General features: G+C 70.5%; 51 protein-coding genes (1 of these 51 running past the window's edge). 33 read left to right on the top strand and 18 right to left on the bottom strand.

Annotated features, from left to right (window positions below):
* The 10 genes from ABZW30_RS22240 to ABZW30_RS22195 all read left to right on the top strand — a co-directional run.
* A protein-coding gene (locus tag ABZW30_RS22240) for an amino acid adenylation domain-containing protein (RefSeq protein ID WP_355672881.1) crosses the window boundary here: on the top strand, positions 1 to 5260 show its 3' portion. Its footprint begins 305 nt before the window's first position; only the last 5260 of its 5565 coding nucleotides appear in the window; the start codon falls outside the window, past its left edge; the stop codon is at positions 5258 to 5260.
* Between the two features lie 15 nt (positions 5261 to 5275).
* On the top strand, positions 5276 to 5485 hold the full coding sequence (locus ABZW30_RS22235) for an MbtH family protein (protein WP_355672880.1): 210 nt from the start codon (positions 5276 to 5278) through the stop codon (positions 5483 to 5485).
* 110 nt (positions 5486 to 5595) lie between these two features.
* The gene (locus tag ABZW30_RS22230; protein ID WP_355672879.1) at positions 5596 to 6771 is read left to right on the top strand and encodes a cytochrome P450; all 1176 of its coding nucleotides are present in this window, start codon (positions 5596 to 5598) and stop codon (positions 6769 to 6771) included.
* 23 nt (positions 6772 to 6794) lie between these two features.
* Positions 6795 to 7949 (top strand): cytochrome P450, encoded by a 1155-nt coding sequence (locus tag ABZW30_RS22225; protein ID WP_355672878.1) that lies wholly within the window; start codon positions 6795 to 6797, stop codon positions 7947 to 7949.
* A complete protein-coding gene (locus tag ABZW30_RS22220; protein ID WP_355672877.1) occupies positions 7939 to 9135 on the top strand; it encodes a cytochrome P450 in 1197 nt (398 codons plus the stop codon). The genes ABZW30_RS22225 and ABZW30_RS22220 overlap by 11 nt, the downstream gene beginning before the upstream one ends.
* A 4-nt stretch (positions 9136 to 9139) precedes the next feature.
* Entirely contained in the window at positions 9140 to 10678 is a 1539-nt protein-coding gene (locus ABZW30_RS22215) for a tryptophan halogenase family protein (RefSeq protein WP_355672876.1), read from the top strand.
* Complete coding sequence (locus ABZW30_RS22210) at positions 10671 to 11900, top strand: cytochrome P450 (RefSeq protein ID WP_355672875.1); 1230 nt, start codon at positions 10671 to 10673, stop codon at positions 11898 to 11900. Before ABZW30_RS22215 ends, ABZW30_RS22210 begins: the two co-directional genes overlap by 8 nt.
* Positions 11901 to 11944: 44 nt before the next feature.
* Positions 11945 to 13210, top strand: a complete 1266-nt coding sequence (locus tag ABZW30_RS22205) for a tryptophan 7-halogenase (protein ID WP_355672874.1) — start codon at positions 11945 to 11947, stop codon at positions 13208 to 13210.
* 23 nt (positions 13211 to 13233) lie between these two features.
* Entirely contained in the window at positions 13234 to 14820 is a 1587-nt protein-coding gene (locus ABZW30_RS22200) for an MBL fold metallo-hydrolase (protein ID WP_355672873.1), read from the top strand.
* A gap of 111 nt (positions 14821 to 14931) precedes the next feature.
* Complete coding sequence (locus ABZW30_RS22195; protein ID WP_355672872.1) at positions 14932 to 16158, top strand: cation:proton antiporter; 1227 nt, start codon at positions 14932 to 14934, stop codon at positions 16156 to 16158.
* A 127-nt stretch (positions 16159 to 16285) separates the two neighbouring features.
* Here ABZW30_RS22195 and vanX read toward each other — a convergent pair whose 3' ends face one another.
* Genes vanX through ABZW30_RS22180 form a run of 3 tightly spaced genes read right to left on the bottom strand, consistent with a single transcriptional unit; the run spans position 16286 to position 18913 of the window.
* The gene (vanX, locus tag ABZW30_RS22190) at positions 16286 to 16894 is read right to left on the bottom strand and encodes a D-Ala-D-Ala dipeptidase VanX (RefSeq protein WP_355672871.1); all 609 of its coding nucleotides are present in this window, start codon (positions 16892 to 16894) and stop codon (positions 16286 to 16288) included.
* A complete protein-coding gene (gene vanA-Sc / locus ABZW30_RS22185) occupies positions 16894 to 17931 on the bottom strand; it encodes a D-alanine--(R)-lactate ligase VanA-Sc (protein WP_355672870.1) in 1038 nt (345 codons plus the stop codon). Before vanA-Sc ends, vanX begins: the two co-directional genes overlap by 1 nt.
* Complete coding sequence (locus tag ABZW30_RS22180; protein ID WP_355672869.1) at positions 17924 to 18913, bottom strand: D-isomer specific 2-hydroxyacid dehydrogenase family protein; 990 nt, start codon at positions 18911 to 18913, stop codon at positions 17924 to 17926. The genes vanA-Sc and ABZW30_RS22180 overlap by 8 nt, the downstream gene beginning before the upstream one ends.
* A gap of 127 nt (positions 18914 to 19040) precedes the next feature.
* Here ABZW30_RS22180 and murF point away from each other — a divergent pair, with 127 nt between their 5' ends.
* The gene (gene murF / locus ABZW30_RS22175; RefSeq protein ID WP_355672868.1) at positions 19041 to 20384 is read left to right on the top strand and encodes a UDP-N-acetylmuramoyl-tripeptide--D-alanyl-D-alanine ligase; all 1344 of its coding nucleotides are present in this window, start codon (positions 19041 to 19043) and stop codon (positions 20382 to 20384) included.
* 13 nt (positions 20385 to 20397) lie between these two features.
* Here murF and ABZW30_RS22170 read toward each other — a convergent pair whose 3' ends face one another.
* From ABZW30_RS22170 to ABZW30_RS22160, 3 genes are all read right to left on the bottom strand, one after another.
* Entirely contained in the window at positions 20398 to 21555 is a 1158-nt protein-coding gene (locus ABZW30_RS22170; RefSeq protein WP_355672867.1) for a peptidoglycan bridge formation glycyltransferase FemA/FemB family protein, read from the bottom strand.
* A 97-nt stretch (positions 21556 to 21652) separates the two neighbouring features.
* Positions 21653 to 22675: an endonuclease/exonuclease/phosphatase family protein gene (locus tag ABZW30_RS22165; protein WP_355672866.1), complete on the bottom strand. Its 1023-nt coding sequence runs from the start codon at positions 22673 to 22675 to the stop codon at positions 21653 to 21655.
* 541 nt (positions 22676 to 23216) lie between these two features.
* On the bottom strand, positions 23217 to 23528 hold the full coding sequence (locus ABZW30_RS22160) for a hypothetical protein (RefSeq protein WP_355672865.1): 312 nt from the start codon (positions 23526 to 23528) through the stop codon (positions 23217 to 23219).
* 816 nt (positions 23529 to 24344) lie between these two features.
* On the opposite strand from ABZW30_RS22160, the gene ABZW30_RS22155 reads away from it, so the two are divergent.
* The gene (locus tag ABZW30_RS22155) at positions 24345 to 25331 is read left to right on the top strand and encodes a ParB N-terminal domain-containing protein (protein ID WP_355672864.1); all 987 of its coding nucleotides are present in this window, start codon (positions 24345 to 24347) and stop codon (positions 25329 to 25331) included.
* Positions 25332 to 25437: 106 nt separating this feature from the next.
* Here ABZW30_RS22155 and ABZW30_RS22150 read toward each other — a convergent pair whose 3' ends face one another.
* Together ABZW30_RS22150 and hppD are read right to left on the bottom strand one after the other, a co-directional pair.
* Complete coding sequence (locus tag ABZW30_RS22150) at positions 25438 to 26538, bottom strand: alpha-hydroxy acid oxidase (RefSeq protein ID WP_355672863.1); 1101 nt, start codon at positions 26536 to 26538, stop codon at positions 25438 to 25440.
* Complete coding sequence (gene hppD, locus ABZW30_RS22145) at positions 26522 to 27619, bottom strand: 4-hydroxyphenylpyruvate dioxygenase (protein ID WP_355672862.1); 1098 nt, start codon at positions 27617 to 27619, stop codon at positions 26522 to 26524. The genes ABZW30_RS22150 and hppD overlap by 17 nt, the downstream gene beginning before the upstream one ends.
* A gap of 417 nt (positions 27620 to 28036) precedes the next feature.
* Here hppD and ABZW30_RS22140 point away from each other — a divergent pair, with 417 nt between their 5' ends.
* From ABZW30_RS22140 to ABZW30_RS22110, 7 genes are all read left to right on the top strand, one after another.
* The gene (locus ABZW30_RS22140; RefSeq protein WP_355672861.1) at positions 28037 to 28306 is read left to right on the top strand and encodes a hypothetical protein; all 270 of its coding nucleotides are present in this window, start codon (positions 28037 to 28039) and stop codon (positions 28304 to 28306) included.
* A gap of 250 nt (positions 28307 to 28556) precedes the next feature.
* Positions 28557 to 29795 carry a PLP-dependent aminotransferase family protein gene (locus tag ABZW30_RS22135; RefSeq protein WP_355672918.1) on the top strand — a complete coding sequence of 413 codons (1239 nt, stop codon included), beginning with the start codon at positions 28557 to 28559 and terminating at the stop codon, positions 29793 to 29795.
* 219 nt (positions 29796 to 30014) lie between these two features.
* Positions 30015 to 31064 carry a 3,5-dihydroxyphenylacetyl-CoA synthase DpgA gene (dpgA, locus tag ABZW30_RS22130; protein ID WP_355672917.1) on the top strand — a complete coding sequence of 350 codons (1050 nt, stop codon included), beginning with the start codon at positions 30015 to 30017 and terminating at the stop codon, positions 31062 to 31064.
* Entirely contained in the window at positions 31061 to 31753 is a 693-nt protein-coding gene (gene dpgB, locus ABZW30_RS22125) for an enoyl-CoA-hydratase DpgB (protein WP_355672860.1), read from the top strand. Before dpgA ends, dpgB begins: the two co-directional genes overlap by 4 nt.
* A complete protein-coding gene (gene dpgC, locus ABZW30_RS22120; protein WP_355672859.1) occupies positions 31750 to 33066 on the top strand; it encodes a (3,5-dihydroxyphenyl)acetyl-CoA 1,2-dioxygenase DpgC in 1317 nt (438 codons plus the stop codon). The genes dpgB and dpgC overlap by 4 nt, the downstream gene beginning before the upstream one ends.
* Positions 33063 to 33866 carry an enoyl-CoA-hydratase DpgD gene (gene dpgD / locus ABZW30_RS22115; RefSeq protein WP_355672858.1) on the top strand — a complete coding sequence of 268 codons (804 nt, stop codon included), beginning with the start codon at positions 33063 to 33065 and terminating at the stop codon, positions 33864 to 33866. The genes dpgC and dpgD overlap by 4 nt, the downstream gene beginning before the upstream one ends.
* Before the next feature lie 139 nt (positions 33867 to 34005).
* Positions 34006 to 34521: a class I SAM-dependent methyltransferase gene (locus ABZW30_RS22110; RefSeq protein ID WP_355672857.1), complete on the top strand. Its 516-nt coding sequence runs from the start codon at positions 34006 to 34008 to the stop codon at positions 34519 to 34521.
* A 177-nt stretch (positions 34522 to 34698) separates the two neighbouring features.
* Here the strand turns inward: ABZW30_RS22110 and ABZW30_RS22105 are convergent, their stop codons facing one another.
* Positions 34699 to 34926 carry a hypothetical protein gene (locus ABZW30_RS22105; protein WP_355672856.1) on the bottom strand — a complete coding sequence of 76 codons (228 nt, stop codon included), beginning with the start codon at positions 34924 to 34926 and terminating at the stop codon, positions 34699 to 34701.
* Positions 34927 to 35380: 454 nt separating this feature from the next.
* Between ABZW30_RS22105 and ABZW30_RS22100 the strand changes: the two genes are divergently transcribed.
* Genes ABZW30_RS22100 through ABZW30_RS22090 form a run of 3 tightly spaced genes read left to right on the top strand, consistent with a single transcriptional unit; the run spans position 35381 to position 37379 of the window.
* Complete coding sequence (locus ABZW30_RS22100; RefSeq protein ID WP_355672855.1) at positions 35381 to 36574, top strand: molybdopterin-dependent oxidoreductase; 1194 nt, start codon at positions 35381 to 35383, stop codon at positions 36572 to 36574.
* A gap of 2 nt (positions 36575 to 36576) precedes the next feature.
* Positions 36577 to 37077: a hypothetical protein gene (locus ABZW30_RS22095; RefSeq protein ID WP_355672854.1), complete on the top strand. Its 501-nt coding sequence runs from the start codon at positions 36577 to 36579 to the stop codon at positions 37075 to 37077.
* The gene (locus ABZW30_RS22090) at positions 37074 to 37379 is read left to right on the top strand and encodes a hypothetical protein (protein WP_355672853.1); all 306 of its coding nucleotides are present in this window, start codon (positions 37074 to 37076) and stop codon (positions 37377 to 37379) included. Before ABZW30_RS22095 ends, ABZW30_RS22090 begins: the two co-directional genes overlap by 4 nt.
* Before the next feature lie 562 nt (positions 37380 to 37941).
* Here the strand turns inward: ABZW30_RS22090 and ABZW30_RS22085 are convergent.
* On the bottom strand, positions 37942 to 38895 hold the full coding sequence (locus ABZW30_RS22085; RefSeq protein WP_355672852.1) for a pirin family protein: 954 nt from the start codon (positions 38893 to 38895) through the stop codon (positions 37942 to 37944).
* Between the two features lie 120 nt (positions 38896 to 39015).
* Between ABZW30_RS22085 and ABZW30_RS22080 the strand changes: the two genes are divergently transcribed.
* The 5 genes from ABZW30_RS22080 (at position 39016) to ABZW30_RS22060 (ending at position 44340) form a co-directional block, all read left to right on the top strand.
* A complete protein-coding gene (locus ABZW30_RS22080) occupies positions 39016 to 39489 on the top strand; it encodes a carboxymuconolactone decarboxylase family protein (protein WP_355672916.1) in 474 nt (157 codons plus the stop codon).
* Positions 39490 to 39655: 166 nt separating this feature from the next.
* Positions 39656 to 40882 (top strand): serine hydrolase domain-containing protein, encoded by a 1227-nt coding sequence (locus ABZW30_RS22075; RefSeq protein ID WP_355672851.1) that lies wholly within the window; start codon positions 39656 to 39658, stop codon positions 40880 to 40882.
* Between the two features lie 492 nt (positions 40883 to 41374).
* Positions 41375 to 42151, top strand: a complete 777-nt coding sequence (locus ABZW30_RS22070; protein ID WP_355672850.1) for a leucine-rich repeat domain-containing protein — start codon at positions 41375 to 41377, stop codon at positions 42149 to 42151.
* A 287-nt stretch (positions 42152 to 42438) separates the two neighbouring features.
* Positions 42439 to 43668: a threonine--tRNA ligase gene (gene thrS, locus ABZW30_RS22065; protein WP_355672915.1), complete on the top strand. Its 1230-nt coding sequence runs from the start codon at positions 42439 to 42441 to the stop codon at positions 43666 to 43668.
* A gap of 129 nt (positions 43669 to 43797) precedes the next feature.
* On the top strand, positions 43798 to 44340 hold the full coding sequence (locus ABZW30_RS22060) for a hypothetical protein (RefSeq protein WP_355672849.1): 543 nt from the start codon (positions 43798 to 43800) through the stop codon (positions 44338 to 44340).
* A gap of 60 nt (positions 44341 to 44400) precedes the next feature.
* Here the strand turns inward: ABZW30_RS22060 and ABZW30_RS22055 are convergent, their stop codons facing one another.
* Entirely contained in the window at positions 44401 to 44643 is a 243-nt protein-coding gene (locus tag ABZW30_RS22055; RefSeq protein ID WP_355672848.1) for a hypothetical protein, read from the bottom strand.
* 48 nt (positions 44644 to 44691) lie between these two features.
* Complete coding sequence (locus tag ABZW30_RS22050) at positions 44692 to 45102, bottom strand: VOC family protein (RefSeq protein WP_355672847.1); 411 nt, start codon at positions 45100 to 45102, stop codon at positions 44692 to 44694.
* 80 nt (positions 45103 to 45182) lie between these two features.
* On the opposite strand from ABZW30_RS22050, the gene ABZW30_RS22045 reads away from it, so the two are divergent.
* Positions 45183 to 45659 carry a MarR family winged helix-turn-helix transcriptional regulator gene (locus ABZW30_RS22045; RefSeq protein WP_355672846.1) on the top strand — a complete coding sequence of 159 codons (477 nt, stop codon included), beginning with the start codon at positions 45183 to 45185 and terminating at the stop codon, positions 45657 to 45659.
* Between the two features lie 2 nt (positions 45660 to 45661).
* Here ABZW30_RS22045 and ABZW30_RS22040 read toward each other — a convergent pair whose 3' ends face one another.
* Complete coding sequence (locus ABZW30_RS22040; RefSeq protein WP_355672845.1) at positions 45662 to 46276, bottom strand: C40 family peptidase; 615 nt, start codon at positions 46274 to 46276, stop codon at positions 45662 to 45664.
* A 289-nt stretch (positions 46277 to 46565) separates the two neighbouring features.
* Between ABZW30_RS22040 and ABZW30_RS22035 the strand changes: the two genes are divergently transcribed.
* Positions 46566 to 46970, top strand: coding sequence for a RidA family protein (locus ABZW30_RS22035; protein WP_355672844.1), 405 nt, complete (start codon positions 46566 to 46568; stop codon positions 46968 to 46970).
* A 30-nt stretch (positions 46971 to 47000) separates the two neighbouring features.
* Here the strand turns inward: ABZW30_RS22035 and ABZW30_RS22030 are convergent, their stop codons facing one another.
* Positions 47001 to 47489 carry an SRPBCC family protein gene (locus ABZW30_RS22030; protein WP_355672843.1) on the bottom strand — a complete coding sequence of 163 codons (489 nt, stop codon included), beginning with the start codon at positions 47487 to 47489 and terminating at the stop codon, positions 47001 to 47003.
* Positions 47486 to 47899, bottom strand: coding sequence for a metalloregulator ArsR/SmtB family transcription factor (locus tag ABZW30_RS22025; RefSeq protein WP_355672842.1), 414 nt, complete (start codon positions 47897 to 47899; stop codon positions 47486 to 47488). The genes ABZW30_RS22030 and ABZW30_RS22025 overlap by 4 nt, the downstream gene beginning before the upstream one ends.
* A 382-nt stretch (positions 47900 to 48281) precedes the next feature.
* Between ABZW30_RS22025 and ABZW30_RS22020 the strand changes: the two genes are divergently transcribed.
* From ABZW30_RS22020 to ABZW30_RS22010, 3 genes are all read left to right on the top strand, one after another.
* Positions 48282 to 49004, top strand: a complete 723-nt coding sequence (locus ABZW30_RS22020) for a ScbR family autoregulator-binding transcription factor (protein WP_355672841.1) — start codon at positions 48282 to 48284, stop codon at positions 49002 to 49004.
* Between the two features lie 740 nt (positions 49005 to 49744).
* A complete protein-coding gene (gene ligA, locus ABZW30_RS22015; RefSeq protein ID WP_355672840.1) occupies positions 49745 to 51799 on the top strand; it encodes an NAD-dependent DNA ligase LigA in 2055 nt (684 codons plus the stop codon).
* A gap of 270 nt (positions 51800 to 52069) precedes the next feature.
* The gene (locus ABZW30_RS22010) at positions 52070 to 52861 is read left to right on the top strand and encodes a putative protein N(5)-glutamine methyltransferase (protein ID WP_355672839.1); all 792 of its coding nucleotides are present in this window, start codon (positions 52070 to 52072) and stop codon (positions 52859 to 52861) included.
* An 81-nt stretch (positions 52862 to 52942) separates the two neighbouring features.
* Here ABZW30_RS22010 and ABZW30_RS22005 read toward each other — a convergent pair whose 3' ends face one another.
* Entirely contained in the window at positions 52943 to 53371 is a 429-nt protein-coding gene (locus ABZW30_RS22005; RefSeq protein ID WP_355672838.1) for a PPOX class F420-dependent oxidoreductase, read from the bottom strand.
* Positions 53372 to 53519: 148 nt separating this feature from the next.
* Here ABZW30_RS22005 and ABZW30_RS22000 point away from each other — a divergent pair, with 148 nt between their 5' ends.
* Entirely contained in the window at positions 53520 to 53645 is a 126-nt protein-coding gene (locus ABZW30_RS22000) for a hypothetical protein (RefSeq protein WP_355672837.1), read from the top strand.
* 128 nt (positions 53646 to 53773) lie between these two features.
* Here the strand turns inward: ABZW30_RS22000 and ABZW30_RS21995 are convergent, their stop codons facing one another.
* Together ABZW30_RS21995 and ABZW30_RS21990 are read right to left on the bottom strand one after the other, a co-directional pair.
* Positions 53774 to 55171, bottom strand: coding sequence for a pyridoxal-dependent decarboxylase (locus tag ABZW30_RS21995; RefSeq protein WP_355672836.1), 1398 nt, complete (start codon positions 55169 to 55171; stop codon positions 53774 to 53776).
* A gap of 335 nt (positions 55172 to 55506) precedes the next feature.
* Positions 55507 to 56814: an RNA polymerase sigma factor gene (locus ABZW30_RS21990; protein ID WP_355672914.1), complete on the bottom strand. Its 1308-nt coding sequence runs from the start codon at positions 56812 to 56814 to the stop codon at positions 55507 to 55509.
* Positions 56815 to 56822 lie beyond the last annotated feature (8 nt).

Raw genomic sequence — 56822 nt, 5'->3', positions numbered from 1 at the left:
CGGACTCCCGGACGACCTGGCCGACGGTGAGGTGGGGCGACTGGCGGAGGAAGAGCTCGCCGAACGCTTCCGTCTCGAGACGGCCCCGCTGATGAAACTGCACCTGATCCGGCTCGGCCCGGAGAGCCACCGGCTCGTACACACCCTTCATCATGTCCTGGCCGACGGCTGGTCGATGCCGATCATTCACCGCGAGCTCTCCGCGATCTACGCGGCCGGCGGGGACCCGTCCGGACTGCCGGTCGCGGCCTCCTACCGCGACTACCTCTCCTGGCTGGGACGCCAGGACAAGGAGGCGGCCCGGGCCGCCTGGCGCAAGGAGCTCGCCGGCCTGGACGCCCCCACCACGGTCGCCCCGGCCGATCCGAGCCGAGTACCGGACATCGACACGGTGATGACCGAGCTTCCCCCGGAGCTGACGAACGATCTGGCACAGCTGGCCCGTGGTCACGACCTCACGCTGAGCACCGTGGTACAGGGCGTGTGGGCCGTCGTGCTGTCGCAACTGGCAGGCCGCACCGACGTGGTGTTCGGTGCGACCGTCTCGGGTCGGCCGGCCGAGCTGGCCGGCGTGGAGTCGATGGTCGGCATGCTGCTCGGCACCCTGCCGGTGCGCGTCCGCCTCGACGGCGGGCGGCGGGTCGTCGACCTTCTCGCCGATCTGCAGCGGAACCAGTCGGCGCTCATGGCCCACCAGCATCTCGGCCTGCAGGAGGCGCAGGCCGCCGCCGGACCCGGAGCGATCTTCGACACGCTCGTCATCTACGAGAACTTCCCCCGCACCGGACTCGACCAGCCGCAGGACGGCGGCCTGAACATGCGCCCCGTGCGGAAGGGACGCGACTCCTCGCACTACCCCTTCACCCTGGTCACCGGGCCGGGCGAGCGGATGCCGGTCATTCTCAACTACGACCGGGGCCTGTTCGACCGGGAGGTCGCCGAATCCGTCCTGGGCGCGTTCGTCCGGGTGGCGGAACGGCTGGTCGCCGAGCCCGATGTCCTGGTCGGCCGGCTGACCCTGCTGAGCGTCGCCGAGCGCGCCGTGGTGGTGGACGACTGGAACGCGACCGCGGGCCCGGTGCCCGGAGCGTCCGTGGTCGAGCTGTTCGGGCGGCGGGTGGACGCCGCACCCCATGCGGTGGCGATCACCGATGCCGGCGGCAGGGATCTGACCTACGCCGAGGTCGACCAGGCGTCGAACCGGCTGGCCGGATACCTCACCGGTTGCGGCGTCCGGCGTGGCGCCCTGGTCGGGGTGGCCATGGAACGGTCCGCCGACCTGGTGATCGCGTTCCTGGCGATCTGGAAGGCGGGCGCCGCGTTCGTCCCGATCGACGCGGGGAGCCCGGCTGAGCGGATCGCGCTCATCCTTGCCGACTCCGGGGTCCCGACCACCGTGTGCACGATCGCCACCAGGGCGGTCGCGCCGGAGAACGCGATCGTCCTCGACGCGCCGGAGACCCGCGCGGCCGTCGACGGCCGGGCCGCCACCGCTCCGGAGATCCGGGTCGGCGCGGACGATCTGGCGTATGTGATGTACACCTCCGGATCCACGGGCGTCCCGAAGGGCGTGGCCGTCACCCATGGGGGAGTGGCCGGCCTGGCGGGCGACGCGGGCTGGCGGATCGGTCCCGGGGACGGCGTGCTGATGCACGCGACACATGTCTTCGACGCCTCGCTCTACGAGATGTGGGTGCCGCTCGCCACGGGCGGCCGGATCCTGCTCGCCGAGCCGGGAGTGGTGGACGCCGGCGGCGTGCGCCTGGCCGTCGAACGGGGCGCGACCGCCGTCCACCTCACCGCCGGAACCTTCCGCGCCCTGGCGGAGGCGTCACCGGAATGCTTCACAGGTCTGATCGAGGTCGGCACAGGCGGGGACGTCGTTCCCGCCTTCGCGGTGGAGAACCTGCGGCGGGCCCAGCCCGGCCTGCGGGTGAGGAACACCTACGGGCCGACCGAGACCACCCTGTGCGCGACATGGAAGCCGATCGAGCCCGGTGACGGGACCGGGCGTGAGCTGCCGATCGGCCGCCCCATGGCGAACCGCGAGGTCTACGTCCTCGACGCCTTCCTGCAGCCGGTCGCGCCGGGGATCACCGGCGAGCTGTACATCGCCGGCACCGGCCTGGCCCGCGGGTACCTCGGCAGGCCGGACCTGACGGCCGAACGGTTCGTCGCATGCCCGTTCCTCGCCGGTGAGCGCATGTACCGCACGGGAGACCTGGCGCGCTGGAACCGCGACGGAGAGGTGGTGTTCCTCGGGCGGGCCGACGACCAGGTGAAGATCCGGGGCTTCCGGGTGGAGCCGGCCGAGGTGGAAGCCGTGCTGGCGGCCCAGCCGGGCGTGACCGAGGCGGTCGTCGTGGCGCGCGAGGACCAGCCCGGCGAGCGGCGTCTGGTCGGCTACGTCGTCACCGACGGAGGCGAGGCCGACGTGGAGGAGATGCGGCGGCGGATGGGCCTCGTCCTGCCCTCCTACATGGTGCCCGTGGCGGTCGTCGTTCGTCCGGGCCTGCCCATCACCGTGAACGGCAAGGTGGACCGCCGGGCCCTGCCCGCCCCCGACTTCGCGGAACGCACGTCGGAGAAGGCCCCCGAGAGCGAGACCGAGAAAGTGCTCTGCGCGCTGTTCGCCGAGATCCTCGGTGTCGAGCGGGTGGGCGTCGACGACGCCTTCCACGACCTGGGCGGCAGCTCGGCGCTGGCCATGCGGCTCATCGCGCGGATCCGTGAGGAGATCGGCGCGGACCTGCCCATCCGGCAGCTGTTCTCCTCGCCCACCCCCGCGGGCATCGCCAGGGCGTTGGCGGCGAAGTCACGTCCCGCGCTGGAGGCCGCCACCCGGCCGGAGCAGGTGCCTCTCACCGCCCGGCAGCTCCGCGCCTGGCTGCTGGCCCGTCCCGGAGAGACGACCGCGGGCATGCACGCCTCGGTCGCGCTGCGCGTGCGCGGCCGGCTGGACGTGCCCGCGCTGGAGGCGGCGCTCGGTGACGTCGCGTCCCGGCACGAGATCCTCCGGACGACCTTCCCCGGCCAGGCCACGACCGTCCACCAGCACGTCCACGACTCCGCGGCGGTTCAGCTGACGCCGGTTGCGGCCGCCGAGGAGGACCTCCCCGGGCTTCTCGCCGAACGGGCCCGACGGCCCTTCGACCTCACCCGTGAGATGCCGTGGCGCTGCGACCTCTTCGCGGTCGCGGAGCGGGAGCACGTGCTGGCGCTGACGGTGCACCGGATCGCCGCCGACGACGACTCGCTGGACGTGTACTTCCGCGACCTGGCGGCCGCCTACGGCGCGCGGCGCGCGGGCCGGGTCCCGGAACGCGCGCCACTGACCCTGCAGTTCGCCGACTACGCCATCTGGGAGCAACGGCTGCTGGAGGGCGAGCGCGAGCAGGGAAGCCTGATCGACGACCAGACGTCCTTCTGGCGGGACCACCTCGCCGGCATCGACGGGGAAACGGTCCTCCCCTTCGACCGTCCGCGCCCGGCCATCCCGTCGCGGCAGGCCGGCACGGTCGCGCTGCGGCTGGACGGCGCCCCGCACGCCCGGCTGCTGGCGGCCCTGGACCCGACGGGCGCCGACGCTCACCAGCTGGTGCATGCCGCGCTCGCCATGCTGCTGACCCGACTGGGCGCGGGCGACGACCTCGTGATCGGCACGGTGCTGCCGCGGGACGAGGACCTGATCGACCTGGAGCCGATGGTCGGGCCGTTCGCCCGGCCGCTCCCGCTGCGCACCGCCGTCCCGGGCGACCCGACCTTCCTGGAGACCGTCGCCCGGGTGCAGGAGACCGTCCGGGACACCCGCCAGCACCTGGACGTCCCCTTCGAGCGAATCGTCGATCTGCTGGACCTGCCCGCCTCGCTCTCCCGCCACCCCGTGTTCCAGGTGTCCCTGGAGGTGGCCGAGGAGGACACCGGCGCGTGGGACGCGACCGAACTGCCGGCCCTGCGCACCAGCGTCGAACCCGGCCGGCCCGAGGCCATCGAGCTGGACCTGGCCTTCAGGCTCACCGAGCACCGCGACGAGGACGACCGCGGCGACGGCATCGACGGAGAACTCCGCTACGCCGTCGACCTGTTCGACCGGGCCACGGCCGAAACGCTGGCCCGACGGCTGGTCCGCGTCCTGGAACAGGTGGCGGAGGACCCCCACCGGCGTGTCAGTGACCTGGAGATCCTGCTGGACGACGCCGAGCGCGAGCGTCCGGCCGAGGCCCCGGCTGTGTGGACCGGGTCCGTGCCCCCGGCAGTCGCCGACCTGGTCCAGGACGGCCCGCTCGGCGCGCTGGTGCTCGACGACCGGCTGCTCCCCGTCGCGCCCGGAGCCGTCGGCGGTCTCTACCTCACCGGCCCCGCGGTCGACGCGCGCCCGGCCGACCAGAGCCTGGCCTGCCCGTTCGGGGCCGAGGGGCGGCGGATGCTGCGCACCGGCCTGCTCGCCCGCTGGTCCGCTGCCGGAACCCTGACCGTCCTGGGCGAGCGGCGGCGATCCAGCGTCGCGGCGAAGACCGCCACGGGCGACTTCGAGGTCCTGCTGCCGCTGCGCCCCGGCGGCGACCGTCCGCCGCTGTTCTGCGTCCACGCGAGCGGCGGCCTGAGCTGGAACTACGGGCCGCTGCTGCGGGAGCTCCCGTCGAACCAGCCGGTCTACGGAATCCAGGCGCGCGGCCTGGCCCGCACCGAAGCCCTGCCCGGCGGCGTCGAGGAGATGGCGGCCGACTACGTCGCGCAGATCCGCACCGTACAGCCGACCGGGCCCTACCACCTCCTCGGTTGGTCCCTCGGCGGGCGGATCGCGCAGGCGATGGCCGCGCTGTTCGAGGCCGAGGGCGAGCGGGTCGGCCTGCTCGCCCTGCTCGACGCCTACCCCACCTACATGGGGAAGAAGGCACGCGGCGACGGGCAGGCCCAGGAGGCCGTGGACAAGCTGAAGGAACAGCAGATGGAGCTCGCCGCCGGACTGGCCAGGGGGGACGGAGCCCGGGCCCGCCTCGAAGAGGTGATGCGGAACCTCGCCGAGGTCGGGCCCAGGCACGACGCCCCGAGCTTCGCCGGCGACATCCTGCTGTTCATCGCCGCGAAGGACCGCCCCCCGCACATGCCCGTCGATTGGGCGATCGCCAGCTGGCGGCCTCTGACCAGCGGAACCGTGGAGCCCCACGAGATCCCCGTCGACCACAACGAGATGTTGCAGCCCGCGTCGCTGGCCCGGATCGGGGCCGTCGTCGCCGAGAAGCTCCGGCCGCGGCCGTAGCAGGAAAGGAACACCGTGACCAACCCCTTTGACAACGAGGACGGCTCCTTCTTCGTGCTCGTCAACGACGAGGGCCAGCACTCCCTCTGGCCCGCCTTCGCCGAAGTGCCGGACGGCTGGACCCCGGTGCACGGCGCGGCCGCCCGCCAGGACTGCCTCGCCTACGTCGAGGAGAACTGGACCGACCTCCGGCCGAAGAGCCTGATCGCGGAGATCGGCGGCTGAGAGTGTCCAGCCGCTCAATTCGGGCGGTTGGACGGGCTCGACGCCCGTCCGACCGCCCGGAGACCGCCATTGCGCGAACGCCGGCCGGATGAGACGAAAGGACCCGCGGCATGTTCGAGAAGATCAACGTCCTCCGGGCGTCGCAGTTGCACCGGAGGAACCGGTTCGATCCGGTGCCCGAGCTCCACTCCCTGATGAGCGAGGGCGACCTGACCGTCCTGGGAACCGAGGACTCCGCCGAGGGGCGGACCGCGTGGCTCGCCACCGGGATCAAGGAGGTCCGGCAGGTCCTCGGCTCGGACAAGTTCAGCGCGCGCCTGCTCTACGGCGGGACTGCGGCCGGCTTCATCTGGCCCGGCTTCCTCACCCAGTACGACCCGCCGGAGCACACGCGGCTCCGGCGGATGGTGACTCCCGCGTTCTCCGTCCGCCGGATGCAGGGATTCCGGCCGCAGGTCGAGCAGATCGTCCAGGACAGCCTGGGCGCCATCGAGGCACTCGGCGGCCCGGTGGACTTCGTCCCGCACTTCGGATGGGCCGTGGCGACGCCGGCGACCTGCGACTTCCTCGGCATTCCCCGGGACGACCAGGCGGATCTGGCACGGGTCCTGCTCGCCAGCCGGGCTGACCGGTCGGGCAAGAGGCGCACCGCGGCGGGGAACAAGTTCATGACCTACATGAAGCAGCATGTCGCCAACTCGCGCCGGGATCCCGGCGACGACATGTTCGGCGTCGTGGTGCGCGAACACGGTGACGCCATCACGGACGCCGAGCTGACGGGGGTGGCCGCGTTCGTCATGGGCGCGGGCGCCGACCAGGTGGCCCGTCTGCTCGCGGCGGGCGCGTGGCTGATGGTCGAAGCGCCCGAGCAGTTCGCCGTGCTACGGGAGAAGCCCGACGCCGTACCGGGTTGGCTGGACGAAGTGATCCGGTACCTCACGACCGACGAGAAGACTCATCCGCGCGTCGCGACGCAGGACGTGCGGATCGGGGACCACCTCGTCAAGGCCGGCGACACCGTCACGTGTTCCCTGCTGGCCGCCAACCGCCGGAACTACCCCGGTGCGGACGACGAGTTCGACATCACCCGTGCTCGGCCGGAACACCTGGCGTTCGGGTACGGCATCCATCACTGCCTCGGCAGAGCTCTGGCCGAGCTGATGTTCCGGGTCGCGATTCCGGCGCTGGCGCACCGCTTCCCCACCCTGCGGCTGGCCGAACCGCACCGCGAGATCACCTTGGGGCCGCCGCCGTTCGATGTGGAAGCCCTGCTGCTCGACTGGTAGCACCGGAAACCTTGGGAGGACCGATGGCACTTCCCCTGCCGCACCAGCGGCACCGGCTCGATCCCGTGCCGGAGTTCCACGGCCTGATGGACGAGGGGCCGCTGCACGAATACGACACCCAGCCCGGGATGGGCGGCCGTAAGCAATGGCTGGTCACCGGGTATGACGAGGCCCGGGAGATTCTCGCCGATCCCGAGCGGTTCAGCTCCATGCGGCCGGTCGACGACGGGGCCGACCGGGCTGAGCTGCCGGGAATCCTCCAGGCATACGACCCGCCGGACCACACCCGGTTGCGCAGGACCGTGGCCCCGGCCTACTCGGTCCGGCGGATGGAACGGCTGCGGCCGCGTGTCGAGGAAATCGTCGAAGAATGCCTGGACGATCTGGAGAACGTGGGGTCGCCGGTCGACTTCGTCAGGCACGCGGCCTGGCCCATCCCGGCGCTCATCGCCTGTGAGTTCCTCGATGTCCCCCGCGACGACCAGGCCGAGCTGTCGCGGATGATCCGGGAGAGCAGGGGAAGCAGGCTCCCCCGGCAGCGGACCTCTTCGGGGATGGGCGTCGTCGACTACGCCAAGAAGCTCGTGGCCCGCAAGCGCCGCGATCCCGGCGAGGGGCTGATCGGTGTCATCGTGCGCGAGCACGGCGCGGAGGTCAGCGACGAGGAACTGGCGGGGCTCGCCGAGGGGAACCTGATCATGGCAGCTGAGCAGATGGCTTCCCAGCTGGCGGTCGCGGTGCTCCTGTTCGTGACCCATCCCGACCAGGCGGCGCTGCTTCGCGAACGTCCCGAACTCGTGGACGGCGCGATCGAGGAGCTGCTGCGGCATGCTTCGATCATCGAGGCCCCGACCCCTCGGGTCGCTCTCGCGGACGTGCGCGTCGCCGGACGCGACATCCGGGCCGGAGACGTCGTGACCTGCTCCACGATGGCGGTCAACCGTCCGCGGGGAGACCGCTTCGACATCACCCGTGAGAACCCGAAGCACCTGGCGTTCGGACACGGAATCCACCATTGTCCCGGGGCACCGCTGGCCAGGCTCCAGCTGCAGGTTGCCCTGCCGGCGGTGTTGCGCCGGTTCCCGTCGCTGCGGCTCGCCGTCCCGGAGGAGGACCTGCGGTTCAAGCCGGGCCGGCCCGAGCCCTTCGCCGTGGAGGAGCTTCCCGTTGAGTGGTGACGACCGGCCTCCGGTCCACACGCTTCGGCAGGGCTTCGACCCGGCCGACGAACTGCGCGCCGCCGGACCGCTGACGCGGATCACGATCGGGTCCGGAGCGGGGGCCGAAAGGACCTGGCTGGCCACAGGGCACGCGGTCGTCCGGCAGGTTCTCGGCGATCACACCCGGTTCAGCACGCGCCGCCGCTTCGACCGGAACGACGAGATCGGCGGAAAGGGCGTCTTCCGGCCGCGTGAGCTGGTCGGCAACCTGATGGACTACGACCCGCCGGAGCACACCAGGCTACGGCGCCTGCTGGCTCCGGGGTTCACCCATCGCCGGATACGGAGGATGGCCCCGTACATCGAACAGATCGTGACGGAACGCCTCGACGCGATGGAGCGGGAGGGGTCCCCCGCGGACCTGATCGAGGTGTTCGCCGACCAGGTGCCCGGCTCCGTGCTGTGCGAGCTGCTCGGGGTACCGCGAGACGACCGCGCCATGTTCCTCCAGCTCTGCCACCGGCATCTCGACGCTTCGCTCAGCGGTCGAAGGCGGGCGGCCGCGGGCGAGGCGTTCTCCCGCTACCTGGTGACCATGGTCGCCAGGGAGCGGAAGGACCCCGGCGAAGGACTCATCGGCATGGTCGTCGCCGAACACGGCGACGCGGTCACCGATGAGGAGCTGAGGGGCGTCTGCGTGCAGATGATGCTGGCCGGGGACGACAACATCTCCGGCATGATCGGCCTGGGCGTGCTGGCGCTGTTGCGGAATCCCGAGCAGATCGCCGCGCTGCGGGGCGACGTCCAGTCGGCGGACCGGGCGGTCGACGAGCTGATCCGGTACCTGACGGTCCCCTACGCTCCGACACCCCGGACCGCCGTCGAGGACATCACCGTCGGCGACCAGGTGATCAGGGCGGGGGAGACGGTCCTCTGCTCCCTCCCGGCGGCCAACCGAGACCCCGCTCTGCTGCCGGACGCGGATCGTCTCGACGTCACCCGGGAACCCGTCCCCCATGTCGCGTTCGGGCACGGTGTCCACCATTGTCTGGGAGCCGCTCTCGCCCGCCTCGAACTGCGCATCGCCTATACCGCGCTGTGGCAGCGCTTTCCAGGGCTGCGGCTGGCGGATCCCGCCGGGGCGACCGAGTTCCGGCTGAGCACCCCCGCGTACGGAATCAGCAGCCTGCTGGTCGCGTGGTGACCGAATGGACGGCTTGAGCGGCGATCAATTGCGCTGCACAATCGCAAAAGACTCGATCGAGGGATGGTGGGATATGTCGGAGGAAACGTTCGACGTGGTGGTGGCGGGAGGCGGGCCGGCGGGTTCGACCGTGGCCTCCCTGGTCGCCATGCAGGGCCACCGGGTACTCCTGCTGGAGAAAGAGGTGTTCCCGCGGTACCAGATCGGCGAGTCGTTGCTTCCGTCCACCGTTCACGGGGTGTGCCGGATGCTCGGCGTCACCGAGGAACTCGCGGCGGCGCAATTCCCGGTGAAGCGTGGCGGTACATTCCGGTGGGGTGCGAGGCCGGAACCGTGGACTTTCTCCTTCGCGGTGTCCCCGCGGATGACAGGACCGACCTCGTTCGCCTATCAGGTGGAGCGGGCGCGATTCGACGAGATCCTGCTGAACAACGCCAAGCGCAAGGGCGTGGTGGTCCGCGAGGGATGTTCGGTCACCGCAGTCGTCGAGGAGGGCGACCGGGTCACCGGCCTGCGGTACACCGACTCCGACGGCGGTGAGCACGAGGTCAGCGCACGTTTCGTGATCGACGCGTCGGGCAACAAGAGCCGGCTGCACTCCAGTGTCGGCGGCACCCGCGACTATTCGGAGTTCTTCCGCAGTCTGGCACTGTTCGGCTACTTCGAGAACGGCAAACGGCTCCCGCAGCCCAATTCGGGCAATATTCTGAGTGTCGCCTTCAACAGCGGCTGGTTCTGGTACATTCCGCTGAGCGATACACTCACCAGTGTGGGCGTCGTGGTTCGCAGGGAGATGGCCGAGAAGATCCAGGGAGACCGGGAAGAGGCGTACAAGACCCTGATCGCCGAATGCCCGCTGATCACGGAATACCTGTCGGACGCACGTCGGGTGACGACCGGGGATTACGGGGAACTGCGGGTGCGGAAGGACTACTCCTACCACCAGACGACCTTCTGGCGCCCGGGAATGATTCTCGTGGGCGACGCCGCGTGCTTCGTCGACCCGGTATTCTCCTCCGGCGTGCACCTGGCAACCTACAGCGCACTGCTCGCCGCCCGTTCCATCAACAGCATTCTCGGGGGCGACCTGGACGAGAAGGCCGCCCTGAACGAATTCGAGGCCCGATACCGACGGGAATACGGGGTGTTCTACGAGTTCCTCGTGGCGTTCTACCAGATGAACGAGAACGAGGAATCGTATTTCTGGCACGCCAAGAAGGTCACGAACAACGAGCACACGGAGTTCGAGTCGTTCGTGGAACTGGTCGGCGGGGTGGCGTCCGGCGAGTCGGCGCTCGTGGCGTCCAGGATCGCCGAGCACAGCGCCGAGTTCGCCGGGGCCGTCGACCGGATGGCCGCCGCTGATGACGGGGACATGGTGCCGTTGTTCAAGTCGCACGTGGTCAAGCAGGTGATGCAGGAGGGCGGCCAGGTCCAGATGAGGGCGGTTCTCGGCGAGGACGCCGCGCCCGAGGAGCCGGTCTTCCCGGGCGGGCTGGTGTCCTCGCCCGACGGGATGAAATGGCTGCCCTACCGTGGGTGAGGTCGACGAGGCCGCGCCGCTGGTGCGACCGACGGCGAACTACATGAGAAGGACGCTCTGCGATCCGCACGAGGACATGTTCGCCCTCAGGGCGCACGGCCCGCTGATCCGGATCGAGGGGAACGCGTCCGATCAGATGAGCACGGACTACGTCTGGCAGGCCATGGGCTACGACGTGGTGCGAAAGATACTCGGCGACCACGAGAACTTCACGACGCGGCTCCGACTGACCGAGGCGCAGCCGCTCAGCGGCGAAGGGGTTCCGGTCCCGCCGGAGCTGGTGGGACAGATCTCGATCTACGATCCCCCCGAACACACGCGTCTGCGGCGGATGCTGACGCCGGAGTTCACGGTCCGACGGATCCGCAGGCTGGAGCCGGCGATCGAGGGCATCGTCGAAGAGCACCTCGATGCGATGGAGGTCGCGGGAGCACCTGCGGATCTCCAGGTGCTGTTCGCCGACCCGGTCGGTGGCGAGACCCTGTGCGAGCTGCTCGGGGTCCCGCGCGACGACCGGAGCGAGTTCATCCGCCGCGTCAGGCAGAATGTCGACCTCAGCCGCGGGTACCGGGCCCGGGCGGCGGACAGCGCGGCGTTCAACCGGTACCTGAAGACGCTCATCACCCGGCAGCGGAAGGAGCCCGACGAGGGGTTCCTCGGCATGCTCGTGCGTGAGCACGGCGAGCGGATCACCGACGAGGAGTTGAAGGGCGTCTGCACGGCGCTGGTCCTCGGCGGCGTCGAGAGCGTCGCCGGGATGATCGGCTTCGGCGTCCTCGCGCTGCTCGAACACCCCGACCAGAGGCAGTTGCTCTTCGCTTCGCGCGAGGAGGCAGACCGCCTGGTGAACGAACTGCTGCGCTTCCTCTCGGCGGTGCAGCAGCCGACTCCGCGCATGGCCGTCAGGGATGTCGTCGTGGACGGGCAGCTGATCAAGGCGGGGGAGTATGTCCTCTGTTCGATTCTCATGGCCAACCGCGACACGGGGTTGACGCCGGATCCCCATCTCCTCGACGCGAACCGTGAATCGCTCCCGCATGTCGGATTCGGGCACGGCATCCACCACTGCATAGGCGCCGCAGTGGCGAGGGCGGTGCTCCGTATCGCCTATCAGTCCCTGTGGCGACGGTTCCCCGGACTGGGCCTGGCCGTACCCACGGGGGACGTGAAGTTCCGCAGCGCGTTCATCGACAGCCCGGATCGCCTGCCGGTCACCTGGTAGCGGGCGCCACGACGGATCAACGATCGATCGAGAGATGGTGAGAGATGTCGGCAGAAGCGTTCGACGTGGTGGTGGCGGGGGGTGGGCCGGCGGGTTCGACCGCGGCCTCCTTGGTGGCCATGCAGGGCCACCGGGTGCTCTTGGTGGAGAAAGAGGTCTTTCCGCGCTACCGGGTCGGTGAGTCGCTGCTTCCGTCCACCGTGCACGGGGTGTGCCGGCTGCTCGGCGTCACAGACGAACTGGCGGAGACGGATTTCCCGGTGAAGCGGGGTGCGACGTTCCAGTGGGGCGGCCGGCCGGAGCCGTGGGCCTTCTCCTTCGAGGCGTCACCGCGACTGACCGGCCCGACGTCTTTCGCCTACCAGGCGGATCGGACGCGGTTCGACGGGATCCTGCTGAACAATGCCAAGCGCAAGGGTGTGGTGGTCCGTGAAGGGTGCTCGGTCACCGCAGTCGTCGAGGAGGGCGACCGGGTCACCGGCCTGCGGTACACCGACTCCGACGGCGGTGAGCACGAGGTCGGCGCGCGTTTCGTGATCGACGCGACAGGCCAGGAGAGCCCGCTGTTCTCCAGCGTCGGCGGCACCCGCGACCATACGGAGTCCTTCCGCGGCCTGGCGCTGTCCGGCTACTTCGGGAACGGCTGCAAGCGGCTGCCGGAACCGCATGCGGGCGACGGCCTGAGTGTGGCCTTCGACGGCGGCTGGTTCTGGTACATCCCGCTGTTCGGCGGGCTGACCAGCGTGGGCGCGGTGGTGCGCGGGGAGAGGGCCGAGAAGCTCCAGGGCGACCGGGAGGAGGCGTTCAAGGCACTGATCGCCGAATGCCCGACCATCTCGGATCTGCTTTCGGAGGGGATGCGGGTGACGGCCGGCAAATACGGGAAGCTGCGGATCAGCGAGGACTACGCCTACCACCAGACGACGTTCTGGCGCCCGGGGATGATCCTGGTGGGCGACGCCGCGTGTTCCCTCGACCCGCTGTTCTCCAGCGGCGTCCATCTCGCGACCTACAGCGCCCTGCTGGCCGCCCGTTCGATCAACAGCGTCCTCGCGGGCGATCTGGATGAGAAGACCGCCCTGACGGAGTTCGAGGCGCGGTACCGTCGCGAGTTCGGGGCGTTCTCCGATCTGCTCACGGCGTTCCACACGACGGCCGGTGACGAGTACCCGGAACCGGAGTCGTTCGTGGATCTGGCCGCCGGAGTGTCGTCCGGCGAGGCGGCGCTCGCGGCAGGGGAACCGGTGCTCCCAGGTGGGCTGGCGGTCTCGCCCGACGGATTGAAGTGGCTGCCCGACGCAGCCCGGTAATCATTCGATCGCAAGGAGCAGAAGTGACTGAGGAACGGCTCTTTCTCCGGTCCAGCACCATCATCGAGCCATTGGTCGATCGGTTCTACGCCCAGCTGTACACGACGGCTCCGGTCACGGCCAGCATGAACCTGGCCTTCCGGCAGATCCCGATGCTGGAGTCCTATCTGCAGACCCCGGACTGGCACTTCTCAGGCAGCCGCGATCCGAAGTTCCGCGGCGGATTCTTCGTCGGTGTCGAGGAGAAGCGGAAGGGCGAGGTCGAGGCGCTGCTGGCGGCCATCCGGCGCGACCGGGCGGACATGATCCGGTTCGCCGAGGCGATCGCGGAGGCCGAGAAGACCGTTCGGGAGGAGGCGACCGGCTACGACCTCAGGCCGCTCTACCCGAGGCTGCCCCCCGAGCTGGCGGGCCTGGTGGAAGTCACCTATGACACCGGCAACCAGGCATCGCTGCACTTCCTGGAGCCGCTGGTCTACCGGAGCAAGGCCTACACCGAGGACCGCCAGTCGGTCCAGCTCTCGGTGGAGACAGGCATCGAGCGGCCGTTCGTGATGAGCACCCCACGGCTGCCCTCGCCCGACGTGCTGGAGTTGGACATCCCCTTCCGGCACCCTGGCATCGAGGAGCTGTTCCGTTCCAGGGTGCGGCCCACCACCCTGGCCGCGCTCCGCGAGGCGTTGGAGCTCGGCGACGCGGAAGCCACCCAGCTGTCCCGCCTGCTGGTCGCGGAGCCGGGGCTGGCCGCCGACCGCCGTGTCACGGGCGGAGCCAGGATCCGTTACTGGGGGCATGCCTGCCTCCTCCTGCAGACGCCCGAGGTGTCGATCCTCACGGACCCGTTCATCAGCGCCGACACCAGCGCGACCGGCCGGTACACCTATGACGACCTGCCCGACCACATCGACTACGTCCTCATCACCCACGGGCATTCCGACCATCTCGTGTCCGAGACCCTGCTCCAGCTCCGTGGCCGGGTCGGCACATTCGTCGTGCCGAGGAACTCGCGCGGCAATCTGTGCGACCCGTCGCTGGCGCTCTTCCTGAAATGCCTCGGGTTCCCCGTCATCGAGGTGGACGACTTCGACGAGGTGCCCTTCCCCGACGGGAAGATCGTCGCCACTCCGTTCTTCGGGGAGCACGCTGATCTCGACATTCGCGCCAAGTCGACCTACTGGATACGTCTCGGCGGGAAGTCCGTCTACGTGGGAGCGGACTCCTCCGGCCTCGATCCGGTCCTCTACCGCTACGTCCGCCGGCATCTCGGACGGGTCGACATCGCGTTCCTCGGCATGGAGTGCGACGGTGCGCCGATGAATTGGAAGTACCAGCCCCTGTTCACCCAGCCGATCCCGAAGAAGATGAGCGCCACCCGCAAACTGTCCGGCTCCAACGCGGAGCAGGCGAGCGCGATCGTCACCGAGCTGGGGGCCGAAGAGGTGTACATCTACGCCATGGGTGAGGAGAGCTGGCTCGGTCACGTCATGGCCACCAGCTACAACGAGGACTCCTATCAGCTCCAGCAGATCGCCGAGTTCCAGGAATGGTGCTCGCGCAAGGGAGTCAAATCCGGCCACCTGCTCGACCGGGCCGAATGGCAGTGGTCGTAGCCGGACGGAAGAGGGAGAGAGCTGATCACCTTGGAGTACTCCTCAGTTGCCAGCTCCAGTAGCGATGCCATAACCGGAGAAGTGCTTGCGGGCCTCGCAGTGATCTTCGCCGTGGCATTCGTCTTCGCCCGGCTCGCCAAGCTCATCCGGCAACCTGCGGTCATGGGGGAGATCATCGCCGGTGTCGCCCTGGGGCCGAGCCTGTTGGGCCTCCTCCCGGGCGACCCCGTCAGAACGTTGTTCCCGGCGGACGCACGGCCGATCCTGCAGGCGCTCGCGCAGCTCGGACTCGTCCTGTTCATGTTCGGCATCGGCTACGAACTGGACTTCGCCCGGCTCCGGGGAAACGGCCGCCGGGTCACCTCGGTCTCACTCGGTTCCATGGCGCTGCCGTTGGCGCTGGGGACCGGGCTCGCCGTTCTCCTGTTTCCCTGGTACGACAAGTCGCAGCTCGGCACCCATGGCGTGCTCGCCCCGGCGATCTTCCTCGGGGCGGCGATGTCGATCACCGCGTTCCCGGTGCTGTCCCGGATCATCACGGAGTACGGCATGCAGCGCAGCCGCATCGGTGCCATGGCGCTCGCCTGTGCCGCCGTCCAGGACTTCCTCGCCTGGTGCGTACTGGCCGTGGTCGTGGTCATCGCCACCGCAAGCGGTCCGTGGCCGCTGGCACGGATGGTGCTGGAGTCGGCTCTGTTCCTGGTCGTCCTCCTCTACGCCGTGCGACCGGGGCTGCGTTGGCTGCTGGCTCCGGAGCGGCCGCGGGCGGTCGGCAGCTCTCTCATCCATGCCGTCCTCGTCACCGGACTGCTGGTGTCCGCCTGGGCGACCAACCGGATCGGCCTGCACCCCGTCTTCGGTGCCTTCGCCTTCGGTGCCGCGATACCCCGCCACCGCCTCCAGGCGCAGGCCCCTCAGGTCGTCGAGCGCATCGAGCAGACCAGTCTCTTCCTGCTGCCGGTCTTCTTCACCGTGACCGGCCTGTCGGTGGACATCGGCGGGCTCGCCGGCCGCGGTCTGATCATGACCGTCGCCGCCGTGCTGGTTGCTTGTACGGGGAAGTTCGTCGGCGCTGCCGCCTCCGCAAGCCTGACCGGCGCCACGAGGCCCGAGGCGATGACGCTCGGCGTCCTGCTCAACGCCCGCGGGCTCACGGAACTGGTCATCCTGAACGTGGGCCTCGGGCTCGGCATGCTGGACAGCCGCATGTTCAGCGCCATGGTCGTCATGGCACTGGCCACCACGTTCATCACGGGACCACTGCTGCAACGCCTCGGATTCCACGAGGGACTCAGACCGGCCCCGGTTCCCAGGGAGAACGTGGACCACGGCGTCTGACGCGAGGTCGGTGCCCGGCCGGCGTCGTGCCGGATCATCCGCGTGCAGGAACAGGGCCGCCTGCCTTCCGGGCAGGCGGCCCTGTCAGAGGTGTTCCGGGCAGGGAGCGGTCGGCGACCTCGTGCACCTACGTGATGGGGAAGTCGAAGTAGGTGTCCGGATAGGGTTCGTTGTCGAGGGTGTAATGCCACCACTCGCACTCGTACGCGCTGAAACCGCAGGTCTCCATGATGGACCGCAGGTTCTGACGGTTCCGTGCCTCGGCAGGTGTGATCCCTTGGGCACCATGGTGCGAGACGGGATCCATCAGGTCGTGGTCGCCGCCCATGGGAACGAGTTCATTCGTGGTCAGGTCATAGAGCGTGAGGTCGACGGTGCTGCCCCGGCTGTGTCCCGACTTGGCGGCCACATATCCCCGCTCGAACATCTCGGCCCTGTCGATATGGGGATAGTGCCGCGACTTGGTCCGGCCGTCCTCCGGCTGCTGCGACCAGCGCAGGAAGCAGTCGACGGCGCGCTGCGGGCGATAGCCGTCCCAGAGCAGCAGGCTGAACCCCAGTGATGCGGCCTGATCCCGTGCCCGCCCCAGGGCCGTGCACAGAGCCCTCGTACCGACGATTCGATTGGCCAGGTATCCGTCCACCGGTTTGCCGGTGAAGTTGTCCCACGTGGCGTACTTGGCATCCCACCGTATTCCGGGCACCAGGTCGTCCGCGAAGACGAAGCCGTCCTTCATCACATCTTCCCTGTCAGAGCGAGGGAGACGGTTCGGTCGATCACTTCGGAGAGCGGCAGGCCCGCGGCCGCCATCATCCGCGGATAACGGCTGTACGAGGTCATTCCGGGGAAGGTGTTGACCTCATTGAGGACTACTTCTCCGTCCTCCTTGAGGAACATGTCCACCCGCGAGAGACCGCGGCACCCCAAGGCGCGGTACACGGCCTTGGCCGTCTCCTGGACGATCAGCCGTGACTCCTCGGGGATGTCGGCGGGGACGATGGCTACGGAGTTCTCGGAACCGGTCTCCGGGGAGTTCTCCTGATGGATCCTGAAGAATCCCTGCGAGAGCGCGATCCGGTCCAGCTCGCCCACGACGAGCTCCGACTCGTTCCCCAGGATGGCGCAGCCGATCTCGCTGCCGGGGACAGCCTCTTCGATCAGCACCTTCGAGTCGTACTGCCGTGCCGTTTCCACCGCACTCGGAAGTTCCTCTGCCGCGGAGACCTTGGTGACGCCGAAGGACGATCCCGATCGGGCCGGCTTCACGAAGACCGGGAAGGTGAGCCGGGCGGGATCGACGGTCTCGTCCGCCGTGACGGTCCAGAAATTCGGCGTGGCGATTCCTGCGCTTCCGGCGACGGCATAGGCAAGGGATTTGTCCATGCACAGGGCGGAACTCTGCACGTTGCAGCCGATATAGGGGATGCCCGAGAGCTCCAGCAGACCCTGCATGGCGCCGTCCTCGCCGAGTGTGCCGTGCAGCACGGGCAGTATGACGTCCAAACGGACCGTGCTGCAGCCCCCCTTCTCCAGAATGAGCAGTCCGTGCACCCCGCTGTCCGGCGACAGCACGACCGGGCGGCCGTCGCCGTTCTCCCACTCCGCGTCGGGCCCGTCGCAGAGCTTCCAGGCACCGCTCCTCGTGATCCCGATGTAGAAGGGTTCGTACTTCTCGAGATCCAGGTTCCGGGCCACCTCTCGCGCGGACTTGACGGAGACGGGGTGCTCCTCGGAACGGCCCCCGAAGATGATGCCGATCTTCAGCCTACCCATGCTGATTCCCGCTTTCGAATGTCAGGCAGTTGAGGAAAGAGTTCTCCACGGTGTCGCGCAGAGCACGATCCGTGAAGTAGGCGGTGTGCGGGGTGATGAGTGCATTCGGCAGCTCCTGCAGGCGCAGCAGTGCTTTGCTCTCTATGGGTTTGTTGCGGCAGTCGGCGTAGAAGACTCCTTCCTCGCCTTCGACGACATCCAGCGCCGCGCCGCCCAGCCTGCCGCTCTCCAGTTCGTGCACCAGGGCTTCGGTGTCGATGAGCCCGCCACGTCCGGTGTTGATGATCAGCGCGCCGTCCTTCATCTGTGCCAGGCGCTGCCGGTTCAGCAGATGGTGTGTGGCCGCGGTGAGCAGCGCATGCAGCGTGACCAGGTCGCTCTGCCGCAGCAATTCATCGAGTGGAACGTACTCGACGGCGGCGCCGGGGCGGTCCACGAGACGGGTGTCATGGGCCAGAACGCGGCAGCCGAAACCCCGCAACCGGTCCAGGACCGCCGCGCCGATACGCCCCGTCCCGACCACTCCGACAGTCAGATCACGCAGTTCCCTGCCGCGCACATCGCTCAGCCGGTAGTCGTGCATATCGGTGCGGCGGACGATGGATTTTGCACCCCTTACCGCCATCAGAATGAGCATCAGCGTGTAGTCGGCCACGCTGTCCGGCGAGTAGGAGACGTTTTCGACAAAGATGCCGATGCTACCCGCGTATTCCACGTCGATGTGGTTGTACCCGATGCTCCGCGTGGAGATGTAGCGCACGCCGGCCACCCGGAGCGCACGCAGCGTGGCGTGGGTGACAGGAGTCTTGTGGCTGATGCTGATACACCGGCTGCCGGAGGCCAGTTCACTATTGGCTTCGGACACCGCGGCGTCGGTGATGACCGGCAGCACACCGAAGCCGGGCGCCAGCTCGCGGAACTGATCGGCTTCGTCCGGACCGCACCCGTAGATGGTGACACGGGTCTTCTCGCTGTGGGTCATGCCTCCAGTCAACGCGGCGTGCTGTTGCCGGAACGTATTCGGTTTTCGATACACACGCGATACGCCCCACCCCCTTGGCTGGAGGCATGACCGACAAAACACCAGCCGTGATGCCCAGGGAGCCCGCGTGATCCCGCTCAGCCTCGACGAGATCGCCGAAATCGTGGACGGAAACGTCGCGGGCGACAGCTCCGTGACCGTGACCGCGCCGGCCGTGCTCGACAGCCGGCAGGCTGAGCCGGGCGGCCTCTTCGTGGCTTTCGCCGGCGAGCATGTCGACGGCCATGACTACGCGGAACGGGCCGGGGCGGCCGGTGCGGTGGCCGTGCTCGGCTCCCGGCCCACGCCGCTGCCCACCGTCGTCGTCGAGGATGTCCGGGCCGCGCTGCGGATGCTCGCCGCCCGTGTCGTGGCCCGGCTGCGCGACGGACTGACCGTCGTCGGGGTGACCGGCTCGCAGGGCAAGACCGGCACCAAGGACCTGCTGGCGGCCGTGCTTTCGGGCGCCGGACCGACGGTCGCCACGGCCGGCTCGCTCAACAACGAGCTCGGTGTGCCGCTCACCATGCTGCGCGCCCAGGCGGCCACCCGGTTCCTCGTCCTGGAGATGGGAGCCCGCCATGTCGGCGACATCGCCGGGCTCACCGGCCTGGTCTCGCCCGACATCGCCGTCGTCCTCAACGTCGGCGTGGCCCACCTCGGCGAGTTCGGGTCGCGCGCCGCCATCGCCAGGACCAAGGGCGAACTGGTGCAAGGTCTTGTACCCGGCGGCACCGCCGTTCTCAACGCCGACGATCCCAGGGTGGCCGCGATGAGCGCGCTGACCGATGGTCCGGTTCTGACCTTCGGCCGGGCGGCCCACACCGACGTCCAGGTACTCGACCTGGCCCTCGACCGGCTCGGCCGGCCATCCTGCACGCTGCGGACCGCCGCCGCCTCGGCGCACCTGACGCTGCCACTGGTCGGCGCCCACCAGGCGCTCAACGCTTCGGCTGCCACGGCGGCAGCACTGGCGGCCGGGGTTCCCCTCGGCCTGGCCACGGTGGCGCTGACCACCGCCTCGCTGTCGCCGTGGCGGATGGAGGTGCGCGACCTCGCCTGCGGGGCGACGCTGCTCAACGACACCTACAACGCCAACCCCGACTCGACCCGCGCCGCCCTGGACGCGCTGGCAGCCATCGAGTGCGGACGCCGCATCGCCGTACTCGGCGAAATGCTCGAACTCGGCGACGGCAGTGCGGCGCAGCACCGTGCCGTCGGGCTGTACGCCGCCGAACGGGCTGATCTGGTGGCGGTCGTCGGCGAGGCCGCCCGGCCCATCGCCGACGGTGCGGGGGAGCGGGCGGTGCTCTTCGCCGGCAAGGACGCGGCCGTCGACTGGCTGCGCGACCACCTCGCCGCCGGGGACGTGGTGCTGGTCAAGGCATCCCGAGGGGCGCGCCTCGACGAAGTCGCCGCCGCGCTCGCGTAGTCGGCTGCACGGTTCAGCGTCCGCGCCGCCTCATGTAGAGGTCGAAGGCCCGGTAGGTCATCGGCCGCAGCGGCAGGTCCCACTCACCGACGTACCGTACCGCCCGGCCGCCGGCGCCGACTTTGAACTGGACCAGGCCGACGTGCGGGTCGTCGGCGTCGAGGGTCGGAGTGATGCCGCGCAGGTCGTAGACGTCGCAGCCGGCCGCGAGCGCGTCGCGGATCATCGCCCACTGGCAGGCGTTGGAGCCGCGCACCTCGCGCTTCGCGGTGGCGGAGGCGCCATAGGAGTACACCGCGTGGGCCCCGACGCGGACCAGGACCGTGGCGGCGACCAAGTCGCCCTGGTGGTGGGCCAGGTAGAGGGTGATCCGTTCGGGGTCCTCGGCGTTCAGTGCCGCGAACATGGTCTCGAAGTAGCGCAGCGGCCGGGGGGTGAAGTGGTCGCGCTGGGCGGTGTGGACGTAGAGGTCGTGAAACGCCTTGAGGTCCTCCGGACCCCCGTCGCTGACCGTGACTTCGACGCCCTCCTTCGCCGCCTTCTTGATGTTGCGGCGCCACTGCTGGTTCATGCCCCTGAGCAGCTCGTCCTCGGACCTGCCCGCCAGCGGTACCTCGTACTTGAACTGCGGATGCCCGACTCCGAACCCGTCCTCCGGGTTCTGGGGCAGCCAGCCCGCGTCCTTGAGCCCGCTGCTCACGCGGGCGCCGACCGGGTCGCCCGACTGTCCTGGCAGATCGGTCAGCCGCCGGATCCCCGGGTCGGCGATGCCCTCCTTGACCTGGGCGGCGCTCCAGGCGTCCGTCACCACCGGCGGGCCGAGCCGGATCGCGAACGCGCCCTGCTCCTTGAGGTACGCCGCCAGGGGATCGAGCCACGCACCGATCTCGCCGCTCCAGTCGATGACCGGGCCCTCGGGCAGGTACGCCAGCGTGAGACGGTCGAGCCGTGGTAGCGGGCGGTGCAGGACGAGCCCGGCGCCGACCAGGCGCCGGCCGTCGAACCAGCCGAGGGACTCGCTGCGCCATTCGGTCTTGACCCGGCCCCACGCCGGGGTCTGCAGAAAGCTGACCGACCGCTGGGCCCGCACGAACGCCAGGTGCTCGGCGGCGCTGATCGGCCTGATGACCGGATTCCCGGCTGCGGTCGGTGTCGGTTCACTGGAGGACATGGAGGACATGCTGCCAGTCAACGCAGTGGGGTGTTGCCCTGACGTATGCGGATTTTGATACGCCGACGACATGCCACCGCCTGGCCGCCTCCGGCGTTCACCAGCTGATCCTGGCCGCCACCGGCCGGTGGTCACTGCCCGTGGCCGGCAGCAGCCACGCACTCCTCGGCTCCACGCCGCGGACCAGGATCTGGTCGATCCGCACCATCGGGAACGTCGCCGGCCAGCTGAAGCCGAACCCGTCCCCCGCGACGTCCTGGGCCGAACGCAGTTGAGCGGTGAGGCCGTCGAACGCACGGTCGTCCATGGCGCCGTTGAAGTCGCCGACCACCAGTACCCGTTCGCTGCGGTCGGCGGCGACATCCCCGGCGAGCTTCGTCGCGCCGGGGTTCCGCGTTTCCGTCCAGAAGCCGCCCCTGGGCATCACCCTCACCGAACCGAGATGCACCACGTACACGGCCAGCGGTCCCTTCGCGGTGGTCACGGTGGTGCGCAGCGCACGGTACGGGTCCAGCGGCCCGGCCGTGCCCGACTGGACGTCGACCGGCTGGGTGCCGGACAGCGGCAGCTTGCTCCACAGCCCGACCGTGCCCTCCACGGAGTGGTACGGGTACGCCGTCGCCAGCTCGTTCTCGTACGTGCCCATGGCCTGGTCGGTCAGTTCCTCGAGTGCCAGCAGATCCGCGCCGGAGGCGGCCAGGTCACGGGCGGTGCCGGCCGGATCACGGTTGTCGGCGTTCACGTTGTGGCTGACGATCGTGAGATCGCCGCTTCGGTGGGACTTGTCGTGGAGCAGTCCGCCGAAGAGGCCGACCCACACGATGGCCGGCAGCAGCAGCGCGATGACCGCGGAGGCGGAACGGCGCCATAGTGCCCCGGCCAACAGCACGGGGACGAACAGGCCGAACCACGGCAGGAAGGTCTCCACCAGACTGCCCAGACCGGCCCAGTTCGTGACGCTCCTGTGCAGCAGCAGAAGCAGCCCGAGCAGCAGCGCACACGCCGTGAGTACCGGGCCGCGCCTCCACGGGCCCGGCCCGGAACCGCTCGCAGGCCGAGTTGCTTCGTTATCAGTCGGCAGGCTTCCCTGTCCGGTCTCCGCCGTGTCCACCCTGGTCATCGTCTGTTCTCGCTCACTCTTGCTCACCGCCGATCGCCGCTTTCTGACGCTCCGTCGGGGGATCGCGCCACCTGCCCCACCGGGCTCGCCGCGAGGCGTGTTCGACGGCGCCATGGCCGGGGTTCGAGACATGCAACCAGGTAAGACAACCGGCCGTTGCCGGCACGTATGCGATTTTCGATACACGGACGATATGTGCCGCCCCGTGGCATTGAGCCTGGATCCGCCGCAGGCATTCGGACAAGCGGTTTCGGGTGAATTCGTGGCCGGTCTGCGGCCGGGTTTCTGCTGGTGGGCGTGCTTGATCGCCGGATGCCGTACCGGTGGCGGGGGCTCCGAGGTCCTGGGTCGTGGGCGGGCAGGGTCGCCGGGGTCGGCGTTCGGGCAGGTGGGACGTCAAGGTTCTGGCCCCGGCGGTCAACCTGGCCGGGACGGCGATCAGTTGGCGGCGGATGGTGCTGGTCCGGGCCTTGGTGTGGAACGTTGATGCCAGGGTGCCGAGCGCGCGTGTGAGGTTGTGGGCGAGCACCGCCGGAGTCAGTCAGGCCGCGTTCGCGGTGAACTTCCCCGACGGGAGATGCCCCGGCGCGGAGTCCTCAAGATCCGCGAAGACCTGCTCGACGACAGCGTGCGCGCGGTGGAACCTCTCCGCCTCCACGAGCGGGAGCGGGGTGTCGGCGAAGACCGCGTGGAACCGGTAGGCCTTGAACAACTCGCCCTGCCTGTCAGGGATGTGGGCGTCACCCAGCCGCCGGACGCGGCGGACCAGGAGCCGCGCCGTGGCCAGATACCTCTTCGCCTTGCCGGTGAACGCGGTGTACTCGCCTCGGCGACCTCTGCGTCCGAGACCCACCGTTCCTCGTCCGTGTCCCAGATCGCCTTCGGGTACTTGATCGCTGTCCAGGCGTCCTCGGCGATGGTCGCGATCAGCTCGCGGACCCTTTTGCTCTGGGCGACGGCCAGTCGGTGTCCACGGCGAGGGCAATGCGGAAGACACCCCCCCTGGGCTGTGACAGAGGTCGGATGCCCATTCGGCGGACTTGTCCCGTACGGTGCAGGTGGTGACCGGTTCCCGCTGGCCCGCCCCGAAATCGCCCGATTCCTGCAGGAGTCCGTCCTCGAGCGACCTGTCCGGGAAAGGGAACGCGTCCTGCATCTGATGGCCCGGCGCCGCCACCGTCGGGCCCTCGCGCAAGCCTGCCACCAGCACCGATTTGCACTCCTGGGCCGGCCGTGGCTGGAATTGTGGCTTCCATTTGCAGCCGTGGCAGACCGGGGGAGTTCTTCGATTCGGGCTGAGGTGTTACCGTCCCAAGGGCGTTCCGTGCTGATGAATTTCATCGACCCGGAGAGGGGTATGCAGTGGCGCCACGATGTTCAGCGCGACGGGGTTCGCACGCCCCCGCTCTTCCACGAAGTTTCGCGTGATCTGGTTCGGGAATGCCCTCTGATCGGACGTTTCCGGGATTCCGCTGGAGACCGCCCGTGGTGGCGCCAAGGCATGACGTGGCTGTCGTCAGGGCCGCGAGTGGACCCGGCACGACCTCTCCGACACCACGGCGTTCCCTGGTTCACGTCGCGGTACGGAACGCATCCCAGCTCCAACGGGGGATTTTCTGCATGCCTTCACAGATCCGTGTACAGGTAGTCAGATTACGGGGAGACCGCAGTGCAGCGAGATCAGCAACACATCGATCAGCAGACGTCAGTCGAAGTCGAGATCAGCTTACTGTCAACAGTCGACTCACCGCGGACCTCGGGGGCGGACCCGGACCACGTGGAAGCGCTGTCCGTGGTGCAGGCCCCGCTCCCGCCCATCCTCGTGCACCGTCCGACGATGCGCGTCATCGACGGTCTCCATCGCGTGCGAGCGGCTGAACTGCGTGGGCAGGAGACGATCGCCGTCAGCTTCTTCGAGGGCAGTGAGGCCGACGCGTTCGTGCTGGCAGTCGAGTCCAACATCATGCACGGCCTCCCTCTGTCGAGGGCCGACCGCAAGCGGGCGGCCGCGCGGATCCTCATCTCGCATCCGCAGTGGTCGGACCGGATGGTCGCATCGGTCACCGGTTTCTCCTCCGGCACGGTGGCCGACATACGCAAGGGGCTGCCGGCCGTGTCCGCCGCCGAGGAGAGCCGGATCGGCCAGGACGGTCGGGTCCGCCCGATCAACGCCGCCGCAGGACGCAGGATCGCCGGAAAGATCATCGCTGAGAACCCCGGCCTGTCATTACGCCAGATCGCCCGGATGGCCGGCATCTCCCCCGAGACCGCCCGCGATGTCAGAGGCCGGCTCCGCCGAGGAGAGGATCCGTTGCCCGCCCGACGGAGCAGGGAACCCGCGAACCCCGAGGCGGGACCTTCGGCACCGCGGCGCGGCACCGGCGTCGCGGCGATACATGACAGGCCGTCGGCGCAGGAGCACAGCGTTCTGTTGCAACGGCTCAGGGCGGATCCGTCGTTGCGGCTGAGCGAGACCGGACGCACCCTGTTGCGGCTGCTCAATCTCCACACGATCAACGCGAAGGAGTGGCAGAGGATCATCGACAACGTACCGCCCCACTGCAGCGGCATAGTGGCCCGTCTGGCCGACGAGCACGCGGTGATGTGGTCGGAGCTGGCCCTTCGGCTGAGTGACGGGGTCGCCGAGAGCGCATAGTCCGCCGTCGCCGCGTCCAAGCGCCGAAAACGGCCGGTTGGTCGGCGAAGTCCTCCTGTCACCGCGTGGCAGGGGGACTTCGCCGACCAGTCGGCCGTCAGGCCCGTCAGGCAGGGACGAAGGTACGGAGCTGCCTGACCGCGGCGACGCCGTCGCAGCCGGACAGGCCGAGGGCGTCGCGGAGTTCGTCGGCCAGCAGGTCGAGCACCCGGCGTGCGCCGGTCTCTCCGGCCGCAGCCAGGCCCCAGATCAGCGGCCGGCCGACCAGGACACCGGACGCCCCGAGAGCGAGCGCCCTGAGCACGTCGGTGCCGCTGCGGATGCCGCTGTCCAGCAGCACGTCGCAGCCGTCCCCCACGGCCGCCGCCACCTCCGGTAGTGCATCGATGCTGGGTACGGCGCCGTCGAGCTGGCGGCCGCCGTGATTGGAGACCACGACCGCGTCGATCCCGAGCTCGGCCGCCCGCAGCGCGTCCTCGGCCGCCAGGACACCCTTGAGCAGCAGCGGAAGCCGGGTCTGCTTCCGCAGGGCCGCCAGCGACGACCACGTCGTCGCAGAGGAGAGGAGCTCGCCGGTGTGGACGGCCACCGAGGAGGTGTTGGCGTGCCGCTGGTGCGCGGTCGAACCGGTGCTGATATTGGCCGCCCGCACATGGCCGGGCAGTGCGAAGCGGTTGCGTACGTCGCGCAGCCGGCGCCCCATCCACGGCACGTCGACGGTGAGCATGAGCGCCTCGCAGCCGGCGTCCTCGGCTCTGCGGACGAGTCGCAGGGACTGCGCGGCATCCCGGAACCAGTAGAGCTGGAACCAGACCGTTCCGCCGATCGCCGTGATCTCCTCGATCGGGACACTGCTCAGCGTGCTCGCGGTGAACGGCACGCCGGCCGCCTTGGCCGCGCGGGCGGCGGCCTTCTCGCCATCGGGGTGGACCAGTTGCTGGTAGGCGACGGGCGCGATGGCGACCGGCATGGGTACGGGCCGACCGAGCAGAGTGGAGGCAGCCGTGCACTGCGACACGTCCCTGAGCACCCGGGGGACGAGGAAGACGCGGTCCAGCGCGCTGCGGTTGGCATCGAGCGTGGTCTCGGCGCCGCTTCCTCCGGCCACGAAGTCCCATACGTCGGCGGGCAGGGCCGAGGCGGCGGCGCGTTCGAAGTCGGCCAAGCAATGGGCCTGGTCGACCGCCACCTCATCGCTGTAGCCCACGCTGCCCCGTCCTTTCCAGCTCCACGGCCTCGTAGAGCGCCTTGATGTTGGCGCTACCGAAGGTTTCGGCGCCCTGGCGCTCGATGACCTCGAAGAACAGCGTGTGCCGGAGGTGGGTCGACGCAGTGAAGATCTGGAAGAGTCGGCCGCCGTGGTCCTCGTCGGCGAGCACGTTCGTCGCCCGAAGGGCCTCCACCTTGGACTCGCGCAGGTCGATCCGCTCGCCCAGCAGGTCGTAGTAGGCCGAGGGAGTGGTGAGGAAGGCAACGCCCCGGTCGGCCAGGGCCCGTACCGAACGGACCGCGTCCGGCGAGGAGAAGGCCAGGTGCTGGACGCCGGACCCCTGGTGGGCCTTGAGGAACTCGTCGATCTGTCCCGGGTCCGCCGAGGGGTCGGGCTGGATGAGCGTCAGGGTCACCGAGCCCGACGGGCTCTGCACCACCTTGGACTCCATGGCCTGCCTGCCGACGACGATGCGCTCCTCGAAGATGTGCTGGAACCCGAGGGCCGCCAGGTAGTAGTCGACCGTGGGGTCGAGATCGCCGGTGTTCAGGCACACCGCGATGTGATCGATGTCGAGCAGCCCCACGTCGGTCGGGTCGTCGCCGGTCTGCGGCGTCGGAGAGAGACCGGCGGGCAGTCCCGGCCCCGCCCCGGGAGCGCGCTGGACGAGTGTGTGGACGACGTCCCCGAAGCCGCCGAGGACAGCCGTCATGGTCGGCCCGTCGCCCGGGTGCGGGGTCGGCGGGCGGTGGACGCGGGCACCGTTCGCGACCGCTGCGTCAAATGCCGCGGTCACGTCCGTGGTTCGCAGCGCGATGTCGGCGACACCGTCTCCGTGGGAGGCGACGTAGGCCGAGGCCGCGTGATCGTCCGACGTCGCCTCAGTGAGCACCAGGGTGATCCGTCCGTGGCGCAGCGCGACGCTCCGGTGGTCGGCGAAGTCGCCGGAGCCGACAGGAGTGAAGGCGTATGTGTCGACCCAGGTGAGTGCAGCCGTCTCCAGGTGTTCCACGTACATCTCTACGTAGTCGACCGAGAGATCCGCCGGCGGGTCCGCGTGCTCTGCTAATTCGCTCATGACTGTATCCATGTCAGGAAGAGAAGGGCAGGGTTCTGCGAACAGTAATGGCTGCCCCCGCGGGAAAAAAGCAGAGGACTGCTGGACGGATGGACTCCCGGTCCGTCGGGTACTGCCGGTCGGAATTCTGGTTGTGGCCGGTGGCCTTTCGAACAGGTGATGTCTCATGATTCGCGCCATGGCCGTCATCGGCACAGGTCTGATCGGTACCTCGGTCGCGCTCGCGGCAAGTCGGCAGGGAGTGCTGGTGTATCGCTCACCCCGTCGCCGATGACGTCCGACGCGGCCTTCAACCAGGCCCGCGGCCGGGACGAAGGCATGCGGACGGTGATGGAACTGCCCGATCGGGGTGTCGCCGGGCCGGCGGAGATCCGTGGGCGCCGTCCCGGTGCCTGCGGGTGTGGCAGCGCGGTGCGTGTGACCGTCCCGGACCGTCCCGGGGAACTGCCGCGGCTGCTGGGCGCCATCGCGGACTTCGGCGTCGATTCCGAGGACGCCGCCGTCGACGCCGACGAGGCCGGCGCGCTCACCGTGGGGTTCACCGTCCGGCCGGGCGCCGCCGACCGGATCGTGGCTTCGCCCAGGGCCGGCGGATGGGAAGCGGTACGGCCGAACAGCACCGGACCGTACTTCACGGAAATGGTGCGAAAAGGAGACGGCATTCCGCCGGAAGCCGTGTCCAAGTGAGCATTTATGCCGGTTGGACGGCGATTGTCGAACGCCTCCCCGTGTGTGATCCTGTATCGGCAGGCCCCGACACTCACTGAATTATCTCGCGTGGGGGGAACCTATGGCTGGACGCGGCGTGCACGAATATGCACATCATGCGCATGAAGGACTCGTCCCCGTGCCGTCGGATTTCCTGGCGACGGCCGAACCGGTGGCACTGCGGAAGGCGGACCTGCACGGCAGCGTCTCCGATCCGGTCCTGGACACGATGAACTTCCTCAACGAGGTCACGCTCCGCTATCCCGACGCGATTTCCTTTGCGCCCGGTCGTCCCTATGACGGGTTCTTCGAGACCGAGCAGATCTTCTCGTACGTCCGCCGGTATCTGGAGCACCTCGCCGAGGAGGGCGGTTCACCGCAGCAGATCCGCACCGCCATGTACCAGTACGGTCCCACGGCCGGTCAGATCCGCGAGGTCATCGCTGACTCGCTCCGCGCCGACGAGAACATCGACGTCCCCCCCGAGTCCATCGTGGTGACCGTCGGCGCCCAGGAGGCCATGCTGCTGGTGCTGCGTGCCCTGATCAGCGGCCCCGACGACGTTCTGCTCGTCTCCAGCCCCTGCTATGTGGGGATCACCGGCGCGGCCCGCCTGCTGGACATCGCGCTGACTCCGGTCGTGGAGCGGGCGGACGGGTTCTCCTGTGCCGACCTGGAGGCGGCGATCCAGGACGAGCGGGCTCGTGGGCGCCGTCCCCGTGCCTTCTACGTGGTGCCCGACCACGCCAATCCGTCGGGGAACACGATAGGGCCGCAGGCCCGCGCCGAACTCCTGGAACTCGCAGCGCGTCACGGCATCCTCATCCTGGAGGACAGCCCCTACCGGATGGTCAGCCCCGGCCCCCCACTGCCGACCCTGAAGTCTCTGGACCGGGCCCGCACGGTCGTTCACCTGGGCTCCTTCTCCAAGACGATTTTTCCCGGCGCCCGAGTCGGCTTCGCCGTCGCCGACCAGTTGGTCGTGGACCAGGCCGGCCTGACCAGCCTCCTCGCGGACGAACTCGCCAAGATCAAGAGCATGGTGACGGTGAACACCTCGTCGCTGAGCCAGGCCGCGGTGGCGGGCGCGCTGCTCGCCGCGCAGGGCCGGATCTCCGAGCTGAACGCCAGGGCGGGCGAGTACTACGGCGACGCCATGCAGTGCACGCTCCGGCACCTGGACGCACGTCTTCCGGCGGACCGGCGAGCGGCTCTGGGGGTGCGCTGGAACGAACCGACCGGCGGCTTCTTCCTGACCGTGCAGGTCCCGTTCCGGGCGGACGGCGCCGCACTCACCCGGTCCGCAGAGGACTTCGGCGTCATCTGGACGCCGATGGAGCACTTCTACCCGGGAGAGGGCGGACACCACGGCATCCGGCTCTCCACCAGCTATCTGACACCCGCTGAGATCAATGAGGGGACCGCCCGGCTCGCGCGCTTCATCGAGGCGGAGAGCGCGATGTCATGACGACCAGGAATTGACGAACCATCGCAACTCATCAGGAAAGGTGATGAACATGACCGAAGACGCCGTCATTCACAAGCCGCGCAGTAAGCCGCGCATGTGGGGGTGGACGTTCCGGTGACCGTCAACGTCGACCATCCGGTAGTGCTCGACACCCCTGTCCCGGAGACGGAGGTACAGTCCGCACAGGACCCCGCCTTCCCAACTCTCCCACGGCCCCGCATCGTCGGCGTGGGCACGGCCGTGACCCGTACGTCCTACTCCCAGCAGGAAGTGCTCGACGCCTTCGGGATCACCGACCCCAAAGTCCGTTCCGTCTTCCTCAACAGCGCCATCGAGCGACGCAACCTCGTCCTGCCGCCCGGGGACAGCGACGACGGCCGCGTCCCGGAGGCCCAGGGCGACCTGCTCGACAAGCACAAGCAGCTGGCGGTCGAGATGGGTGCCGCGGCCCTGCAGGCCTGTCTGAAGCGCTGCGGTGCCGAACTCTCGGATCTGCGTCACCTGTGCTGCGTGACGTCCACCGGCTTCCTCACCCCCGGACTCAGTGCGCTGCTGATACGGGAACTGGGCATCGACCGCCACTGCAGCCGCAGCGACATCGTCGGCATGGGCTGCAACGCGGGACTCAACGCCCTCAACGTGGTGGCGGGCTGGTCCGCCGCCCATCCCGGGGAACTCGCCGTGGTGCTGTGCGCGGAGGCGTGCTCGGCCGCGTACACGATGGACTCGACGATGCGGACCGCGGTCGTGAACAGCCTGTTCGGCGACGGCGCGGCGGCCGTCGCGCTGCTCGCGGACCCCAGCGGCGCCACGACGGCCGCTTCCGAGGGCCCGGCCGTTCTGAAGTTCGCCAGCTGCATCATCCCCGAGGCGATCGACGCCATGCGCTACGACTGGGACCGCACGCAGGACAGGTTCAGCTTCTTCCTGGACCCGCAGATCCCCTACGTGGTGGGCGCGCACGCCGAGATCGTCGTCGACCGCCTGCTGTCGGGCACGGGCCTGCGCTACAGCGACGTCGGACACTGGGTGGTGCACTCCGGCGGCAAGAAGGTGATCGACGCCGTCGTCGTCAACCTCGGACTCACTCGCCACGATGTCCGGCACACCATCGGTGTGCTGCGCGACCACGGCAATGTCTCCAGCGGTTCGTTCCTTTTCTCGTACGAACGGCTCCTCGAAGAGGGCATCGCACGACCGGGAGAGTATGGAGTGCTCGTGACCATGGGACCGGGCTCGACGATCGAAACGGCGCTGGTCCGGTGGTGAGGCCGCAGAGCGCGGACGATGCGCTGACCCTGACGATCGACGGGACGGAGCCGCCGTCGGCCGCCTCCGTCAAGGCACTCGCGGCCATCTGCGACCGGGCCGAGGACGTGGCCCGTTACCACGGCGGGGCCGGCATGGTCACGGTGCACGTCGCCGGAGCCCCCGAGGGGGCCTGGACCAGCGGGCTGGACGTCATGCTGGTCACCAAGTGGGAACGGGTCCTGCGCCGGCTGGAACGGCTCCCCATGGCCACGGTCGCGGTGGCCTCGGGTGACTGCGGCGGGTCGGCCCTGGACGCGCTGCTGGCCACCGACATCCGCGTGGCTGCCCCCGGTACCAGGCTGTTGGTCCCGCGAGACGGCTCCGCCACCTGGCCCGGGATGGCCGGCCACCGGCTCGTCCAGCAGGCCGGCCTCGGCAGGATCCGCCGGGCGGTGCTGTTCGGCCTGCCCCTCAGCGCTGCCGATGCGGTGCGGCTGGGAATCGTCGACGAACTGGCCGACGATCCGGCGGCCGCGGTGGAGGCCGCGGCGGAACTGGTCGCCGGTCTGGCCGGCAAGGAGGTGGCGATCCGACGCCAGCTCCTGTTCGACGCCACGACGATGAGCTTCGAGGACGCCCTCGGCGCCCACCTGGCTGCCTGCGACCGCGCCCTGCGCGGGGAGGACGCAGCCGAGGGGCCGCTATGACGACCGGCCTGCCACCCGGAGAGGATCCCGACGGCGTCTGGCCGGCTCTGACCGAGGCCGCCGCGCACGTGGAGAAGCTGCTGGCCGCACTTCCGGAGGCCGGCGCGCGCTCACCCGCCCAGCGGGCCGGGATCGCCGCTGCCCACGACGCTGCCCGTGCGCTGCGCGTCCGCTTCCTGGACACCCACGCCGACGCCGTCTACGACCGGCTCACGGAGCACCGCCGCATTCACCTGCGGCTCGCGGAGCTCGTCGAAGCCGCTGCCACCGCCTTCCCCGGGCTGGTCCCCACCCGGCAGCAGCTCGCCGCGGAGCGGTCCCTGCCCCAGGCCGCCAAGGAGGGCCACGAGATCGACCAGGGCATCTTCCTGCGAGCGGTGCTCCGGTCGCCCGTCGCCGGCCCGCATCTGCTGGACGCCATGCTCCGCCCGACCACGCGCGCCCTGGAGCTGCTTCCGGACTTCCTGCGCACCGGCGAGGTGGAGATGGAAGCCGTCCACCTGGAACGCCGGGACGGAGTGGCGCGGCTGACCATGTGCCGCGACGACTGCCTGAACGCCGAGGACGGCCAGCAGGTCGACGACATGGAGACCGCCGTCGACCTCGCCCTGCTCGATCCGGCCGTCTGGGTGGGGCTGCTGCGCGGCGGGGAGATGAGCCATCCCCGCTACCGGGGCAAACGGGTGTTCAGCGCCGGAATCAACCTCAAGTACCTGAGCTCCGGCGGCATTTCACTGGTCGACTTCCTGCTGCGCCGGGAACTCGGCTACATCCACAAGCTCGTCCGGGGCGTGCTGACCGACGACGGCCGACCCGGATCGTGGCACTCACCCCGGATCGACAAACCGTGGGTTGCCGCAGTGGACGGCTTCGCGATCGGCGGCGGAGCCCAGCTGCTGCTGGTCTTCGACCGCGTACTCGCCTCCTCCGATGCCTACTTCAGCCTGCCCGCGGCGAAGGAGGGCATCATCCCGGGAGCAGCGAACCTGCGGCTCGGCCGGTTCGCCGGGCCGCGCCTGTCCCGGCAGCTCATCCTTGAGGGCCGCCGGATCTGGGCGAAGGAACCCGAGGCGCGGCTGCTGGTCGACGAGGTCGTGGAGTCGGACGAGCTGGACGCCGCCATCGAGCGGAGCCTGGCGCGACTCGACGGGGACGCCGTGCTCGCCAACCGGCGGATGCTGCACCTCGCCGAGGAGTCACCGCACGGGTTCCGCGCGTACATGGCGGAGTTCGCCCTCCAGCAGGCTCTGCGGCTCTACAGCCAGGACGTGATCGACAAGGTCGGCCGATTCGAAGGGCGGGCCTCCGTATGACCAGCGACCGCAAGCGGGTGCGTTACGAGAAGGAGAACCACGTCGCCCGCGTCACGCTCGACCGCCCCGAGGTGCTCAACGCGATGGATCTGCGCATGCATGAGGAGCTCGCCGAGATCTGGGACGACGTCGAGGCCGACGACGACATCAGGGTCGCCGTGCTGACCGGAGCGGGTGAACGCGCCTTCTCCGTGGGCCAGGACCTCAAGGAGCGGGCCCATCTCGACCGGCAGGGCGTCCCTCCGACGACCTTCGGCAGCCGTGGGCAGCCGGGCTGGCCCCGGCTCACCGACCGCTTCACGCTGTCCAAACCGGTGCTCGCACGGGTCCACGGTCACGCCCTGGGCGGTGGTTTCGAACTCGCCCTGGCCTGCGACCTGATCGTCGCCTCGGACCAGGCGGTCTTCGCCCTGCCCGAGGCCCGGCTCGGTCTCGTGCCCGGTGCGGGCGGCGCCTTCCGGCTGGCCAGGCAGCTGCCGGAGAAGATCGCCATGGGCTACTTGCTCACCGGCCGTCGGCTGAGCGCCACGACAGCCATGCACTACGGGCTCGTCAACGAGGTCGTCCCGGCCGACCGGTTGGACGCCTGCGTCCAGCAGTGGACCGACGACCTGGTCCGCAGTGCCCCGCTCTCGGTCCGGGCCATCAAGGAAGCCGCCACGAAATCCGTCGACATGCCCCTTGAGCAGGCGTTCACCGCCGAGTACGACTGGGAGGAACGCCGCAGGCACAGCAGCGACGCGGTCGAAGGAGTCCGGGCCTTCGCGGACAAGCGCGACCCCGTCTGGACCGGTCGCTGAGCCGAGCGCGGAGCGGGGTCCGTCGTCCGCTTCACCCGACACGACCCGCAGTGGGGATCCACTGTTCGACTCAGCTGCTGCATCCGTCGCGGTCTACAGCGACCGCGCCGACGACTACGCGGTCACCCACGCCTCCAAGATGGCCGACCAGGTCGAGCGGTTCGCCAACTCGCTGCCGGCTCCCTCACTGATCCTGGACGCCGGTTGCGGCCCTGGCCGCGACCTTGTGCGATTCACCGCCCACGGTCACAGCGTCCGAGGTGTCGACCTCAACCCGGCGTTCGTCGCCATGGCCAATGCCCACGCACCCACCTCACAGTGCGACCTGCGCGACATCGGATCTCAATTCGCTGCTGGAACGGTCGACGGGATCTGGGCCTGCGCATCGCTCGTGCACCTTCGCGAGTCAGAGACTGTGGACGTGCCCGGCCAGTTCGCCAGGCTACTGCGCCCCGGCGGCAAGCTGTACGCGTGCGTCAGGTCCGTCGGCCGCACCGGCTGGCTCGATGAGCCCGACGGACGCCGCTGGTACACGGTGTGGGACGCCGAGGCGTTCGCTGACGCAGTCGCCGACGCCGGGTTCGAAGTCGACCACATTGACCAGGGCGTATTTGTGGAGGTATGGGGCACCCGCAGCCCCATCGGCAGCCCGTAGCCGACAGCCCTGCGGGAACGGCCGCGCCGGGACGTCAAAGGACCGTAGCGTGTCGCGGCCAAGTGGAGCAGTCGACGACATTCCTCCGAAGAGCAGGACGGCGCCCGAGGTGACCGGGTACGCCAGGACGAACAGGCCACCTGCGGCCAGATGCGCTTGGAGGGCCCGGACCGCGGATCAGTGAAAGGACAGCCAGCGGTTGGCCTCCGTGTTGAGGACGGTGACGACGAGAAGCGAGGTGAAATTGGCCAGGACGGGCGGCGGCCAGTGACGCAGAACCCAGTACGGCAGGGCCTGGGCCGCCGCGGAGGCGACGCCGATCGCGGCGAACCAGAACACCTGCCTGGTCAGTGGGGTGCGGCCGGGCCGGGTGGGGGCGCTGCGCCGTGCGCTGAGGCGTCGCACTCCACCGGCGTGAGGCCACCGTGCGGGGATCCGCCGAGTCGTGCGGAGTGCCGGTTCGCCCGTTCGGCTGGCGACGGACACCCGCCTGCACGCTGGAGGCGGAAAGCTGACTCGGTCTGTGCCAGTTTGTAGCTGACGACTTGACAGGCACGAACGGCACGACGGGGTTCGACCCACCGTCTGAGAGTCGGCCCGGGGACAGTGGAGGCAGCCGATGGACAGTGGCGGACGGCCGCCGGCCCCGGGCTCCGGCGGGCCGCAGCGACCGGGATCGGGGGAGGGGAAGGCGCGGGGGCGCTTCGAACGCGTTCGCGCTGCCGCGGCGGCGCGGGCTGCCAAGGGGGCCGCCCGTGGCCGGGCCCTGGTGCGGCGGGTCGAGCAGATTCCTCCGCCCCCGGGGCCGTTCCGCCCCGGTTTCTGGCGTAGCCCGATCCGCGGGCCGTGGCTGACCTCGGTGTTCGGTCTGGTGCTGCTGATCGGTATTCCGCTGCTCTTCGTGACCGGCGCACTGTCCTACGCCGCCTACAACCCCGGCCTCGGCGTACTCAACGACCAGACCCCGGACAAGGGCGTGCTGGGTTTCTACCTCTTCGACTGGCCCACACATCCGTACTGGCTGTACCGGCTGACCCAGGGCGTGCACGTGACGCTCGGCGTGGTCCTGGTGCCGGTGGTGCTGGCCAAGCTGTGGTCGGTGATCCCGAAGCTGTTCGAGTGGCCGCCGGCTCGCAGCGCCGCCCACGCGCTGGAACGGTTGTCGCTGCTGGCGCTGGTGGGCGGGGTGGTTTTTGAGTTCGTCACCGGCATCCTCAACATCCAGCTGTACTACGTCTTCCCCGGCTCCTTTTACACCCTCCACTTCTACGGCGCCTGGGTGTTCATCGCCGCCTTCGTCGTCCACGTATCCCTCAAACTCGGCCGGATGATCCGCGCCCTGCGCTCCCGGGGCCTGGCGGCCGAACTGCGCACCGATCTCGCCCACACCCGGCCCGAGCCACCCGACCCCGACGGCCTGGTGCCGACCGCCCCAGCGCCGCCGACGATGACCCGCCGCGGAGCGGTGGGCATGGTGGGGGCGGGCTCCCTGCTGCTTCTCGTGGTAACCGCCGGACAGAGCATCGGCGGCCGGCTGCGCGGCACGGCCCTGCTCGCGCCGCACAACCGCGAACCGGGCAGCGGCCCGAACGGCTTCCAGATCAACAAGACGGCGGCGTCCGTCGGCGTCAACCCGGCGCATGTCGGCCCGGACTGGCGGCTGGAGGTCCACGGCCCCGGACCGACGCTCTTCTTCACCCGCGAGCAACTCCTCGCGATGCCCCAGCAAGCCGCCGCACTGCCGATCGCCTGCGTCGAGGGATGGTCCACCCCCGACCAGTACTGGAGCGGCCTGCGGCTGGCCGACCTGGCTGCTCTGGCGGGCCTGCCGGCCGCCGCAAGCGTCCTGGTGGAATCCGTCCAACCACCCGGCCCCTACAGCTCGGTGGTACTGCGGGGCAACCAGATCCACGACCCCCGATCACTGCTCGCCCTGCACGTCAACGGCGTGGACCTCTCACTCGACCACGGCTACCCGGCCCGCATCATCGTCCCGGCCAACCCCGGCGTGAACAACACCAAATGGGTGCACCGACTCACCTTCAGGACCTGACCATGGCACGCCTCATCCGCTGGTACGGCTCCGGACCCCTGCACCTCCTCGTCCTGATCGCCTCGTTCGCCCTCACCGGCTACGCCCTGGTGCGCCTGTTCACCGAGCGCCCGCTCGGCGTGGCGATCTGGTTCGTCGGCGCGGCCATCGGCCACGACCTGATCCTGCTGCCCCTGTACTCACTCGCCGACCTCTCGGCCCAGTCCGTGCTGCGCCACCGCCCGGAACACACCCCTGCGGTGCCGTGGATCAACTACCTGCGCGTGCCCGCCTTCCTGTCCGGTGTCCTGCTGCTCGTGTGGTTTCCCCTGATCCTCAATCTGTCGATCCCCTACCAGGGCGACACGCGGCTGCCGGAAGACGTCTACCTCGGCCGATGGCTGGCGATCACCGCCGTGCTGTTCGGCGCGGCAGCGATCGCCTTCGCTCTCAAGCTCCGCCGCGTCCGGCGGACCGCCCGAGTGGACGAGGAACGAGCCGCACCAGGTAACGACGCACCGTGACGACCGACGAGGAAGCGCCGTCCCACGTGGGCGCAGACCCCTACGCGCACGTCCTGCGCAGCGGCCACGGACCGGTGTACCTGCGGCTGACGGACGGGCGCCGGATCCGGATGCCGGTGCATCAGTGGTATGCGCAGCCCACCGTGGCCGCCGTCGACCAGGAGGATGTGCCCGGTGACGTAGCTCCGGGTCTGATCGGTTGCCCGGAAACTCGATCCGGACCGCAGTGCCAACAGCGCGATCGCCAACGAAGCCTTGGCATCACGGCTGAGCGAGCTGTCCGTCTGGCACTCGATCGGTGAGAAGGCTGGGGCACTCCCGGCTCGTGGCAGTGGAAGGAGATCATCCGCGACCTTCAACACTGGCTTGTGACCATCCGCCGCCCACGCCGTGACGATCGGATACCCCAGACGGAAGTGCGGGTGCCGCTGCACCGGGATACCGGTCACTGAGACCAACGTCTCGCAGTGCCGGCCGCGCGGGTCAGGTGGGTTGGTCTCCTTCGTCGACGAGGTGAGCCAGTTCACCGCTCACCGGGCGGGCCCCCACTGGTTGCCCAGGTCGGCTTCGATGGTCATTACCGGAAGCCGCGCGTCGGCTGCCGACAGGTGTCTGCACGTGCAACAGTGCCGGGCATCATCCTGGCCGGCGCTTCGGGGGCGAGGGTGGCTGACTGGCTGTCAGTAAAGTCAGCATTGAGTCAGCATTGGTCCGGCCGGACATGGCCACCGGAGGTTGGAGCCTGTGAGGTGCCGGCCTGCGCGGGATGAGGCCCGCGCAGGCCGGACCGAGGTCGGGAGGTCGCCGTGAGGGTGGGGATCGCAGCCCGTCGCGCGGCTGTTCCACACCGGATGAACGAGCAGGTCAGCGCACTCGACCGCGCGATTTCAGCGGGGTGTTGGGGAGCTCGGGAGCGGGCAGGCGGTCGCCCGGGTAGCCCTGGACCTCGCCGAAGCGGCCGAAGTTCATCCAGTCCTCGCGGGCTTGGGTAATGTCCTCCTGAGACCGCCCGATGAAGTTCCACCACATGATGATCTGCTCCTCGAAGGGCGTGCCGCCGAGGAGGATGAGGCGGGCCTCCGTGTCGGTGGTGTTGGTGAGGGTCAGGGTGGTGGGGCCGGGGGCGAGGTAGCCGAGGTCGGCGGAGTCCAACAGGGTTTCGGCGAGGCGGACTTGGCCGCGGTCGACGAGGAGGCCGTGTTCGAAGGCGGGGTCGACGGCGAGGGTGACGGTGGCGTTCGAGCGGAGGGTGAGTTCGGCGCCGAGGAGGGGGGTGAAGGTCGGGACGGGGGAGGTGTCGCCGGCCAGGGTGCCGAGGAAGACGCGGGCCTCGCCGCCGTCCAGGGGGACCGGCTGGGGGATGTGGTGGTGGAAGTCGCGGGCGGTGTGGCGGTGTTCGTCGGGCAGGGCGACCCAGAGTTGGACGCCGTGCAGGACGGTGGTGGCGGGGGTGGAGACCTCGGAGTGGCAGATGCCGTGGCCGGAGGTCATCAGGTTCAGCTCGCCCGGGCGGACGAAGGCGTGGACGCCGAGGCTGTCGCGGTGCTCGATCTCGCCGGTGAACAGCCAGCTCACCGTCTGCAGGCCGGTGTGGGGGTGCGGGGCGACGTCCATTCCGCCGGTGCGGGCGACGTCGTCGGGACCGTAGTGGTCGACGAAGCACCAGGCTCCGATCAGCCGCCGCGCGCGGTGCGGCAGGGTGCGGCGTACGGTCATCGCGCGGGGGCCGCCGAGCGGGACGTCGCGGGCGGACAGGACCTCCACCTGCGGGTCCTGCGGTTGTGCGGCGGGGCGCGGCTCGATCTCGGCGGTGCTCACGGTGGTGGTCCCTCCCAGGGTGGAAAATGCTGCCATGTAGTTCTAGATTCAACTATTATCTCATGGCAGAGTGGCGAGCAACAGTGAGTCGGTGGAGGAGTTCAGGTGAGTGACGTGACGATGGTCCCGGCGGAGCAGCGGGTCTTCATCGACAAGCAGAGCCCCAAGGCCTATCGGGCCCAGCTCGCGGCCGCCGAGGCGGCGCGGGAGGTCGCGGCGGAGGCCGGGCTGGACCGGCGGCTGGTGGAGCTGGTCAACCTGCGGGTGTCGCAGATCAACGGCTGTGCCTACTGCCTGCACGTGCACACCCGGGCAGCGCTGCGTGAGGGCGAGACTTCCCAGCGGCTGGGCGTGCTCCCGGCCTGGCGGGACACCGAGGTGTTCAGCGCCCGGGAGCGCGCCGCGCTGGCACTGGCCGAGGCGACCACGACCCCGTCGGACGCGGCCCTGCAGGAGGCCGCGTACGGGGTCGCGCGCGAGACGCTGACCGAGGAGGAGATCTCGGCGGTGATCTGGGTCGCGATCGCGATCAACTCCTTCAATCGGGTGTCGATCATGAGCAAGCACCCGGTCCGTCCGGCACCGGGGCGTTAGGGGCCGGGGGCCGGCCTACTCGGGCGGCCTCCCCCGGTCGACGTACGCCCTCCTTTGATGGGCGTACGACCGATTCCTCCGGGTGGAGGATGACGGAGTATCAGGGCGGCGACGAAGCTGGGGCGTCAGAGGCGGGCGGGGGCCCGCTGCGGACGAAGGGGGTCGCATGGCTCGTCGTGGGGTTTCCGTTCTGGTGGCGACGGTCTGTCTGGCGTTGGCCGCACCGGTCGCCTCGGCGGCTGCCGTCGAACCGAACGACGTGGTCAAGGAATCGGCGGGCCGCCGGGCGGAGGCGCTGGAGGCGGTGACCACGGCCGGCGCGGTCGCGGCGATCGCCCAGGTCAGGGACGAGAACGGGGCCTGGCGCGCGGGCACCGGCGTCGCCGACCTGACCACCGGCGCACCCGTACGGACGGACGGGCGCTTCCGCGCCGGCAGCATCACCAAGATGTTCACCTCCACCACCGTGCTCCAGTTGGTGGGGGAGGGACGGGTCGGCCTGGACGATCCGATCGAGCGCTACCTGCCCGGGACGGTCCCGAACGGAGAGCACATCACCGTCCGTCAGCTGCTCAACCACAGCTCGGGCCTGTGGGACCCGACCAATGAGAAGGGCGGGCTGTTCCCCGACTCGACGGACCCCGACGCCGTCCGGAACTGGCTCGACCAGGGCGGGATGACCCGCACGATCACCCCGGCGCAGGTGGTGGCCGCCTCGGTGGCGCACGCGCCCAACTTCCCGCCGGGGGAGAAGTTCGCCTACTCCAACGTCAACTACACCCTGCTCGGCATGCTCATCGAGCGGGTGACGGGGCGCGGCTACGCCCAGGAGACAACCGCCCGCATCCTGCGGCCGCTGGGGATGAACGGAACGTACTTCCCCGGCACGGCCACCGACATCCGGGGCCCGCACGCCCACGGCTACCTGACCCTGGTCGAGGGCCCCGGCCCGCAGGACCGCAGCGACCGGGACGTGACGGTGGCCAGCGTGTCCTGGGCGAACTCGGCGGGCGAGCTGATATCCACCCTGGACGACCTGAACCGCTTCGAGAAGGCGCTGCTGGGCGGCCGGTTGCTGTCGGAGGAGCTGATGCGGGAGATGAGGACGACCATTCCGGTGGAGGTCAACGGCCAACCCACGCGCCTGGATTACGGACTGGGGCTGGCCCGGCTGCAGCTGTCCTGCGGACCGGTCTACGGGCACGACGGTGGGGTGCCCGGCTACAGCTCGCAGCTGTGGAGCTCCGGCGGGCGGCAGGTCGCGATGTCCGTCACCACCCGGGGCGGCCAGGCGCAGCAAGGCGCGCAGCTCACGGCGGAGGGCGGCGTCCTGGAGGAGGCCTTCTGCGGCAACCGGCAAGGCGCGGGCAATGCGCAGCTGAAGCTCGGCTGACGCAGGGCTGGTCCCCGACGCCCGTCCTCACACCGAGCGGCGCTGCCGGCGACGAAGGCGGAGGCCCGCGCCGCGCTCGGCCGGCTGACGCCGCTCGGTGTGGCGGCCTACGGCCGGTGGCTCCGGTTGGCCGACCGACTCCTCGCCGGGCACGCGGGCGCGACGCGCACTGCGGGTCACCAGGGCGAACGGTCGCCGAACCGGGTTCCTGAAGCAGGTCGCGCCGGAGACGGCGGAGCTGACGGGGTACGGCAACCTGGTCGGGCCCAGGGCGACGGACTACCGGGTGGAGGTCCCGGATGGCGGCGCCTGCGACTATCACCTGCAGATCCTCCTGCTGCCTGTCCCGGCCACCGGGGAGTTCGCTGCGGCTGCCGTGGAACTCGTCCGGCTCCAACCGGCCGGCGACGGCCGGACGCCGGCCCGGGCCGTGGTGCGGTGTGTGCCGACCGCGACGGGGGAGGGCCGGCGGACCGGCGGAGAATGGCAGGCATGACAGATGAGCCGGACGTGACGGGCATGACGGATATGACAGACGTGACAGAGACGACGCTCAATCTCTGGAAGCAGCCGCTCGGCGAGGTGCCGGCGGAGGTGTGGGACCGCACCGAGCTGACCGTGCTCATCCTCGCCGAGACCGGGATCTCCGAACTCCCGCCCAGCATCAGCCGGTTGACCCGGCTGCGGACCCTTGACCTCGGGCACAACCAACTCACCGGGGTGCCTGATGAGCTGGGCGACCTGACCGGGCTCCGGGACTTCCTGTACCTGCACGACAACGCCCTGACCGCGCTGCCCGAGGCGCTCGGGCGACTCACCGCGCTGCGCTACCTCAACGTCGGCGAGAACCGGCTCACCGAACTGCCGTCCACCATCGGGGAGATGGCCGGCCTGGTGGAGCTGCGCGCGCAGCGGAACCGGCTCACCGATCTGCCGGAGTCGATCGGCGACCTCGGCGCGCTGCGCGAACTCTGGCTGTGTGGCAATGAGTTGACCTCCCTGCCGGAGGCCGTCGCCCGACTCGCCGAGCTGCGCGAGCTGGAGCTCCGGGAGAACGCCTTCACCGAGTTCCCGGCCGTGCTGGCCGGCCTTCCGCTGCTGCGCCGGGTGGACCTGCGTGGAAACCGGATCGCCGAACTGCCCGACTGGCTGGCCGATCCGGACGCGCTTCCCGCGCTGGAGAAGCTCGACCTGCGGTGGAACGGGGTGCGGCCGTCGGACCGGCTGCTGGAGGCGCTCGCTGCGCGCGGGTGCGTCGTGCTGCTCTGAGCCCGGTTCCGATGCGGCCGGAGAGCGTGCGGCCGCAAAGGTGCGGCCGGGAAAAGATCAACAAGAGTGCCGAAGACCTGCTACCGTGGGCGACATGAAGCGCGCTGCACTCGTCACGACGACGCCGGAAAGAGTCCCGGCGCGCTGACTGCTGACCTAGTCCGAAGCCCCGGGGCGAGTGCCCCGGGGCTTCGTCGTTTCCGGATCCACTCGCCCGCGGAACCAGAGTGGAGACCACCCTCATGAACAACCAGCCCCCGCAGGACCAGTCGATGCACGACCAGCCGATGCACGACCACCGCAAGCTCGGCCGCGAGCTCGACCTGTTCGACACCGACCCGCTGATGGGCTCCGGCCTGCCGTACTGGCTGCCCGGCGGCGCCGCGATCCGGCACACCCTGGAGGAGTTCATCCGCGGCCGCGAGCGCCGGGCCGGCTACCGCCACGTGTACTCGCCGGTGCTCGGCAAGCGGGAGCTGTACGAGATCTCCGGTCACTGGGACCACTACCGCGAGGACATGTTCCCACCCATGGAACTCGGCTCGGAGGAGATGGTGCTGCGGCCGAGCCTCTGTCCGCACCATGCGCTGATCTTCCGCTCCCGATCCCACAGCTACCGGGAACTCCCGCTGCGGATGGCAGAGTTGGGCGGCATGTACCGCTCCGAGCTGTCCGGCGTGCTCGGCGGGCTGACCAGGGTCCGGGCGATCCAGCTGAACGACGCGCACGTCTTCTGCACCCCCGAGCAGGCCGCCGACGAGGCCGTCGCCGCACTGGAGTTGATCCGCGAGGCGCACCGCGCGCTCGGCATCGTGCCGGTCCGCTACCGGCTCTCGCTGCCCGGTGCGGGCAACAAGTACGTTGCGGACCCCGCGCTTTGGGAGCGTGCCATCGCGCTGCTGACCGATGTGCTGGAACGCTCCGGGGTGCCGTTCGAGGCGGTGGAGGGCGAGGCCGCGTTCTACGGGCCGAAGATCGACGTACAGATCGCCGACGGCGCCGGGCGCGAGTTCACCCTCTCCACCGTCCAGATCGACTTCCACCAGCCCGAGCGCTTCAACCTGCACTACATCGGCCCGGACGGCGCCAAGCACCGCCCGGTGATGGTGCACCGCAGTGTCATCGGCAGCGTCGAACGGGTGGTCGCCCACCTGATCGAGCTGTACGGCGGGGCGTTCCCGGCCTGGCTCGCGCCGGCCCAGGTCGTGCTGCTGCCGATCTCCGACGCCGAGGTCCCGCAGGCCGAACGGCTGCGCCAGCGCTGTCTGGACCTCGGACTGCGCGCCGAGGTCGCCGGGCCCGAGCACGGCACCCTCGGCGCCCGGATCCGCGAGGCCAGGCTCGTGCCCTACCAGGCGGTGATCGGGGCGAAGGAGGCCGTGGACGACCGGGTCGCGCTACGGCTGCGGGACGGCCGCCGACTGGAACCGATGGCGGCCGAGGAGGCCTGGGCGCGGATCGGCGCGCTGGTGGCCGGGTGCCGCGCCGAACTGTGGGAGGACGAGCCCGCCCGGTGAACCGGCGGCATACGTACGACTAGTGCGGTGCGCGGTGTGTCGGCGAGGCCGGGGGTTTCGGCCGCCCGTCGAATGGGCGCGGCGGCCGAGTCCGCGGCCACCGCTGTACCCACGGTTCCGGAGGTACCCATGCGCAGTCCGCGCAGGTTCGTCGCACCCCTGCTCACCGCCTGCGTCACGCTCGCCGGGGCGGTGGCCGCCGCCCCGGCCGGCCCGGCCGAGCTCCGCCCGCTGCCCGTACCGGACGGCCGGTACTGCGCTGCCGTCCTCGGGCGTTTGTCCGAGCCCGAGGGCGCCTCCCCGGTGCTCGGCCGGGCCTGTTCGGCGGCCACCACCGCCGACGTGCTCGCCCTGGCCGACGGCCGGAGCCGTGCGGCGGAGCAGCTGGCCGACCGTACGCTGCTGCTGGAGGAGTACAAGGACGTCGACTACGGCGGCGACGTCATCTACTCCTTCTACGGGGACGCCGGCGGCTGCGACGCCACCGGGTACCGCCTGGTCGGCTACTTCGACGTCGCGCTGAGCGTGTCCTCGATGAGGGGCTACAGCAACTGCAACACCGTCCACCTCCGGTCGACGCTCGGCAAGGAGGAGGCGCCGGGCCTGCCGGCCGGCTACCCCGGACCGGACTTCAACGACGCAGTGCGAGAGTCGCGGGTCTTCCACGGCTGAGCGGGTCGGCCACTGACCGCCGGGGGGCGGCCCGGCTCCCGGCGGTCAGGGCCCCGGTGTTCAGGGCCCGTGCCACGACGACGGCGCCGCCCACGGGGTGTTGGGGCCTCCGGCGCGCAGGGCGTGGTCGATCAAGGTGCCCGCCGCGTTCCTCTGGCCGAGTACGTGCTGCGGGCCGTCGCCGCGTGCCTCGGGCGCGGGGACCACCGTGCTTCGCCTGCTCTCGGCGGTGCTGCCGATGGTGTGCTGGAGCAGTTGGTGGATGGTGATCCGGCGGTCGTCGTGGCCGTTGCCCTGCACCACGTTCGGCAGCCAGTGCTCGACGGGCCCCGGGGGTTCAGGAACGGGCGGTCAGTAGGACTGTAGCTCGATCAGGTGGCCCTCCGGGTCGCGCAGGTGGGCGCTGCGCAGGTTCGGTCCCCATTCCGGGCGGTCGGTGGCCGGGGCGGCGAGGGTGCCGCCGTGGTCGAGGCAGAGGGCGAGCGCCTTGTCCACGTCGTCCACCCGGAGGACCAGCATCGCGGAGTCCTGGGCGGGGGCGGCGGGGTGGGCTGGCAGGTCGGCGGTGCCGAGGGTGGTGGCCATCGCGGAGCGGTCGTAGAGCACCAGAACGGCCTGGTCCTCGACGTCCCAGTTGGCGTACGGGCCTTCGGGCGTGCCCTTGATGAGGGTGGCGCCGGTGAGCGCGGGGAGGACCGCGCGGTAGAAGCCGAAGCACTCGGCGAAGCGGGTGACGAGCAGGCGGGGGTACAGGGCGTCCACGGCTGGAACTCCTGGGATCGGAACCGGTCGGTCAATTAGTGGGTCTACGCCCACTATAGGGAAAGACCTAGAATGCCGCCATGGCCTCCGAGACCCCCGCCCCGTCCGACGGGCTACCTCCGACCCTGCTGGACCTGAGCACCTTCCTGCTCGCCCGGATCGGCCGGTCCGCGCGTGGCCGACTCGCCGAGCGGCTGGCCGAACGCGATCTGCGGCTCTGGGACTTGGCGGTGCTGGCCGCGCTCGCCGACTTCGGGCCGCAGGCGCAGCGGGACCTGGTACAGCGGCTGGGCGTCGACCCGAGCGACCTGGCGAAGGTCGCCGACCAGCTCGGCGCGGCCGGGTACGTCGAACGCGCCCGGGACCAGCGGGACCGGCGGCGGGTGTCGGTGTCGGTCACCGCGGCCGGGCGGGCGCTGCTGGCCGAGTTGGAGGCGCAGGCGAGGGCGGTGCAGGACGAGGTGCTGGCGCCGCTGGACGCGGGGGAGCGACAGGTGCTGCAGGAGCTGCTGCTTCGGGTGCACCACGGGATGGAGGAGGGGCGCGGCGCCGTGTGAGCTCAGGCGCTCGGCGGTCCGGGGCGGCGGGCGCCGGCGAACTCGCCCGCCCAGCGCGGGATGTCGAGCACCTTCTCGACCCGGGCGATCAGCGTGCCGGTGCGTTCGGCGTGGATCATGGCGCCGTCGCCCGCGTAGATGCCGACGTGGTGCAGTGGCGCGTCGGGGCGGGAGAAGAACAGCAGGTCGCCGGGGGCCAGGCCGTCGCGCTCGACCGGGGCGCTGAGGTGGAACTGGGCGACGGTGTAGTGCCCGAGTTCGACGGTGCCCTGGCTGGCCCGGTACCAGCAGTAGAGCGACAGGCCGCTGCAGTCGAAGCCGACCGTGGTCTCGCCCAGGCACTTGCCGTTGAGGTAGCCGTTCTCGTCGTCGCAGAAGCCGAGGCCGGGGCCCAGCCGGTCGCCGCCGCCCCAGGCGTACGGGATGCCGATCTGGGCCTCGGCCACGGCGGCGACCCGTCGGCCGAGGGCGGCGGTGGCGGCCGGGGGCGCGGCGTGGGCGGCCGCTTGGGCAGCCGGAGTGAGGGCGGGGACGAGGCCGGCCCCGAGGGCGAGGCCGAGCATCCGGCGCCGTCCGACTCCGAAGGCCTGGTCGCGGCTGGGCGGTTGGGACTCCATCGGTCGACTCCCCGGGGCTGCTGCGGTGTTGGCGTGGGCGTCCGTGCGGGCGTCCGGGTGGGGCCACGTGAGCGGGTACGGTCGGGCGCGGCGGTGCTCGTTTCGGGCGGGCACCCGGACGGGCACCAGGATCGCGGTCCGGCGGGCCCGCGCGCCATCACCCGCAACGGTGAATCGTGGGAACACTGGCCTTGGCGCGGCTGGGAGTTCGCCGAAAATCCGTTTGACCCTCGTTCGTGAGGGGCCAACGATGAGCGCGAACGTTCGGCCAAGACCATCGGAGGACCTCGTGAACAGCGCCGTCAAGTTGGTCCGCAACACACGCCTGACGCCGGCCGTCGACTACGCCTACGCGGCGGTGGTCGACGCCCCGGCCCGCTCGCTCTGGCTCGCAGGGGCCTGCCCGCTGGACGAGGAGGGGCGCACGGTCGCCGTCGGTGATCACGAGGGTCAGGCCCACCAGGTGATGCGCAATCTGATAACCGTGCTGGAGGACATGGGCGCGGGGCTCGCCGACATCGCGCGGACCACCGTCTACGTGGCCTCCGGTGATCAGGCGGACCTGGTCAACGTGTGGAACGTGTACCGGGAGTACATGGGGGAGCACGATGCCCCCAGTACGCTGCTCGGCGTCTCGGTGCTCGGCTACGACGACCAGCTGGTGGAGGTGGAGGCGGTGGCCGTGCTGCCGTGACGCCGTGACGTGCCTCCGGGGTGCTCGGGTTCAGGAAGCGGCGAGCAGGGCGTCCAGTTTCCGGTAGCCCTCGACCACGCCGCGCTCCATGCCGCTGGCCAGGATGGCGTCCCGGGCCACCAGGTTGTCGACCACCGACAGTACGGTGACGCGGGTGCGGCCCTCACCCGCGGGTTCGAAGACGGCGGTGTCCAACGAGACGCCGTCCGGCACGCCCTCGAAGGTGAAGGTCTGAACGAGCCTGGTGGCCGGCCGGACTTCGTGGAAGGAGCCGTAGAAGGCGGCGACCTCCTGGCCCTCGCGGTGCATCGAGTAGCGGTAGTGGCCGCCGGTGCGTGCCTCCCAGGTGTCGATCTTCATGTCGAGGTCCTGGGGGCCGAGCCACCGGGAGACCAGGTGGGGCTCGATCCAGGCCCGGAAGACCCGCTCCTGCGGGGCGTTGAACTCGCGGACGATCCGGATGGTGGGCAGCGTCGGGTCCGCTTCGATCCGGGTCTCGTGGCCGGTGGTGGAGGTCATGACGGGGCGCCTTCGTTCTTCTCGGCCCAGGTGGGGCGGGGTTCGTCGGCCTTGGTGCCGGGGCTGGCGGGGGTGGTGTCGGCGTCGGTGTCGTCCATGGCCGCGAGGACGGCGTCCAGGCGGCTGAAACGTTCCTCGGCCCGGCGGCGGTAGCGCTCGATCCAGCTCGTCATCAAGTCGAGCGCCTGCGGTTCCAGGTGGCACGGCCGGCGCTGGGCGTCCCGGCTGCGGCTGACCAGTCCGGCCTCCTCCAGCACCTTGAGGTGCTTGGAGACGGCCTGCATGGACATCGCGTAGGACTCCGCCAGTTCACCGACCGTGGCGTCCCGGACCGACAGGCGGGCGACGATGTCGCGCCGGGTCGGATCGGCCAGGGCGACGAACGCCCGGGAGAGCTGGTCGACGGCCACCGCACACCTCTGTTCATTCTCAACCGATTGGTTGAGAAAAACGGTACCCCGACGCCCCGGCGTATTCAACCTCTTGGTTGCGGAAGGGGATGCGGGTTGGATTCTCGGTGGCTGGTGGTCGATCGAAAGGGGCCGATCGTTCCGTTTCCTTGTGGCAATGGGGCGCGAAGGGAGGGTTCGTCGTCGGTCGACGGGGTGGCACCGCTTCCGTTTGCCCGGTGGGGATCTGACGGCCCGTGGGGGAGGAGTGAGGGGGTGGATGGGGGAAGTGGGGGAGATTGAGTCGATTTCCCGTCATCGTCGTGCAGCCTGCAGATCACCCGTAGCTAAGATACGGGGTGTTTGGTTTTGTTTTGCGGGAGCTCAGGGCGGGGTGGTTGCGGTGGTGCGGCAGGAGCGGGCGCTTCGGACGCGTCGGCTGATCCTGGAGGCCGCGGCGTCGGTCTTCGACGACTTCGGCTACGAGGGCGCCACCATCGGGGAGGTGGTCTCCCGGGCGGGGGTGACGCGGGGTGCGGTGTATTTCCACTTCGCCTCGAAGCGGGATCTCGCGCAAGGCGTCGTGGAGGAACAGTTCGTCCAGGACGGCGTGCCGGAACGCAGCTGCAAGCTCCAGGAGTTCGTGGACACCGGGATGGTCGTCGCGCATCTGATGCCACGCAATCCGCTGCTCAGCGCTGGTGCCCGGCTCTCACTCGGCCAGGACGTCTTCGACGAACTCGGCGGCGGTGCGATCCCCGGCTGGATAAGCCGGATGGAGGCGCTGCTGACCGCGGCCGGCGAGCGCGGCGAGCTGCTCCCGCACGTTGTCCCGGCCGACACCGCGTGGCTGGTCATCGCGGCCTGGACGGGTGTCCAGATCCAGTCGCAGAAGCTCTCAGGGCGCGCCGACCTGGAGCAGCGGGTGTCCGGGCTGTTCCAGCACCTGATGCCGAGCGTCGCGGTGCCCGGTGTGCTCGGCTCGCTGCAGATGGGGTCGGACCGCGGCGCCCGGGTGGTCGCCGAGGTCGCGGCGGCCCGCGCGGCGGTGGAGGCCGGCGAGGGGCTGACGGAGCCTCGGGTCGGGGCCGCCGACGCGGTCGCGAACGGAATCGGCATGAGCTGACGGGAACGGCATGAGCGATCCGGCGCCGGGCGAAGTCGCGCTGTCCCGACCGGAGTTGACGGATCTTCCTGTCTGTGTCGGTCGCGGTGGCGGCGCGGCCGATGTGACGGCGGCGCGGGATCGACGGGAATCCGGCGCCGCCTTCGCGCACGCCCGGGGGTGACTGCGCACATGCCGACCGCACCGCGAAGGGCACCGGCACTGCGGCCCCTCTCCTGCCGGTGGTCCATCTCATGGAAACAAACAGCGTGTTCGGTTTTGCTGGACAAACCGCGCGTCCTGTTTTTGCTCTGTGCCGGTTGTTCCAGGGGTGTCGCCGCGGACGCCGACCGCGGCGGATCGACCTGCGGCGTTGCGTGTGATGAGGGCCCATCGTGGAGATTCGGGTGCTCGGGGGCGCTGGACCTCCGGGTCCACGCGGTATCGGTGGTGCCGTCGGCGCCCAGCTCCGGCAGGTGCTGGGACTGTTGACCCTGCGTGCGGCGCCGCGGCTGACGGCCTGGTGGTGACGACGGCCTGCGGCCCGGAGGTCGTCTTCGCCGACGGCTGCCCCACCGATGAACGCGCCCCCGGGTCGGCACCCTGGGGGACTGGCTGCCGCCCTGCCTCGTCCCGCAGTGCGCCTCCGCCGCGTACCGGGCCGGGCCGCAGACCCCGCGGCCGGTCTGACGTGCGCTGCGACAAGGGTGACACTGGCATGCGGAAGGTCGAATGTCAGTGCGGCTCGCCATGATGTCGGTATGAAGGACGCAGCCACCAAGGCCTCCCCCGCAGCCCTCGCCTCCCCGGAGGCCTACGCCGACGCCGTCGCCACCGCCGTGCGTGCCGCCGCCGCGTACTACGCAGACGGCTCCACCCCGCTCGGGGATGACGAATACGACGCCCTGGTGCGGGCCATCGAGGCGTACGAGGGAGAGCGCCCGGACCAGGTGCTGCCCGAGACGCCCACCGGCAAGGTGGCCGGTGGCGCGGCCGTCGGCGACGTCCCGCACAGCGCGCCGATGCTCTCGCTCGACAACGTGTTCTCGGCCGAGGAGCTGGAGTCCTGGGCCGCCGGGCTGGAGCGCCGGCTCGGCCGCCCGGTCGCCGCCTGGTGCGTCGAGCCCAAGTTGGACGGCCTGGCCGTCGCCGCCCGCTACCGGGCCGGTCGGCTCACCCAGCTGCTCACCCGGGGCGACGGCCTGGAGGGGGAGGACATCAGTCACGCCGCCGACACCGTGCTCGGCCTGCCCGCCCGGCTCGCCGAGCCGCTCGACGTCGAACTGCGCGGCGAGGTGCTGCTCACCCACGAGCAGTTCGAGCAGGCCAACACCGTCCGCACGGCCCACGGCGCCACTCCCTTCGCCCACCCGCGCAGCGGCGCCGCCGGCACCCTGCGCGCCAAGGACCGTCCGTACCGGGTCGAGCTCGCCTTCTTCGCCTACGACGCCCTCGGCCTGCCCGGGCTCGACCACGCCGCGCTTCTGGAACATCTGGCCCGGCTCGGCGCCAACACCGCCGCCAGCACCGAGGCCGCCCCACGCCGCTGCGCCACGCTCGCCGAGGCGGAGCGGCGGATCGAGGAGATCGCCGCCCTGCGCGCCGCGCTGCCCTTCGGGATCGACGGCGTGGTGGTCAAGGCGGACGCGGTGGCCGACCAGGAGGAGGCCGGCTCCGGCTCCCGCGCGCCCCGCTGGGCGGTGGCCCGCAAGCTGCAGGCCCAGCACAAGGTGACCCGGCTGCTCGGGGTGGAGTGGAACGTCGGGCGCACCGGGATCATCGCGCCCCGGGCGGTGCTCGAACCGGTGGTGATCGACGGAGTCACCGTCACCTACGCGACCCTGCACAATCCTGCCGACATCGAGCGCCGCGGCCTGATGATCGGGGACCAGGTGTTCGTCTACCGCGCCGGCGACGTCATCCCCCGGGTGGAGGCGCCGCTGGTCGACGAGCGCACCGGCGCCGAGCAGCCGATCGCCTTCCCCGAGGTCTGCCCGCGCTGCGGCGACGCCATCGACACCTCCGAGCAGCGCTGGCGTTGCGTGCGCGGGCGTGGCTGCCAGGCCGTCGCCTCGGTGATCTACGCGGCCGGGCGGGACCAGCTCGACATCGAGGGCCTCGGCGGCACCCGGGCCGTCCAGCTGGTCGAGGCCGGGCTGGTCGCCGACCTCGCCGACCTGTTCACCCTCACCCGGGAGCAACTGCTCACCCTGGAGCGGATGGGCGACACCAGTGCGGACAACCTGCTCGCGGCCATCGAGACCGCCCGCACCCGTCCGCTGAACCGGGTGTTCTGCGCCCTCGGCATCCGCGGCACCGGTCGGACCATGTCCCGCCGGATCGCCGCCCACTTCGGCAGCATGGTCGCGATCCGCGCCGCCGACGCCGAGGCGCTGGCGGCGGTGGACGGCATCGGCGTGGAGAAGGCGGCCGTGATCCTGGCCGAACTCGTCGACGTGGCACCGCTGTTGGACCGGCTGGAGGCGCAGGGCGTGGGCACCGAGGTGACCGAGCCGGCCGCAGCCGCTTCGGCTGTCAACGCTACGGCCGAGGGCGAGGCGGCGGGCCCGCTGGCGGGCCAGAGCGTCGTGGTCACCGGCAGCATGACCGGCGCCCTGGCCGAACTCTCCCGCAACGCGATGAACGAGCTGATCGAGCGGGCGGGCGGCAAGGCCTCCTCCTCGGTGTCCAAGCGCACCACCCTGTTGGTCGCGGGCGAGAAGGCGGGCTCCAAGCGGGCCAAGGCGGAGGAGCTCGGCGTGCCGATCACCACCCCGGAGGAGTTCGCGGCACTGGTGGCCGACTTCCTGGCCTGAGCGGCTCCGGGCGGGCCGGGGCGGGCGAGGGCGGGCCGGGGAAAACGGCTTGATCACCGACGGCGCCGGTGCGGTAGGGTGACCGACGCCGAATACGACCGCGATGCAGGAGGTGAGACCCATTACCGGTATGTCCGAGCGGGTGCTCCCGGAGCGCGGCCGTGCGGGCGCCCCGCGCGCGTAGCGCGGGAGCGTCGACGCGGCGTCGGCCCTGGTGGGAGCCCTGACGGAGTCCTCCGTTCTCCTCCCGTCCTGCCCAAGGGGTTTCCTTTGCCGGTCTTCTCCTCCGCCGCTCTCCGTTCCTCGGTCGTCTCCCGGCTGCGCGCCGCCGGTTGCGTGTTCGCCGAGGACGAGGCGCGGATCCTGCTCACCGCCGCCGACACACCCGCCGAGCTGGCCGCCATGGTCCGCGCCCGCGCCGAGGGGCGGCCGCTCGAACACGTCGTCGGCTGGGCCGAGTTCGCCGGACTGCGGATCGCCGTCGATCCGGGCGTCTTCGTCCCGCGCCGGCGCAGCGAGTTCCTGGCCGCCGCTGCCGCCCGACTCGCCCGCCCCGGCGCGCTGGTGGTCGACCTGTGCTGCGGCAGCGGCGCACTCGGCGCCGCCGTCGCGGCCACCGCCGGGCACCCGGTCGGGCTGTACGCGGCCGATCTGGACCCGGCGGCCGTCCGCTGCGCCCGCCGCAACCTGGCCGGAACGGGCGCCCTGGTCTTCGAGGGTGACCTGTTCGCCGCCCTGCCCGACGCGCTGCGCGGGCGGGTGGAGGTGCTGATCGCCAACGTGCCGTACGTACCGACCGGGGACATCGAGCTGCTGCCGCCGGAGGCCCGGCTACACGAGGCCCGGCCCGCGCTGGACGGCGGGTTGGACGGGTTGGACGTACTGCGCCGGGTGGCCGCCGAGGCGCCGGGCTGGCTGGCGGCGGGCGGGTCACTGCTGTTCGAGACCAGTGAGAGGCAGGCGGCGGGCGCGCTGGCCGTGGCGCGGGCGGCGGCCCTGAGAGCGGCGGCGAGCCGGGAGGAGGAGCTGGACGCCACGGTGGTCATCGCGACCCGGTCGTGAACGACGAAGGTCCCGGCCACCGCATCCCCGCGACGGTGGCCGGGACGGGTGGTCGGAACTCGCTCCTTCGATCCCGCGTCCTCAGATCCTGGTCCCGTACACGTGGTCGACCGGGATGGTGAGCAGCACCCGGCGGTCGGAGACCATCGCCTCGCGGTACTCCGCCCAGTCGGGGTGCTCCCCGGCCGCCCGGCGGTAGTAGTCGACCAGCGCCTCGACCTCGGGTCCGTGCGGGTCGGTGCCCGGCCCGGTGAGGGTGGCGACGCCCTCGGCGGTGACCCAGGAACGGCCGTCCGATCCGGTCACCTCCAGGCTCACCCGCGGGTCCCGCCGCAGGTTGGCGGTCTTGGCCAGCCCTTCCCGGGTGGAGACCAGGATGGCGTTCGCCTCGCGGTCGTAGTAAGGCATGACGGGGGAGAGCTGGGGCCGGCCGTCGGCCTTGATGGTGGCGAGGATGCCCAGGCGGCTCTGCGCGAGAAGCGCGTGCGGGTCGTAAGCGGTGGCGGTCATGGCAGCATCATCGGGCTTCACACCGGTGTGAAGGTCAAGGCGCGGCAGGCGTGTTGCGCTGTGGGTATCCCCGGAGCGTACGGTGGGGATCCGCGGGATCCGTCGATGGCGGCGGCCGTAGCGGGCTGGGGTCGAGAGGCGACAAGGAGTGACGATTCGTCACCGAGTGCTGTTCGAGCCGAGAGAGCACCGTCCGATGGCCGCCTCCCACCAGCCCAAGGAACTCCTGGAGTTCTCCGACGACCAGCGCTGCAAGTGCGGGGCGCACCCGTAAGCCTCCCTTCCTGTCAGCGTGTTGACGCTGCGTCACACTACTCTTGTGTCGCGTGATGGAAGCACCTGCTGGGATACACCCCCCGCTGGACGCGGTGGCCTCCCGCTTCAAGTGGAGCCCCTTGCAGGTCAGCTGGTCTCCAGCTTGCGGACGGCCTCGGCGAGCGCGGCCGCGGTGCGGTTCACGTCCTCCTCGGTGGTGCGCCAGCTGCTGAAGGCCGCGCGCAGGGCTGGCACTCCGGCGTAGCGGGTGGGGGTGAGGAAGGCCTCGCCGGAGAGTTCGGTGGCGAGGGCGGCGAGCCGCTCGGGGGTGGGGTCGGCGGCCAGGGTGAAGCAGACGACGTTGAGGCGGACCGGGGCCAGCAGGCGCAGGCCGTCGATCGCCTCCACCGCCTCGCCGAGCGCGCGGGCGCCGGTGATGCAGCGCTCCACGATCTCCCGGTGGCCGGCCCGGCCGTAGGCGCGCAGGGTGAACCAGGCGGCGAGGGCGCGCAGTCGGTGCGAGTTCTCGGGCGTGAGGTGGACCAGGTCGGGGTGCTCGCCGATCGGGCCGAGGTAGGCGGCGGCGTTCTGGAAGACCCTCGCCTGCAGGTCGCGGCGGCGGGTGAACTGCGCGGCGCTGTCGTAGGGCACGTTGAGCCACTTGTGCAGGTCGATGCAGACCGAGTCGGCGAGGTCCAGCCCGGCCGTCAGCTCGGCGTGCTCGGGGGAGAGGGCGGCGAAGGCGCCGAACGCGGCGTCCACGTGCAGCCAGAACCCGTACCGTTCACGGAGCTCGGCGATCGCGCGCAGGTCGTCGAAGTCGACGGTGTTCACCGTGCCCGCGTTGGCCACCACGATGCACGGGCCGTCGGCCTCGGCGAGCGCCCGCTCCAGCGCGGCCACGTCCACGGCCTCCCGGTCCGGCAGCGTGGCCACGGCGGTCAGCGCCCGGCGGCCCAGGCCGAGAACGCTCAGCGCCTTGGACACGCTGGAGTGCGCGCTGCCCGACAGCACCCTGACCCGGCCCAGCGCGGCGACCCCGTCCTCGGCCACGTCCACGCCGAGCCGCTCGCCCAGCCACTCCCGGGCGATCGCCAGGCCGACGGTGTTGGACATGGTCGCGCCGCTGACGAAGGTGCCGCTGTGCGCGGGGGAGAGGCCGAACAGCTCGCGCAGCCAGCCGACCGTCTCCCGCTCCAGGTGCTGACCGGCCGGGTCCAGCGAGGAGTTGGAGTTCTGGTCGGCGGCGGAGGTCAGCCAGTCGCCCGCCAGCGCGGCCGGGGTCGCGCCGCCCGTCACGAACCCGAAGTAGCGCGGCCCGGCGCTGGCCGACAACCGCGGTTGCCAGCGCTCGCCGAACTCCGCCAACGCCGCCCGCAGACCGTCGGCGTCCTCGTGCAGCGGCTCCGCCGAGGTCGGCTGGTTCGCCTGCCGCGGGATCACCGGGCGGTCGTCGAGGCCGGCGAGGAACGCGACAGCCCGCTGCCGGGTCTCCTCCAGGAGGGCGGGCAACAGTTCGAGGTCGGCGGCGAGTTCGGGGTGCATGGGGCTTCTCCGTTGATCGATTGTCAGCCCGAGGGTAGTGCGCGGGGGCTGTGGTGTGGCGGGCCAATCCGATGCCGGTGGCCTGGGAGGTCGGGAGATCTGCCGCCGGCCGTCGGTGGATCCCGGTCCTGCACGACCCGTGCCCCGAGGTCCGTGCCGGGGCCGGCCACGCGCCGGCGACCGCGTCGGGCCGGGCCACGGAGATCGGCGCCGCCTTCCGGGAGCGGGTGGGCGTGGGGACCGTGCCGGTGGTGCGCGCGTCCCTGGTCTTCGCGATCGCGCAGGTGGAGCAAGGGGAGGCGAGCAGATCCGAAGCCACACCAGGTGGGCGGCCGTCAGTCCAGTGCGGCTGCCTTGCGCAGCAGCACCGACCGCTCGGGGGCGTTGCGGCAGAGCCGGGCGGCGAGTTCCAGCTCGGCCCGGGCCTCGGTGGTGCGGCCGAGTCGGGTCAGCAGTTCGCCGCGCACGCTCGGGAGCAGGTGCGAGCCCGACAGACGGCCGGAGGCGACCAGGTCGTCGACCATGGACAGCGCCTCCTGCGGTCCTCCGGCCATCGCGACGGCCACGGCCCGGTTGAGCTCGACGACGGGTGACGGGGCCACCCGGCCGAGCGCCTCGTAGAGGAGCACGACCCGTTCCCAGTCGGTCTCCCGCACCGAGAGCGCCGTCGCGTGGCAGGCGGCGATCGCGGCCTGCAGACCGTACGGTCCCAGGCCCCGCCCGAGCGTCGAGGCCCGGCCGAGCGCGGCCAGACCGCGCCGGATCGCCGACCGGTCCCACAGGCGACGGTCCTGGTCCTCCAGGAGCACCGCCTCCCCGTCCGGCCCGGTGCGGGCCGGGAAGCGTGTGGCGGTGAGCTCGAAGAGCGCCAACTGGCCGTGCACCTCCGGCTCGGCGGGCAGCAGGGCGGCCAGCATCCGGGCCAGCCGCACGGCCTCGTACGCCAGATCGGGGCGCAGCAGGTGGTCGCCGGTCGTCGCCGTCGAGCCCTCCGTGAAGATCACGTACAGGGCGCTCAGGACACCCCCGAGCCGCCCGCGCCGTTCCTCGGGCGGCGGCAGCTCGAAGGGCACCCGGGCGGCGGCGATCGTCTTCTTCGCCCGGGTGATCCGGGCCTGGACGGTCGACACGGGCACGAGGAAGGCCCGGGCGATCTCCTCGCTGGACAGGCCGCCCACCACACGCAGGGTGAGCGCCACCCGGGCCTCGGGGGAGAGCACCGGGTGGCAGGCGGTGAACATGAGCGCAAGGACGTCGTCGTCGACCCGGTCGGGATCCCACGGCAGGTCGTCCGGCCGGCGGTCGGGCGCGGCCGCCGCGCCCGCGCTGAACTCGCCGTCGGCCAGTTGACCGGCGAGCATGGCGTACCGCTCGTCGAGCGCCGACCTGCGGCGGAAGGCGTCGATGGCCCGCCGCCGCGCGGTCGCCAGCAGCCAGCCCACCGGGCTGGCCGGCGCGCCGTCCCGCGACCAGGTGACGAGGGCCTCCGCCAGCGCCTCCTGGGCGACGTCCTCGGCGAGCGTGAAGTCCCCGGTGTAGCGGGCCAGCGCGCCGACGATCCGCGCGGACTCGATCCGCCAGACGGCCTCGACGGGCCCCCCCGCCCCCGCGGGGCTCGGCGGGCCCACCCGGGGGTCCTGCATCAAATCGA

It is taken from the genome of Kitasatospora sp. NPDC004669, from assembly GCF_040609455.1.
In the GTDB taxonomy this organism is placed as follows: domain Bacteria; phylum Actinomycetota; class Actinomycetes; order Streptomycetales; family Streptomycetaceae; genus Kitasatospora.
Note: the sequence above shows the minus strand (reverse complement) of the source record. Positions and strands in the feature narration are given on the sequence as shown.

What these genes read in the sequence shown, in the direction of transcription:
- ABZW30_RS22230 (WP_355672879.1), top strand. Translation starts at nt 5,596, where the DNA reads ATGTTCGAGAAGATCAACGTCCTCCGGGCGTCGCAGTTGCACCGGAGG.
- ABZW30_RS22225 (WP_355672878.1), top strand. Translation starts at nt 6,795, where the DNA reads ATGGCACTTCCCCTGCCGCACCAGCGGCACCGGCTCGATCCCGTGCCG.
- ABZW30_RS22215 (WP_355672876.1), top strand. Translation starts at nt 9,140, where the DNA reads ATGGACGGCTTGAGCGGCGATCAATTGCGCTGCACAATCGCAAAAGAC.
- ABZW30_RS22205 (WP_355672874.1), top strand. Translation starts at nt 11,945, where the DNA reads ATGTCGGCAGAAGCGTTCGACGTGGTGGTGGCGGGGGGTGGGCCGGCG.
- vanX (WP_355672871.1), bottom strand. Translation starts at nt 16,894, where the DNA reads ATGAAGGACGGCTTCGTCTTCGCGGACGACCTGGTGCCCGGAATACGG.
- vanA-Sc (WP_355672870.1), bottom strand. Translation starts at nt 17,931, where the DNA reads ATGGGTAGGCTGAAGATCGGCATCATCTTCGGGGGCCGTTCCGAGGAG.
- ABZW30_RS22180 (WP_355672869.1), bottom strand. Translation starts at nt 18,913, where the DNA reads ATGACCCACAGCGAGAAGACCCGTGTCACCATCTACGGGTGCGGTCCG.
- ABZW30_RS22170 (WP_355672867.1), bottom strand. Translation starts at nt 21,555, where the DNA reads ATGTCCTCCAGTGAACCGACACCGACCGCAGCCGGGAATCCGGTCATC.
- ABZW30_RS22165 (WP_355672866.1), bottom strand. Translation starts at nt 22,675, where the DNA reads ATGACCAGGGTGGACACGGCGGAGACCGGACAGGGAAGCCTGCCGACT.
- hppD (WP_355672862.1), bottom strand. Translation starts at nt 27,619, where the DNA reads ATGAGCGAATTAGCAGAGCACGCGGACCCGCCGGCGGATCTCTCGGTC.
- ABZW30_RS22135 (WP_355672918.1), top strand. Translation starts at nt 28,557, where the DNA reads ATGAACTTCCTCAACGAGGTCACGCTCCGCTATCCCGACGCGATTTCC.
- dpgC (WP_355672859.1), top strand. Translation starts at nt 31,750, where the DNA reads ATGACGACCGGCCTGCCACCCGGAGAGGATCCCGACGGCGTCTGGCCG.
- dpgD (WP_355672858.1), top strand. Translation starts at nt 33,063, where the DNA reads ATGACCAGCGACCGCAAGCGGGTGCGTTACGAGAAGGAGAACCACGTC.
- ABZW30_RS22110 (WP_355672857.1), top strand. Translation starts at nt 34,006, where the DNA reads ATGGCCGACCAGGTCGAGCGGTTCGCCAACTCGCTGCCGGCTCCCTCA.
- ABZW30_RS22095 (WP_355672854.1), top strand. Translation starts at nt 36,577, where the DNA reads ATGGCACGCCTCATCCGCTGGTACGGCTCCGGACCCCTGCACCTCCTC.
- ABZW30_RS22080 (WP_355672916.1), top strand. Translation starts at nt 39,016, where the DNA reads ATGGTCCCGGCGGAGCAGCGGGTCTTCATCGACAAGCAGAGCCCCAAG.
- ABZW30_RS22075 (WP_355672851.1), top strand. Translation starts at nt 39,656, where the DNA reads ATGGCTCGTCGTGGGGTTTCCGTTCTGGTGGCGACGGTCTGTCTGGCG.
- ABZW30_RS22070 (WP_355672850.1), top strand. Translation starts at nt 41,375, where the DNA reads ATGACAGATGAGCCGGACGTGACGGGCATGACGGATATGACAGACGTG.
- thrS (WP_355672915.1), top strand. Translation starts at nt 42,439, where the DNA reads ATGCACGACCACCGCAAGCTCGGCCGCGAGCTCGACCTGTTCGACACC.
- ABZW30_RS22060 (WP_355672849.1), top strand. Translation starts at nt 43,798, where the DNA reads ATGCGCAGTCCGCGCAGGTTCGTCGCACCCCTGCTCACCGCCTGCGTC.
- ABZW30_RS22045 (WP_355672846.1), top strand. Translation starts at nt 45,183, where the DNA reads ATGGCCTCCGAGACCCCCGCCCCGTCCGACGGGCTACCTCCGACCCTG.
- ABZW30_RS22040 (WP_355672845.1), bottom strand. Translation starts at nt 46,276, where the DNA reads ATGGAGTCCCAACCGCCCAGCCGCGACCAGGCCTTCGGAGTCGGACGG.
- ABZW30_RS22030 (WP_355672843.1), bottom strand. Translation starts at nt 47,489, where the DNA reads ATGACCTCCACCACCGGCCACGAGACCCGGATCGAAGCGGACCCGACG.
- ligA (WP_355672840.1), top strand. Translation starts at nt 49,745, where the DNA reads ATGAAGGACGCAGCCACCAAGGCCTCCCCCGCAGCCCTCGCCTCCCCG.
- ABZW30_RS22005 (WP_355672838.1), bottom strand. Translation starts at nt 53,371, where the DNA reads ATGACCGCCACCGCTTACGACCCGCACGCGCTTCTCGCGCAGAGCCGC.
- ABZW30_RS21995 (WP_355672836.1), bottom strand. Translation starts at nt 55,171, where the DNA reads ATGCACCCCGAACTCGCCGCCGACCTCGAACTGTTGCCCGCCCTCCTG.
- ABZW30_RS21990 (WP_355672914.1), bottom strand. Translation starts at nt 56,814, where the DNA reads ATGCAGGACCCCCGGGTGGGCCCGCCGAGCCCCGCGGGGGCGGGGGGG.